The following is a 56,526-nucleotide window of genomic DNA, read 5'->3' on the forward strand; positions in this document are numbered from 1 at the left end:
AATCGCCGCAGGGGCTTGATCGCCTCAATCGCCGGCGGGGCCCGGGCAAATCAAGCCCCGCCGGCGATTGAGGCGCGGGGTCCGGGGCGGAGCCCCGTGGCGTGGGGGCGGGGGGCCCGCCTCACAACCAGCCCGCGAACTCCAACAGGTTCTCGCCGTCCTGGTGCCGCCCCACGCGCAGTGCCCGCGCACCCGACTCCACCGCCCGGAACAACGTCCACCCCCGCAACCGCTCCGGATCCACCTCCAGCGACTCCGCGAGCCGCTTCACCCGCCGCCGCGTGATCGCGGGCCCCGACGGCGACCCGATGAGGTCCTCCACCCGGTCACGCACAAGCCGCGCCAGGTCGAACGCGGTCTCGCCGACGACCGGGTCGGGCCCGACCGCCAGCCACGGCATCCGCTCCCCGGACAGCACCTTGGACTGCCGGAACGTACCGTGCAGCAAACGGAGTTCGGGAGCCGAGTCCACCAGCTCGTCCCGCGTCCCGAGGGCCGCGTCGATCAGCGGCGCCACGTCGGGGAACGCCTCCACCGTCGCCCGCATCCCGACCGCCTGACGCCCCGTGCGCTCCGGAACGGTCTCGCAGTTGCGCCCCTCGGGCGGGTCCACCCACAGGCGGCGCAGTGTGCCCGCCGCCTCCAGGAGCGCCTTCGCCTCCGGCAGCGTACGGACGGAGACCTCCGGGTGGAGGCGTTCCAGGAGGAGCGCGCCGTCGTTCACGCCCGGGTCGAGCAGCCGCACCGCGCCGAAGCCGTCCCAGTGCGTCAGCGCCGCCCGCTCCGCCTCCGGGCGGAACCGCTCGGGCGCCAGTTTCAGGATCGCCGGTGAGCCGTCCGCCCTGCGCACGTGGGCGACCAGGCTGCTGCGGCCCCCGGGCACATGCACCCGCTGCACCGTCACATCGCGCCGTGCCGCCGCCCCGTCGAGCAGCGCGCCGACCCGGTCGAGCCACGCCGACGCCCCGTCGTCACGCACCTCGCCGAGCGCGTTCACGAGACGCGGAGGCGGTTCGAATGCCAGGGGCGCGGATGCCATGCGCGGGGATTTCCTTCCAGATCTGCCTACGTGCTGGGGTCCTCAGAAGAGGACGGGGCCGACGACGATGCGGTCGGCGCCGCGGCCCGTTCGGAGAGCCCAGGGAAGGCTACGCTGCCGCCGCCCCAGCGCACGGCACGGACCGCCGCCTCACGGAGTGCGTCGGCCGCGCTCCGGCGCCGCTCGCCGCTCGCCGCCCGTACGAGATCCGAGTAGACGCCGGCGACCCTGCTCTCGATGTCCGCGGCGAGCCGGGCCGCCGCCGACGCGTCGGGTACCGGGAACGGCAGCGCGTACGCCCCCGCGGACTCCTCGGGATTTCCGCCCAAGTCGCGCACTGTGCGCCGCAGTTCGTCACGGCGGGCGCGGTGCGCGTCGTACGCGTCCCGGGCCCGGCCCCTGCGGTCCTCGCCGACCCGGCCGCCGACGACCCCGTAGCCGTACACCGCCGCGTGCTCGGCCCGCAGCGCCGCCTGCACCGCCGCGAGCAGTTCGTTCTCGCTCATTCCTGTCCGTCCTCCGACAGCAGATACGCGTGCCCGGCCCCGGCCGCCGCCACCGACGCGAACAGCCGCGCCAGCTCGCCCGGAGCGTCCACGAGCGCGGACATCCGGCGGTCCGAGAGTCGCTGCTCGGCCACCGAGAGCGCCTTGAGGATGTCCTTCTCGGAGGTCGGCGCCGCGGCCGACTTGTTGCCCGGGGGTGCTCCGGCGCCCGACGCCCGGCGCGCCCCGCCGAACGCCTTCACGTGCCGCTCGACCTCGGCCCGCAGCGGGTTCAGCCGCTCCGCGAGCGCCGGACGGGCCGACACCGCCCGGTCGTACTGGCCGAGGAGGTCCGTGCTCTCCTGCGCCGCCCGCGTCCGCAGCCGCTTCTCCTGCGCGGCGGCGGGCGCCCCGCTGCCACCGTCGGCGCCGCCTTCGGCGTCCGAGCAGCCGGTCAGCAGCGCGGCCCCGGCCAGCGAGGCGAGCAGAGTCCTACGTCGTGGCCCGGAGCGGGCGAGAGGGGGCAGCGGCACGGCAGGCGTCCTCAGGAGGCGAAGAGGCGGGAGGGGAGAGGGCTTTCGGCGGGCGGCGCCTTGATCGGAACTGATCAGGTTCGATCGAGGGGGAGCGGTCGTGATCACCGTACCGCCGCCGTTGCACGGGTGGACGGCAACACCCCCCTGGACCGGATACCCTTTGACCTGACGCGCAAGGAAAGTCAGTAACCACAACAGCACACGCGGCCGAGGAGTCACCCGGATGAGCACCACCCAGAACGAGAGGCTGCGGGAACTACTGGAACCGCTCGTCACCTCGCAGGGGCTCGAACTCGAAGAGATCGAAGTGGCCTCGGTCGGACGCAAGCGTGTGCTGCGCGTCGTCGTCGACTCCGACGAGGGCGCCGACCTTGATGCGATCGCCGATGTGAGCCGCGCGCTCTCGGCGAAGCTCGACGAGCCCGGTAGCAGTGCGGCCATGGGCGAGGGCGAGTACGAGCTCGAGGTCGGTACGCCCGGCGCCGAGCGCCCCCTCACCGAGCACCGCCACTACATCCGCGCGACGGACCGCCTCGTGAAGTTCCAACTGAACGACGAGTCCGAGCTGGTCGCGCGCATCCTCAAGGTCGACGACGACGGCCTGGACCTGGAAGTACCGGGAGTGAAGGGGCGCAAGCCCACCTCCCGAAGGCTCGACTTCGCCGACCTCGCCAAGGCGCGGGTCCAGGTCGAGTTCAACCGCAAGAACAAGAACGACGACAGCGACGACAACGACGCTCAAGAACAAGAAGAGGAGGCGTAGCCATGGACATCGACATGAGTGCCCTGCGGGGGCTGGTCCGTGAGAAGGAGATCTCCTTCGATCTGCTGGTCGAAGCGATCGAGTCGGCCCTCCTCATCGCCTACCACCGCACCGACGGCAGTTTCCGTCGCGCCCGCGTGAAGCTGGACCGCGACAGCGGCCATGTGACGGTGTGGGCGACGGAGGACCCGGCGGACCTCGAAGAGGGCCAGGAGGCCAAGGAGTTCGACGACACCCCCTCCGACTTCGGCCGGATCGCCGCCACGACCGCGAAGCAGGTCATCCTGCAGCGGCTGCGCGACGCCGAGGACGACGCGACGCTCGGCGAGTACGCGGGCCGCGAGGGCGACATCGTGATGGGCCAGGTCCAGCAGGGCCGCGACCCGAAGAACGTGCTGGTCGACATCGGCAAGCTGGAAGCCATCCTGCCGGTGCAGGAGCAGGTACCCGGCGAGGAGTACCCGCACGGCCTGCGCCTGCGCTCGTACGTCGTGCGCGTCGCCAAGGGCGTCCGCGGCCCCTCCGTGACCCTGTCCCGTACGCACCCGAACCTCGTGAAGAAGCTCTTCGCGCTCGAGGTGCCGGAGATCGCCGACGGCAGCGTCGAGATCTGCGCCATCGCGCGCGAGGCCGGCCACCGCACGAAGATCGCCGTGCGCTCCACCCGGAGCGGGCTCAACGCCAAGGGCGCCTGCATCGGCCCGATGGGCGGGCGTGTGCGCAATGTCATGGGCGAGCTCAACGGCGAGAAGATCGACATCGTCGACTGGTCCGACGACCCGGCCGACATGGTCGCCAGCGCGCTGTCCCCGGCCCGCGTCTCCAAGGTCGAGATCGTGGACCTCGCGGCCCGCTCGGCCCGCGTGACGGTGCCCGACTACCAGCTCTCCCTTGCCATCGGCAAGGAGGGGCAGAACGCCCGGCTCGCGGCCCGGCTCACCGGCTGGCGCATCGACATCCGCCCGGACACCGAGCAGGGCGGCTCTCCCGAGGGTGCTCCCGAAGGGGAATAATTCCGAGCGCTCGGCGCTTGGATCACGACAGTATGTGACGAGCCAACCGTTCGACCTTTACCCCAAAGGGGTGAGGTCGGTACGGGGAGGTAGACTTAACCGTGTCTGGTCGGACGCATGCCCGCGCATGCCCTGAGCGAACCTGCGTGGGATGCCGGGAGCGAGCGGCCAAGAGCGAACTGCTGCGGATCGTGGTGATCGAGGGACAGTGCGTCCCCGATGATCGCGGTACGCTGCCCGGCCGGGGTGCTTACGTGCATCCCGCCCTGGCCTGTCTCGACCTGGCGGTCCGCCGCCGGGCGTTCCAGAGGGCTTATCGGGCCCCTGGACCGTTCGACACGGCGGCCCTGCGCCACCGCGTCGAGCAGGCAACACCGTAAGAAGCGCCGTACGGGACCCCCGTGCGGCCCTGGTATTCCGCGAGTTGGAAGTAGGTCGAGATTGCGATGAGCACTCGATGAGCACGCGATGAGTACGCCCATGAAGTAGCGACGGTCCGGCGTAACCCGGACCTAAAAGGAGCGAAGTGGCTAAGGTCCGGGTATACGAGCTCGCCAAGGAGTTCGGCGTAGAGAGCAAGGTCGTCATGGCCAAGCTCCAAGAACTCGGTGAATTCGTACGTTCGGCGTCCTCGACCATCGAGGCGCCGGTAGTACGCAAGTTGACTGACGCCCTGAATCAGGGCACCAACGGCGCGGCCAAGAAGCCCGCCGCCAAGAAGGACGCCCCCGCGAAGCCCGCGGCGCCGCGTCCCACCCCCTCTCCCGCGCAGGCCGCCAGGCCTGCCGCCCCGCGTCCGGGCCCGGCTGCGCCGAAGCCCGCCGCGGAGACCCCCGTCGCGGAGAAGCCCGCTGCGGAAACCCCCGTCGCGGAGAAGTCCGCTGCCCCGGCCGCTCCGGCGACCCCGGGTCCGCGGCCGACGCCCGCCCCGAAGCCGGCCCCGAAGCCCGCTTCCCCGGCACCCAGCACGCCGGAGTTCCAGGCCCCCGCCGCCTCGGAGGCCCCCGCGGCCCCGAAGCCCGCCGGCCAGTCCGCTCCGCGTCCCGGCGCCCCGAAGCCCGGGGGCCGTCCGGCCCCCGGTCAGGACCGTGGCCAGGGCCAGGGTGGCCAGCGCGGTGACCGTGGCGACCGTCAGGGCGCCCCGCGTCCCGGTGGCCAGGGCCAGCGTCCCGGTGGCGCCCGTCCGTCGGGCCCGCGTCCGGGCAACAACCCCTTCACCTCTGGTGGCTCCACCGGCATGGCGCGCCCGCAGGCGCCCCGTCCCGGCGGCGCCCCGCGTCCCGGCGGCCAGGGTGCCCCGGGCGGTCCGCGCCCGCAGGGTGGCGGCCAGGGTGGCCCCCGTCCGCAGGGTCAGGGCGGAAACCGTCCGAGCCCGGGCAACATGCCCCGTCCGCAGGCAGGCGGCGCCGGCGCGGCCGGTCCGCGTCCCGGCGGTGGCGGCGGCAACCGTCCGAACCCCGGCATGATGCCGCAGCGTCCCGCAGCGGGCCCGCGGCCGGGTCCGGGTGGCGGTGGCGGTCGCGGTGGCCCCGGTGGCGGTGGCGGTCGTCCCGGTGGCGGCGGTGGCGGTCGTCCCGGCTTCGCCGGTCGTCCCGGTGGTCCCGGTGGCGGTGGCGGCGGCTTCGCCGGTCGTCCCGGTGGTCCCGGTGGTGGCGGCGGCGGTCGTCCCGGCGGCTTCGGTGGCCGTCCCGGTTTCGGTGGCCGTCCCGGTGGTCCGGGTGCCCGTGGTGGCACGCAGGGCGCCTTCGGTCGTCCCGGCGGTCCCGCGCGTCGCGGTCGCAAGTCGAAGCGGCAGAGGCGCCAGGAGTACGAGGCCATGCAGGCCCCGTCGGTCGGCGGCGTGATGCTGCCTCGCGGCAATGGCGCGGTTGTTCGCCTGTCGCGTGGTGCTTCGCTCACCGACTTCGCCGAGAAGATCAACGCCAACCCGGCGTCGCTCGTCGCGGTCATGCTGAACATCGGCGAGATGGTCACGGCCACGCAGTCGGTCTCCGACGAGACGCTGCAGCTTCTCGGCGACGAGATGAACTACGCGGTCGAGATCGTCTCCCCCGAGGAGGAGGACCGCGAGCTGCTCGAGTCCTTCGACATCGAGTTCGGTGAGGACGAGGGCGGCGAAGAGGCCCTCATGGCGCGTCCGCCGGTCGTGACCGTCATGGGTCACGTCGACCACGGTAAGACGCGACTGCTCGACGCGATCCGCAAGACCAACGTCATCGCGGGCGAGGCCGGCGGCATCACGCAGCACATCGGTGCCTACCAGGTCGCGACCGAGGTCAATGGCAGCGAGCGCGCCATCACCTTCATCGACACCCCGGGCCACGAGGCGTTCACCGCCATGCGTGCCCGTGGTGCGAAGTCGACCGACATCGCGATCCTCGTGGTCGCGGCGAACGACGGCGTCATGCCGCAGACGATCGAGGCGCTGAACCACGCCAAGGCCGCCGAGGTCCCGATCGTCGTCGCGGTCAACAAGATCGACGTCGAGGGTGCCGACCCGACCAAGGTGCGCGGTCAGCTGACCGAGTACGGCCTGGTCGCCGAGGAGTACGGCGGCGAGACCATGTTCGTCGACATCTCGGCCAAGCAGGGCGAGAACATCGACAGCCTCCTCGAGGCCGTGGTCCTGACCGCGGACGCCTCGCTCGACCTGCGGGCCAACCCCGAGCAGGACGCGCAGGGTATTGCGATCGAGGCCCACCTCGACAAGGGCCGCGGTGCCGTCGCGACCGTCCTCGTCCAGCGAGGCACGCTCCGTGTCGGCGACACGCTGGTCGCGGGCGACGCCTACGGCCGTGTCCGTGCCCTGCTCGACGACAAGGGCGAGCACGTGCAGGAGGCGGGTCCCTCGACTCCGGTCCTCGTGCTCGGTCTCACCAACGTCCCGGGCGCGGGCGACAACTTCCTGGTGGTCGACGAGGACCGTACGGCCCGTCAGATCGCCGAGAAGCGTGCCGCCCGTGAGCGCAACGCCGCGTTCGCCAAGCGCGTGCGCCGTGTCTCGCTCGAGGACCTGGACAAGGTGCTCAAGGCCGGCGAGGTCCAGCAGCTCAACCTCATCATCAAGGGTGACGCTTCTGGTTCCGTCGAGGCCCTCGAGTCCTCCCTGCTCCAGCTGGACGTCGGCGAAGAGGTCGACATCCGCGTCCTGCACCGCGGCGTCGGTGCGGTCACGGAGTCGGACATCGACCTGGCCATGGGCTCGGACGCCATCGTCATCGGCTTCAACGTCCGTGCGGCCGGTCGTGCCGCGCAGATGGCCGAGCGCGAGGGTGTCGACGTCCGGTACTACTCGGTGATCTACCAGGCCATCGAGGAGATCGAGGCGGCCCTCAAGGGCATGCTCAAGCCGGAGTACGAAGAGGTCGAGCTCGGTACGGCGGAGATCCGCGAGGTCTTCAAGTCGTCCAAGCTGGGCAACATCGCGGGTGTTCTCATCCGCTCCGGCGAGGTCAAGCGCAACACGAAGGCGCGCCTCCTCCGCGACAACAAGGTCATCGCGGAGAGCCTCAACATCGTGGGCCTGCGTCGCTTCAAGGACGACGTCACCGAGATCCGCGAAGGGTTCGAGGGCGGTATCAACCTCGGCAACTTCAACGACATCAAGGTCGACGACGTCATCGCGACGTACGAGATGCGCGAGAAGCCGCGCGTCTGAGCTTGATACGCGACTGGGGCCGGTCGACGGGACTTATTTCCGTCGATCGGCCCCGGCCGTTGCGTGTACCGTTCCCGTATCGGTGGCCGGAAGCGGTCGCCCATACGAACCCGAACCGGCGGGACATCCGGACACACACATGTATGTGGGGACTCTGTCCTTCGATCTGCTCCTCGGCGACGTCCACTCGCTGAAGGAGAAACGCTCCCTCGTCCGTCCGATCGTGGCCGAGCTGCACCGCAAGTACGCGGTGAGCGTCGCGGAGACGGGCAACCAGAACCTCCACCGCAGGGCCGAGATCGGGCTCGCGGTGGTCTCCGGGGACACCGGCCACCTGTCCGACGTACTGGACCGCTGCGAGCGACTCGTCGCCGGGCGGCCCGAGGTGGAACTGCTCTCGGTTCGCCGCAGGCTCCACAGCGACGACGACTGACGCAGACTGAAGCAACCAGCACGTAAGCACTTAAAAGGAGACGGACCAGTGGCCGACAACGCGCGCGCCAAGAGGCTGGCGGACCTCATCCGAGAGGTGGTGGCGAAGAAGCTGCAGCGCGGGATCAAGGACCCGCGGCTCGGCACCCACATCACCATCACCGACACCCGCGTGACGGGCGACCTCCGCGAAGCGACCGTGTTCTACACGGTGTACGGGGGCGACGAGGAGCGTGCCGAGGCGGCCGCCGGCCTGGAGAGCGCCAAGGGCATCCTGCGCTCGGCGGTCGGTCAGGCGGCAGGCGTGAAGTTCACGCCGACTCTGGCCTTCGTCGCGGACGCCCTGCCGGAGAACGCCCGCACCATCGAGGACCTCCTCGACCGGGCCCGGCAGTCCGACGCCGAAGTACGGGAGGCCTCCGCGGGCGCCGACTTCGCCGGCGGCGCGGACCCGTACAAGAAGCCGGAAGATGCCGAAGAGGACGCGGCTGACGCTCCCGAGAAGGACGGCGAAGCCTGAGCATGTCCGACCGCACCCCTCCGCCCGACGGGCTTGTCATCGTCGACAAGCCGTCGGGCTTCACTTCGCACGACGTCGTGGCCAAGATGCGCGGGATCGCCAAGACCCGCAAGGTCGGCCACGCGGGCACCCTCGACCCGATGGCGACGGGCGTGCTGGTGCTCGGCGTCGAGCGCGCCACCAAGCTCCTCGGCCACCTCGCGCTGACCGAGAAGGAGTACCTGGGCACGATCAGGCTCGGGCAGAACACGCTCACGGACGACGCGGAGGGCGAGCTCATCTCGTCCACCGACGCGTCCGGGGTCGGGCGCGAGGCCATCGACGCGGGCATCGCCGAGCTGACCGGCGACATCATGCAGGTGCCGTCGAAGGTCAGCGCCATCAAGATCAACGGCGTCCGCAGCTACAAGCGGGCCCGCGAGGGCGAGGAGTTCGAGATCCCGGCGCGCCCGGTCAAGCTCTCGTCCTTTGCCGTGTACGACGTCCGGGACGCGGTCGCCGAGGACGGCACACCGGTCCTCGACCTGGTCGTGTCCGTCGTCTGCTCGTCCGGTACCTACATCAGGGCGCTCGCCCGTGACCTGGGCGCCGGGCTGGGCGTCGGCGGGCATCTGACGGCGCTGCGGCGCACCCGCGTCGGCCCGTACAAGCTCGACTCGGCGCGCACCCTGGACCAGCTCCAGGAGTCGCTGACCGTGATGCCGGTGGCCGAGGCGGCCGCCGCCGCGTTCCCGCGCTGGGACGTCGACGAGCGCCGCGGGAAGCTGCTGCTCAACGGCGTACGCCTGGACGTGCCCGAGGAGTACGCGGGCGCGGGTCCCGTCGCCGTGTTCGGGCCCGGTGGGCAGTTCCTCACCCTGATCGAGGAGTCCAGGGGGAAGGCGAAGAGCCTGGCCGTGTTCGCCTGAGCTCCGCCCCGACCGATTGCGGTGGAGCGGCGGGTTCCGGTCCTTGGGTGGCCGCCGCTCCACCTCCCCCTCTCAAGGGTGTATCCAGCACGCCCGATCACTTCACCCCTTCGGGCGGGCGCTCGGAGTGAATGGGGGGAGCGCAAGGGGGCGCGTTCGCCGTTGACGCTGTTCTGCTGATCATTGCGCGCCTACCGTCGATGCACGGGGTGTGGAGGAGAACGGCGGGAGGGTCGCGTCATGGTGGACCCGCCGCTGGTACGGATCAGCGATCTGGCCGGGCGGCCGCGCGGCGCGGGCTTCGCGGCGGACGACCGGGGGACGGTCGTGACCGGCCACGAGGTGGTGAGCGGGCTCGGGCGCCTGCTGGTGCACGGGCCGGGTGGCGTGACGTGTGTGGTGGAGCCCGCATCGATCGTCGAACTGCCCGAAGCGAACCTGGCGTTGCTGCGCACAGAGGGGCTCGGCGCGGTACCGCTGCCGGTGGCGGCCTCTGGACCGCCGACGGCCGGGGCGTACGTCAGGATCCCCGCGGGCGGCTGGCGCGAGGCGCGTGTCCTCGGGCGCTCGCCGGTCGCGTACGTGGCCGGGGGCCGCAGTCACCTGTTGGACGGCGTCCTGGAGCTTGCCGTCGGTACGGACGGGGCGGATGCGCTGCGTGTGGGGGGCGGGGCCGCGGGCGGTCCTGTGCTCGACGCGCGTACGGGTGCCGTCGTCGCGGTGCTCGGTACGGCGCTGCGGGCCGGGCACGGGCATCGGGCGGCGGGGTTCGCGGTGCCGCTGCGGATGACCGCCGCGAGTGCGGGTGGGCGGGGGCCGCTCGCCGAATTGCTCGCGCGCAATGCCGCGGCCGTGCCCGCGTACGGGGACGATCTGAATCTCGGTGGGGCGTTGCAGCTGGCCGGGATCTCGGTGGGCAGCGACGGGCCGGGGACGGGCGGTCCCGAGCCGGTCGAACGGCCGGATGTGGTCCGGGAGTTGGACGCTTTCACGGCGGGGGCTGCCGGGGACGCGCGGGTGCTGGCCCTCGTCGGGGACCCGGGGAGCGGGCGGACCACGGAACTCGCCGCGTTCGCCGAGCGGCGTGCCGAGGGGGACGGCGCCGCTCCCACGGTGTGGCTGCGGGGCGCGGACCTGAGCGAGGACGACGCGTCGGTGGCGCAGGCGGTGGGGCGGGCGCTCGCGCGCGCGGGCCGGATCGTGGCGGCGTCGCGGGAGGAGGCGGTCGCGGGGGGCGTGGTCACCGGGGACGTCGGGGACATCTCCGCCGAGCGGATCGCCGAGGTCGCCCGGGAGACCGGGCGGCCGCTCGTGCTGTTGCTCGACGGGCCCGAGGAGATGCCGCCCGTGCTCGCGCACCGCCTGAGCGCCTGGTCGCGGGGGACCGAGCGGTGGCTCGCGGCGTGCGGGGTGCGGTTGGTGGTGGCGTGCCGTGCCGAGTACTGGGAGCAGGCGGGCGCGCTGTTCGGCGCGGACGTGCTGTACGGGCCGGAGGCCGGGGCGCTGCCTCCCTGTGTACGGATCGGGGACCTCGTGGGGGAGGCGGCGCGGCTGGCGCGGGAGCGGCTCGGCGTGCCGGAGGGGGCGCTCGCGGAGCGGGAGGCCGGGCATCCGCTGTCGTTGCGGCTGCTGAGCGAGGTGCGGGCGGCGCTGCCAGGGAGTGTGGCCGGGTGTCCCGACCGGGACGAGATCTTCGCGGCGTACCTGGACCTCATGTGCCTGCGCGTGGCGGTCCGGCTGGCCGCGCCCTCCGGAGTACGGGGGAGTGGGGTGCGCAGGCTGGCGGCGCGGGTGGCGGGGCAGGTGCACGAGGCCGCGCGGCGGAGTCTTGGGCCGGGGCAGGGGGAGTTGGACCGGGAGTCGTTCGAGGAGCTGTTTCCGTGGGGGGCGGCGCGGGACGGGGTGTCCGGGTGGGCGTCGGCGGTGCTGACCGAGGGGGTGCTGGTGCCGGCGGGGGACGGGTTCCGGTTCGCGCACGAGGAGGTCGCGGACTGGATCCAGGGGATGCATCTGGATGTGGACGGGGCGTTGGAGGCGCTGGTGTTCCGGCGGCGGGGGGACGGGTTTCCTGTGCCGCGGCATCGGGCGGGGCCGGTGGTGCGCGCTTTGCTCTTGATCGAGCGGAACATGGGTAGCGCCGAACTGGAGCTTCGGTTGCGGGAGTTGCTGCCGTGGGCCTTGCGGGTGGCTGACGCGGGTGCGGGGGAGCGGGTGGCTGCGAGGGGGTCGGGGCCTGACATGGGTGCGGGCTGCGCCGGGGGGCATCTGGCTGCGGCGGGGTGTGCGCCTGACGCGGCTGCGGGCCGCACCGGGGGCCGCCTTGCCCACCCTGCCGCCCAAGGCGGCAGATTGCCCAAGGCGGCACGGCACCATCAAGCCCCTGCGGCGATTGAGCAGCGGGGTACGGGGCGGAGCCCCGGCCTTTCAGCCCCGCCGGCGTTTGAGGCGCGGGGTTCGGGGCGGAGCCCCGAGGTGTTGGAGGCCGAGTGGTGGGGGGTCGAGCTGGTGCGGAGCGTGCTCGTGCGGGTTCCGGACGCGCACCTGTACCGGGACGTGCTCCAGGTGATCGCGGAGCGAGCCCGCTTCGGCGGAGAGTTCTGGACGCGGATCTCCGTGGACGACGACACCCGGTTCGAACTGCTGCGGCGGGCCGTCGTGCAGGACGGCGCAGAGGCCGGCGACCGGTGCCTGGACGCCGTCGCGGACGCACTCGCCGCCGAGCCGCGCCGCGTACAGCAGCGGCTGACGCGCTGGTTCGACGACGAGCGGCCGCTGCCCGCCCTGCCCGACGCCACCGTCGCCGACGCCGCCCAGGCCCTGCTGCACACCCACCGCCACCGCGACCTCGACGGCCTGGTCGAGGCCCTCGTCAACCGCGCCCATCCGCGCGCCGACGAGCTGCTCGCCACCCTGGCCGACGAGGAACCGTCCGCCTTGTGCCGGGCCGTCGACCGCTGGGCCCACGACGAGCGTCCCGACCGGCGCGTCGCCGCCGCCGCGTACGCCGCGCGGATCGCCCCGCGGATCTATGACGCGGCCGACCGGGAGCTGCTGCGGTACACCGCGTTCGCGCTGCTGGAGCGGCCCTCCGAGCCGGCGCTGCACGGCGCCGCGCTCGCCCTCCTCGTACGGGATCCGGACTCCCGGCCCGCGTACCTGGCGCGGGCGCTTGAGCGATTCACCGCGGGCGACGCGCAGGTGTCCGCCGACGCGCTCGCCCCGGCCGTGGCCACCCACCCGGAACCCGTGTTCACGGCGTTCCAGGCGCGGCTGCGGGAGCCGGGACCCGGCCTCGGGGACATCCTGCGCACTCTCGCCGAGCTGACCGAACCCGCGCACGCCCGGCGAGCCGCCGCGCTCGTGCGAGAGCTCGCCGAGGACTGGCCGGACGCCGCGGCCGGGCACGTGGCGGCGTTCGTCGACCGGTGCCTCGAGCACGAGGACGGTGCGCGGGCCGTGATGTACCCGCTGGTCGTGGGCCTGGTGTCGGAGCGGCCCCCGGTCGTGCGCGGCGCCCTGGCGCGGGTGCTCGCCGCGCCCGGAACGACCGCGTCGCGCGCGCTGCGGGCCGAGCTGCTCGACGTACTGCTGGAGGACGAGCGGGACCCCGCCGTGCTCGACGCGCTGCTGTGCGCCGCCGCGCGGGACGCGGCGCGGCGCGGGCAGGCCAGGACGCGGGACCTGGTGCACCGCACGGGCATGCTGCGGGTGCGTACGCCGGAAGGGCCGTCCGGGTTCGACCGGCTGCTCGTGGAGCTCGCGCGGTCCGTGCCGGGGTTCGCGGGCCTGGTGGCGGGGTGGCTGGCGGAGGCGCCCCGCGAGTGGGCGGAGCTCCTCGGCCCGAGCTCCCGGCGCATGATCGAGCGCCTCGCAGGGGTGCGGGTACCCGCATAGCGTCGCGGCCCGCCCGATGCGAAGCGCGGGCGGGCGGCATGGCACTCTTAGACCTGCGTATCCGGTAGAGAGACGCAACGGTCGAAACGGTCGGACTCAGGTTTGCGAGGGGCAATCACCGTGCAGCGCTGGCGTGGCTTGGAGGACATCCCCCAGGACTGGGGGCGCAGCGTCGTCACCATCGGCTCCTACGACGGGGTGCATCGCGGGCACCAGTTGATCATCGGGCGGGCCGTGGAGCGGGCGCGTGAGCTCGGCATCCCGGCGGTCGTGGTCACCTTCGACCCGCACCCCAGCGAGGTCGTGCGCCCGGGCTCGCACCCGCCGCTGCTCGCCCCGCACCACCGGCGCGCCGAACTGATGGCCGAGCTCGGCGTGGACGCGGTGCTGATCCTCCCGTTCACCACCGAGTTCTCGAAGCTGTCGCCCGCCGAATTCGTGGCGAAGGTGCTCGTCGACAAGCTGCACGCGCGGGTGGTCGTCGAGGGCCCCAACTTCCGCTTCGGGCACAAGGCCGCGGGCAATGTCGACTTCCTGGCCGAGCAGGGACCGACGTACGACTTCGCGGTCGAGGTCGTGGATCTGTACGTCAGCGGCTCGGCCGGTGACGGTCAGCCGTTCTCGTCCACGCTGACCCGGCGGCTCGTCGCCGAGGGCGACGTGCTGGGCGCCGCCGAGATCCTCGGCCGTCCGCACCGCGTCGAGGGCGTCGTCGTGCGCGGTGCGCAGCGCGGGCGCGAGCTCGGCTTCCCGACCGCCAACGTCGAGACGCTTCCGCACACCGCGATCCCGGCCGACGGGGTCTACGCGGGGTGGCTGTACGTGAACGAAGAGGCGATGCCCGCGGCGATCTCCGTAGGCACGAACCCGCAGTTCGACGGGACGGAGCGCACGGTCGAGGCGTACGCCATCGACCGGGTCGGGCTCGATCTCTACGGTCTGCACGTCGCCGTGGAGTTCGTGGCGTTCGTGCGCGGGATGGCCAAGTTCGAGTCGCTCGACGAGCTGGTTGCCGCGATCGCGGACGACGTGAAGCAGGCGCGTGAGCTCATCGAGGCGACCAGGGCCTGAACCGCACCGACGTGACCCAGGTCACGTCCGGGTGTGTCACATCGGGGCGGGGCGCTCCGTCGTAGTGGTGTCACCACTTATGACGGAGTGCGAAGGAGCCCCTCATGGAACCGCGACTCGACCTCTTCAAGAATCCGGTCCTCGGCAAGATGCTCAAGCATGTCATCGCGGCGGGCAGGGCCGCCGAGGGTTCCGGCGTGCCGACGCCGACGCTGAACCTGGTCATGATCAGGGCCAGTCAGATCAACGGCTGCTCGGGCTGTCTGGACATGCACGTCAAGGACGCCGCCGAGGCCGGTGAGACGGCGGTCCGGCTCGCCCTGGTCGCCGCCTGGCGCGAGGCCAAGGTCTTCACCGAGGCCGAGAAGGCGGCCCTGGAGCTGGCCGAGGCGGGCACCCGCATCGCGGACAGCGCCGGCGTCTCCGACGAGGTGTGGGAGAAGGCCGCCAAGCACTACGACGAGGCGCAGCTCGGCGCGCTGGTCGGCTGCATCGCCATGATCAACACCTTCAACCGGTTCAACGTGATGACCCAGCAGCCGGCGGGCGACTACGTGCCGGGCATGTTCGGCTGAGTGGTCGGGGGAGGTGCTGTGCTCGGAAAAGTGTCGCAGTTGTACGTATAACTGCGACACTTTTCCGAGCAGGCACCTCACTCAGCGGTCGCGGTCGGAGTCCGCCGTCCCGGCCGTCGCCCAATGGCACGCCACCTGCGACGTGGTCGCCCCCGTGAGCACCGGAAGGTCCACCGTCCGGCACGCGTCGGCGACCCCCGCCGCCTCCGCCCGGCCGTCCACCAGGACCTGGCAGCGCGCGTGGAAGCGGCAGCCGCCCGGGATGCGGGACGGGTCCGGAGGCTCGCCCGTCAGGACCACCGGTTCGCCCGGTGCCTCCGGGAGAACCGACAACAGGGCCTGCGTGTACGGGTGTTGAGGCGAGGTCAGCACGTCCTCCACCCGGCCCGTCTCCACGATGCGGCCCAGGTACATCACCGCCACCCGGTCCGCGATGTTCCACGCGAGGCCGAGGTCGTGCGTGACCACGAGCGCGGACAGGCCCAACTCGTCCCGCAGGCGCAGCAGCAGGGCGAGGATCTCACCCCGTACGGAAGCGTCCAGGGACGCCACCGGCTCGTCCGCGACGATCAGCTCAGGGTCGAGGACCAGCGCGCCCGCGATGACCACGCGCTGGCGCTGGCCACCCGACAGCTCGTGCGGGTAGCGCAGGAAGAAGCGCTCCGGAGGGCGAAGCCCCGCGCGCGACAGCGCACTGGCGACCGCCTCGCGTTCGTCGCCCGCGTACCCGTGGATGCGCAGGCCCTCGGCGACCGCGTCGTACACCGTGTGTCGCGGGTTCAGGGAGCCGCTCGGGTCCTGGAGGACCAACTGGACGCGCTTGCGGTACGACTTGAGGGCCTTCGAGGCGTAACCCAGCGGCTCGCCCGCGAACGTGACCCTGCCGGACGTCGGCCTCTCCAGGCCGAGCAGGGTGCGCGCCAGGCTCGTCTTGCCGCAGCCGGACTCGCCGACGAGCGCCACGATCTCGCCCGGCGCGATGTCCAGGTCGACGCCGTCCACGGCCCGCGCCTCGGCGGCGCCGCGCCGGCCGGGGAACGTGACGTGCAGCCGATCGGCGCTGAGCAGCGGCCGCGCGTCCTTCGACACCTCGGGCGTCTGCAGCGTTTCTGTCATGCCGTGGTGCTCCTTGCTTCGACTTCCGTGCCCAAGGCGTCACTTGAGCCCACGTGCACGCACGCCGCACGCCGTTCCGGGCCCGCCACCCGCAGCTCCTGGTCCTCGCTCGCGCACACGTCGAGCGCCACCGGGCAGCGCGGGTGGAACGTGCAGCCGGACGGCAGCGCCGACGGGTCCGGCGGGTCACCGGGCAGGCCGCGCGGCGCGAACCGGGACGCCGGGTCGCCGATCGTCGGGAACGCTCCCGACAGCGCCTTCGCGTAGGGGTGCACGGCGTCCTCGTAGACCTGGAGGGCGGGGCCCTCCTCGACGACGCGGCCCGCGTACATCACCGCGAGCCGGTCGCAGGTGTCGGAGAGGACCGCCAGGTCGTGGCTGATCATGACGAGGCCGAGGTTCTCCTCCGCCACCAACTGCTCGATCAGGCGCAGGATCTGGGCCTGGATCATCACGTCCAGGGCCGTCGTCGGCTCGTCGGCGATGATCAGTTCGGGATCGCAGGCGAGGGCCATCGCGATCATGACGCGCTGGCGCTGGCCGCCGGAGAGCTCGTGCGGGTAGGCGTTCGCGCGCGCCGCCGGGAGGCCCACGTGTTCGAGCAGTTCGCCGACCTTCTTCTTCGCGCCCTCCTGCGTCGCCTTCTTGTGCAGGAGGATCGGTTCGGCGATCTGGTCACCGACGCGGTGCACGGCGTTGAGCGAGTGCATCGCGCCCTGGAAGACGATCGAGGCGCCCGCCCAGCGGACGGCCCGCACCCGGCCCCACTTCATGGCGAGGACGTCCTCGCCGTTCAGCAGGATCTCGCCGGTGACCTTGGCGTCCTTGGGGAGCAGCCGCAGGAGCGCGAGCGCCAGTGTGGACTTCCCGCAGCCGGACTCGCCCGCGATGCCGAGCTTCTGCCCGGCCTCGACGGTGAGGTTCACGCCGCGGACGGCCTGCGCCCCGCCGGCGTACGTCACCGTCAGGTCCCGTACCTCAAGAAGCGTCATGAGCGCACCCCCAGCTTCGGGTTGAGGACGGATTCGACCGCGCGGCCGCACAGGGTGAAGGACAGCGCGACGATGGCGATGGCGATGCCGGGCGGTGCCAGGTACCACCAGTCGCCCGCGCTGACCGCGCCCGCCTCGCGCGCGTCCTGGAGCATGCCGCCCCAGGAGGTGACCGTCGGGTCGGACAGGCCGAGGAACGCGAGGGTCGCCTCGGTCAGGATCGCCGAGGAAATGATCATCGTGGTCTGGGCGAGGACCAGCGGCATCACGTTCGGCAGCACGTGCCGGGTCATGACGTGGCTGTGGCTGCCGCCGAGCGCGCGCGCCCGCTCGATGTACGGGCGCGCCTCGACCGAGAGGGTCTGGGCGCGCACCAGGCGCGCGGTCGTCGGCCAGGTCGTCACGCCGATCGCGATGATCACCGTCCACATAGAGCGGTCCATGACGGTCGCGAGCGCGATGGCCAGGACCAGCGTCGGCATGACCAGGAACCAGTCGGTGACGCGCATCAGGACCGTCGAGTACCAGCCGCGGAAGTGGCCCGCGACGATGCCGATGACGGTGCCGATGGCCACGCACAGGAACGCCGCGAGCAGGCCCACGGTGAGCGAGATGCGCGCCCCGTACACCAGGAGGGCGAGCACGCTGCGGCCGAACTGGTCGGTGCCCAGCGGGAATTCGCCGCTCGGCCCCTCCAGCGGGCCGCCGGGCGCGTCGGTGACGCTCTGCGCGTCCGAGCCGACCAGGACCGGCGCGAGGACCGCGATCAGCGCGATCAGGATCAGCAGTCCGAGGCCCCACAGGCCGCTGCGGTGCGCGCGGTAGGACTTCCAGAAGCGGGCCAGGGACTGGCGTTTGCGGGCGCGCGCGAGGGAGCGGGCGCTGGGCGCCTTCGGTGTCTTCGCGGGCGTGGTCCCGGTGTCTGTGTCGGTCGTCGTCATCGGCCCACCCTCGGGTCGAGCAGCGGATAGAGGATGTCGGCGAGGGTGTTCGCGAGGATCACCGCGGTGGCGAAGACGAAGAACAGGCCCTGGACGAGCGGCAGATCGGGTACGGAGAGCGCCGAGTAGAACAGCCCGCCGAGACCCGGCCACGAGAAGACCGTCTCGACGAGAATCTGCCCCGCGACGACATGCCCCAGGTTCACGAACATCAGCGTGAACGTCGGCAGCATCGCGTTCGGCACCGCGTGCCTGCGGCGCACCAGGTCGTCCCTGAGGCCCTTGGCGCGCGCGGTCGTCAGATAGTCGCTGCCCATCTCGTCGAGCAGCGAGGAGCGCATGACGAGGAGCGTCTGCGCGTAGCCGACCGCGACCAGGGTGATCACCGGCAGGATCAGATGGTGCGCGACGTCGAGGACGTACGCGATCCCGGTCTCGCCGCCCGATTCGAGGCCGCCCGTCGGGAACATGCCGGGGATCGGCCCGATGCCGACGGCGAAGACGATGATGAGGAGCAGGCCGAGCCAGAACGCCGGGACCGAGTACAGGGTCAGCGCGAAGGCCGTGTTGAAGCGGTCGCTGCGCGACCCGTTGCGCCACGCCGTACGCGTGCCGAGCCAGATGCCGAGCGCCGAGTACAGCACGTACGCCGTGCCCGTGAGCAGCAGCGTCGCCGGGAGCGCGTCGAGGATCTTGTCCATGACCGGGGTGTGGAACTGGAACGAGATCCCGAAGTCACCGGAGAGCGCGTCCCCGATGTACGACGTGAACTGCTTCCACATCGGCTGGTCGAGGCCGTACTGGTGGCGCAGGTTCTGCAGTTGCTCCGATGAGACCTTGCGGCCGCCGGTCATCTGCTTGACCGGGTCGGAGGGGATGAGCCGGAACAGGAAGAAGCTCGTGACGAGGACGGCGAAGAGCGAGACGATCGCGCCGCCGATCTTCGTGAGCGCGTACTGGACGTACGCCTTGGTGTTGCGGGCCCGGGGGCCGCGGGCGGCCGACGGCGGCCCGGCCGAAGCCGGGTCGCCGTCGGGTTGCGCATCCGCGGACCGCGCGAGCGCCGGAGTGCTGTCAGCTGTCATGGTTCACATGTCTTCTTACTCGCGTAGCCGCGCTTCGCTTACTCGCGCTCGTCCGCCGTGGTCCGGCGCCGCCTGGCCACGAACACTCCGCCGCCGATGACGAGGAGCGCCGCGATCACGATGCCGATCACGATGCCGGTGGAGCTGGACGAATCACTGTCCTCACTGTCGGACGCGGAAGCGGGTTCGGCCGACCACCAGCTCCAATACCCGTCCTGGCCGTAGATGTTGCCGGCCGCGGTGGGCATCGTCTGGATGGACTTGATCTCGTCGGTGCGGTAGGCCTCGACCGCGTTCGGGTACGCCATGACGTTCATGTAGCCGGAGTCGTAGAGCCAGGACTCCATCTTCTTCACGGTGTCCGCGCGCTTGGCCGGGTCGTACTCGGCGAGCTGCTGGTTGTAGAGCTTGTCGTAGGTCTTGTCGCAGATGCCGTTGTCGGTCTGCGCGACCTCCTTCGGCTTGCTCGGCAGGGCGGCGCAGGTGTGGATGCCGAGGACGAAGTCCGGGTCCGGGTTGACCGACCAGCCGTCGAAGGCGAGGTCGTACTCACCGGCGTACCAGGGCACGGAGACGTCGTCGACGCAGTTGAGCTTGAGGCCGATGCCGATCTTGCCCCACCACTCCTTGAGGTACTTGCCGACCGCCTTGTCGTTGGGGTCGGTGGCGTGGCACAGCATCCGCAGGTTGATCGGCTTGCCGTCCTTGCCGACGCGCTTGCCGTCCTTCATCTTGTAGCCCGCGTCGTCGAGCATCTTGCCCGCGGCCTGCGGGTCGTAGCCCAGCTGCTGATCACCCGAGGGCTGCCAGTAGTAGTCCTGGAAGCGCGGCGGGATGTAGCCCTGGCCGCGCACGGCGTGGCCCTGGAAGACCTTGTCGACGATCGCCTTCGTGTCGACGGCCTTGAACAGCGCCTGGCGCACCTTCTCGTCGAGCAGGGCCGGGTTGCCGTCGCCGAACTTCTTGCCGCCCTTGGTCTTCCAGCCGGGGTTCACCGCGATCGCGTAGAAGCGGCGGCCGGGCCCCTCGTTGACCTTGATGTTCTTCTCGCCCTTGAGGGACGCCGCCTGGGCGGGCGTCAGGGCGGGGGAGCCGGCCACGAAGGAGACCTCGCCCTTGCGCAGGGCGGCGACCGCGGCGTCCTGGTCCTTGTATGCCTTGAAGACGATGTTGTCGAACTGCGGCGTCTTCGTCTTGCGCCAGAACTCCGGGTTGCGCTTCAGCTTCACGTACTGGTCGGTCTTGTAGCCGGTCACGATGTACGGACCGTTCCCGACGATCGGGAACTTGTCGTCGTTGTTGAACTTCGAGTAGTCCTTGACGTCCTTCCAGATGTGCTCGGGCACGATCGGGATGTCGAGGGACGTCATCGTCGCCTGCGGCTTCTTCAGCTCGACGACGAGCTTGGTGTCGCTGGGCGCCGTGACCTTCTTGAAGTTGCCGACGAACGAGCCGTTGGCGGTCGCCGCCGCGTCGTCCGTCATCATCTTGTTGAAGGTGAAGGCGGCGTCGTGCGCGGTGGCCTGCTTGCCGTCCGACCACTTCGAATCGGAGCGGATGGTGTACGTCCACGTCAGCTTGTCGGCCGAGGGCTTCCACTTGGTGGCGAAACCCTGGATGACGTGGTTGTCCTTCGGGTCGTAGTTGGTCGGGTACTCGTACATCAGGCGGAGGATGCTCGTACTGACCAGGCGCGTCGCCAGGAACGGGCTCAGCGAGTCGACGCTCTGCGCGACGGCCACGGTGAGGGTCTTCTTCTTGCCGCTGTCGGCGTTGGCCTTGGCGGCGGCCTGGGGCATGGCGTTGGCCTGTTGCGGCGCCGGGTTGAGTGGCGTGGCGAGGCCTGCCGTCAGGGTGAACGCCGCGGCGCCGGCCGCGAGGAGTATCAGCACTCCGCGCCGCTGGGGGCGGGCCGTTCTGTGGTCCATGTCTTGCTGAGCTGGTGTGTCCATCGGCGGTGACCTCGCGCATCGCTCGCACAGCTGGGCTGGATCTGGGACTTCGTGAGTTTTCAGGTCGACTGAAGTGTTGGTTTATCAGCGGCAGTTGAGGAACGTCAACGGCGGGTGAACCCCATGTGGCCTGCGGAAATAACGAGTTGACCTGCATTTCACGCACATTGGTCGAGACCTCTGATGCTTTGCAGGCCAGGGGATGGCACCCGGATGGGTGCAGCTGGAGGGCTACCGCTGCGGCGGAGGCGGCGGCGGGGTGCGGCCGAAGCCCTCGGCGACCATCGCGGACAGGTCGAAGTACGCCTCCCGCACCTTGGGGCGCATCATGTCGAGGTCGACCTCCGCGCCGGCCGCCAGGTGCTCGTCGAAGGGGATGACGATCACGCCGCGGCAGCGGGTCTCGAAGTGGCCGACGATGTCGTCCACCTTGATCATCTTGCCGGTGTCGCGGACACCGGAGATAACGGTGAGGGAGTGCCGGACGAGTTCGGTGTAGCCGTGCGCGGAGAGCCAGTCGAGGGTGGTGCTGGCGCTGCTCGCGCCGTCCACGGACGGGGTCGAGATGATGATCAACTGGTCGGCCAGGTCGAGGACTCCGCGCATCGCGGAGTACAGCAGGCCGGTTCCGGAGTCGGTCAGGACGACCGGGTAGTGCCGGCCGAGTACGTCGATCGCGCGGCGGTAGTCGGCGTCGTCGAACGTCGACGAGACGGCTGGGTCCACGTCGTTGGCGATGATCTCCAGGCCGGAGGGGGTCTGGGAGGTGTACTGCCGGATGTCGGCGTACGAGTGCAGGTGCGGGATGTTCTGCACCAGGTCGCGGATGGTGGCGCCGGTTTCGCGGCGTACGCGGCGGCCGAGGGTGCCGGCGTCCGGGTTGGCGTCGATCGCGAGGATCTTGTCCTGGCGCTGCGAGGCGAGGGTCGAGCCGAGGGCCGTCGTCGTGGTCGTCTTGCCGACGCCGCCCTTGAGGCTGATCACGGCGATCCGGTAGCAGGACGAGACCGGGGTGCGGATGAGGTCCAGCTTCCGCTGCCGCTCCTCCTCTTCCTTCCTCCCCCCGAACTTGAACCGTCCGCCACCCGCGCCGGGCGCCTTGCTCCGCTGCTTCTGCCGCTTGCTGTTGACGAGCCGCTCGGCGGACAACTCGACGGCGGCGGTGTAGCCGAGGGGGGCGTTGTCGCCGGGGGCGTGCGGGGGCGAGGGTTGGTGGTGCAGGCCGGGTGGTGCGGATTGCTGCCAGGCGGGGGCGGGGCTGGGGTAGGCCTGTGGGGGCTGGGCGTTGGGCGCGAGTGCCGGTTGGGGGAGCGGCTGAGGGTGGCCCTGTGGTTGGAGGGCGGGCAGCGGCTGGCCGGGGTGGGTCGGTGGCTGTGGTTGGGCCGGAGGCTGCGGGAAGCCGTAGGAGGGTTGTGCGTTTGGTGTGGGTGGAGCGGGCTGGCTGTGGGGGTGGTGAGGCTGCGGAGGGACGTATTCACCGTGTGGTGGCGTGGGTTGGCCGGTGGCGGGGGGAGCCGGTGGGGCGGCCTGGCTGTGGGGATGGGGCTGCGGAGGGCTGTATTCACCCTGTGGCGGCATGGGTTGGCCTGTAGCCGGGGGTGCCGGTTGGCCGGGTGGCTGCGGGAAGCCGTAAGCGCCCGGGGCCTGTGGTGGAACCGCGGCGGGCGGGGTGTACGGGGCGGCCACGGGCGGTTGGCCGGGCGCGGGGTCACACTCCTGCGGGGCCGTGGGCGGCGCGGCGGGCTGGAACGACGGCGGCAACGGGGGAACTCCACCTGCCGGAGGGGGCGGTGGAGCCCAGCCTGCGGGGGCGTGGGGTGCGTAGCCGGGGGCCGGGGTGGCGGGGGTGCCGGCAACAGCCGGAGTGACGCCGGGGTTTGGCGGTACCGGTGCAGCTTGTGGTGCTTCGGGGGCCGGGGCGGCGGGGATGTCCGGGGTGTCGCCGGGGGCCGAGGTGGCCGGAGTGTCACTGGGGGCCGGGGGTGCCGGAGCCGCCTGTGGTGGCGTGGGGGCGGCAGCCGCTGGGGTGTTGGGGGCGGGCCAGGGGGTGGGCGCCGTCGGCTCGGCCGGGGGCTCGGTGGGGGCTGGGGTGGCTGGTGCAGCCGGAGGGCTGAGGGTGTTGCCGTGGGCCGGTTCCGCCGGGGCGGGCTGTGGTGCCGGATTGCCGTGGGGCGGGTTCGCCGGGGTGGGCTGTGGTGCCGCCGGGGCGTCCGGGGGGCCGGGGGTGGTCACCGTAGCGGGCGTCGTCGTCTCGTGCGGGGGCGTCGCGGTGGTGGCCGGTGCTGCGAGGGGGAAGTCGGTGTCCGGTGGGGTGGCTTCGGGCGGCGTCGCGCGGGCGCTTCCCGTGTCGATGTCGACGTGTACGCGGTGGGCGTCGACCCACGCGCGGGCCCGCTCCTCGGGGTTCTCCGGGGGCGCGGGCGGCTCCCCGAGCGCGGCGAGTTCCTCGAAGTTCCGCTTCAGCGAGGGCGCGGAGAAACGCAGCGTGGACCCGCTGTCCAGGTCACCGTTGTGCGGCCCGCCGTCCCGCAGGTCACCGCTCGCCTGCTCGTACCAGGGCGGAGGCGCGTAGTCGATCGTGAACTCGCCCGTCTGCCCGGCACCGGACCCCGCGCCGGACGGTTCACCGGCAGGTGACCCGCCGCCCCCGCGGACATCGTCCCGATCGCTGCTCACAATGCCTCCTGGTGTGGTCGAGCACCCGGCGTGCCTCCCCGCTCTCCGGACGCGCACGGATTCAGCGGGAGCACAGGGCACGTCCCGGCCCAGCCTAATCACCAAAACCGCCCGCACGGCAGGCCCGCCCACACCCCGTCGACTAGACTCGCCGCGCCGTGATCGGGGAGGTCGTGGCTCGGACGGCGGCGGGGAGGACGTGGCGTGCGGAATCGGATCAGGGGCGGCGCCCCGCCCGTGCGCGCAGCGCACCCCAACTGACCGCCCCGCACCCGACCACGACGAGAACTCACCTCATGCCTACCGCGCTCACCCACGACGACCCCGTACACCTCGGCCCGTTCCGCCTCGTCGGACGCCTCGGCAGCGGCGGGATGGGCACGGTGTACGTCGCGCGGACCGCCGGCGGGCGAACCGTCGCCCTGAAGACGATGCACGCCCGGCTCGCCGCCGACCACGCCGCTCGGACCCGGTTCCGGCTCGAGATCGACGCCGCCCGCGTCATCGGCGGACGGTTCGGGGCGAAGGTCGTGGACGCGGACCCGCTCGCCGAGACGCCGTGGCTGGCCACCGAATACGTACTTGGTCCACCGCTCGACGAAGCGGTAGAGGCGGGCGGGCCGATGCCCGAGGCGACCGTACGCGCGCTGGGAGCCGCCCTGTGCGGAGCACTTGGGCAGCTGCACCGCAGCGACGTCGTGCACCGCGACCTCAAGCCGTCCAACATCCTTCTCACGGCATACGGTCCGAAGGTCATCGACTTCGGTATCGCGCGGGCCATCGGTGACGACCGCCTGACCCGCGTCGGATCCGCCGTGGGCACGCCCGCGTTCATGTCGCCGGAGCAGGCCACCGGCCAGGAACACGGCCCGGCCGGCGACGTGTTCGCGCTCGCCGGGGTGCTGGTGTTCGCGGCCCGCGGCAGCGGCGCGTTCGGGAACGGGCAGGCCGCCGACCTGCTGTACCGGGTCCGGTACGGCGAGCCGGACCTCACGGGGGTGTCCGCCGTGCTCGCCCCCGTACTGGCGCGGTGCCTCGACAAGGACCCGGCGCGGCGCCCCGCCACGCACGAACTGTCGGCCCAACTGCACACCGGGGCAGGGGAGTTCGCCGACCACCTGTCCGCCGCGCTGCTCGGTGACATCGGGCGCCGGGCCACCGACGTATGGCAGACCGTCCCGCAGCGGCTGCCCGCACCCCTGACCCACACGCTCCCGCAGACCACCGCCGTGGACGCCACCGGGAGCAGCCCCGTGTCGCGGCGCCGCTTCCTCGCCGCCGGGGGTGTCCTCGGCGTCGGCGCGGTCGCGGCAGGCGGCGCCTGGTGGTGGACCGGCCGTTCCTCACAGGAGAAGAAGACCGCGGACCCCAAGGCCCCAGACACCCGGGGCCGGCGCGACCTCGACCCCCTCTGGAAGGACGAGGGCTACTTCGAGACCAGCGTCGTCGACGGCGGAAAGTCGATGATCCCGGCCATCGTCGACGGGGTGGCCATCGCCATGCGCGGGTACGCCCGCGGCTTCGCCGTGTCCGACGGCGCGAAGAAGTGGGACGACCACATCAGCAGCGGATGGCAGTGGACCGCAGCGGACGGCAAGCTCTACCACCTGACCTACAACGTGGCCGAGGACGACAAGGCCGGCGGGCCCGTCACCCTCGAAACGATCGCCCCGCGCACCGGCAAGAAGGTCAATACCCTCGCCCGCCTCGCCGACACCACCGACCACCTGGAGGGCAACCAACTCCTCTGCGTCGCCGACGACATCGCCTACGTGGCTGTGGGCAAGGGCAAGGGAGACAAGATCGGCTACGCACCCGCGCAGAAGTGGACGCTGCGCGCCGTCGACTGCCGGACCGGAAAGGCCCTGTGGTCGCGGCCGCTGCCCAGCCGGGACGAGCTCGACCAGTCGATGTACTTCCTCGGCGCGACGGTGGCCGGCGGGCGCCTCGTCACGTACCAGCAGCTGAAGGAGGACGAACCCCACATCGTCGTACGGGACTTGAAGACCGGCGGCATCCTGTGGAACGTCCCGTACCTCGTCGAAGACGTCGCCACGCTGTGGGCCGCGATGGCGGCCGACGACACGCACCTCTACATCGGCGGCACCCGGCTCCGCGCGGTGCGCCTCAAGGACGGCAAGGCGCAGTGGCAGACACCCGAAAGCCGCGCGTTCGGGCCGCCGACGCTGAACGGCGGTGTCGTGTACGCCGTGGGTGAGGGCGTCGGGCTCGCCGCGTACAAGGCGGGCAGCGGCGAGCGGCTGTGGACGGAGAAGGACGGCAGCGCCGACGAGCAGTCCAGGGCCTGGCGGCCGCTCGTCGGCAAACAGTGCGCGTACTACCGCAACGGCGCCCAGTTGCGCGCCGTCGACCTCGACAGCCACGAGATCTCCTGGACGTACAAGACGGACGGCGACCGCTTCTACGCGAACCCGGAGCGCACGCGGATCTTCGCGATGAGCGACACCGCGAAGCTCGCCGCGTACCCCATGAAGTGACCCCCACATACCTGTACATACGTTCCGCGACCGCCCCCCGGCAGAAGGCCCCACATGAAACCCCTCGGCATCGGCGACCCCCTCCGCCTCGGTCCCTACCGCGTCCTCGGCGTGCTCGGCGAAGGCGGCATGGGCAAGGTGTACGTCGGTCAGGACGGCGCCGGGACGCTCGCCGCGGTCAAGGTGCTCAAGCCCGAACTCGCCCACGACACGAACCTCGCCCAGCGCTTCGTGCGCGAGGCGCAGGCCGCACAGGCCGTGCGCAGCAAGGGAGTTGCGAACGTCCTCGGCGCGTGGACCGAGGGCGGCCGCCCGTGGATGGCCACCGAGTTCCTGGCGGGCCTCACCCTCGACCAGGCCGTCGAGGCGCACGGGCCGCTGCCCGAACCCGCCCTGCGCGCCCTCGCCGCCTCCCTCGCGCACACCCTCGCCGACATCCAGGCGGCGGGCTTCATCCACCGCGACCTCAAGCCGCCGAACATCGTGCTGACGTCGACGGGCCCGCGCGTCATCGACTTCGGCATCGCCCGCCCCGAGCACGGACTGACCCTCACCACGACCGGGGAGGTACCGGTCACCCCCGGATACGGGGCCCCCGAGCAGGTGCTCGGCCACCGCGTCACACCGGCCGCCGACGTCTTCTCGCTGGGCGCGGTGCTCGTGTACGCGGCCAGCGGACGGCGCGCGTTCGACGGCGGACACGTGGCAGCCGTGCAGTACGAAGTGGTGCACGGCGAGCCCCAACTCCAGGGAATCAACCCGGAGTTGCTGGCACTGATCGCACCCTGCCTCGCCAAGGACCCCGCCCACCGCCCCACGCCCGCCCAGATCGCCGAGGCGATGCGCCCGCCCAAGGGAGCGGAGAAGGCCTGGCGGCGCGGCTCCATCGCCGAAGCGATCACCGAGCGGGAGACCGGGGCCCGGCACCTGGCGACCACCATCGTGGGCGGAACGCAGCCGCCGCAGAAGCCCGCCATGTCGCGAAGACGCCTGCTGACGACGCTCGCCGTCGGCGGCACCGTCGCCGCGGCCGGCGGTGGCACGGCCGCGTGGTGGTACGGCTCGCGCCCCGACAGCGCCCTGTTCGACATCCCGGCCGCGGCCAGGACTCCCGTACAGGCACTGAAGTCCAAGCCCGCCGAGGACTACGCCGAGAACGGCGGCCCCATGAAACTGTGGTCCGTCACCACCGCCGACGCCACCACACCCGAACTCCTGCCCGTACGCGACGTGTTGGTCTTCGCGCTCGGCTCCGGCGGCATCGGCGCGTACGGCGTCAAGGCCGGCAAGCGGCGATGGTCCGCCGACGGCCTGCGGGCCAGGTCCGGCTACGTATCGCTGGCCGACCGGCTCGTCGTGGGCGCGGACGAACACGGGACGCTGCACACCTTCGTGCCCTCCACCGGCGCCGCGAAATGGACGTGCGAGCAGGCGGAGGCCGAGACGCTGCTCGCCGCCGGCCCCGACGCGGTCTACATGATCACGAAGGACGACCGGCTGCGCTGCGTCAACAGCGAGGACGCCGAGGTGCGGTGGACGGTCACCGTGCCCGCGAAGTTCCGCAAGAAGCTGCACGGCCCGGCCGCCGTCGGCGGAGGCGTCCTCGTCGTCCCGTCCACCGACGGCACCGTGCTCGCGGTGCGCACCAGCGACGGCCGCAAGGCCTGGACGCAGCCCGAGGAGTCCGAATCGGTCGTCCGCCCCGCCATCGCCGACGGCATGGTCTACCTCAACGGCAAGACGCTGGAGGCCTACCGGCTCCGCGACGGAAACCGGGAGTGGAGCACGTTCCCGCTGGGCGGCGCCGACTCCGTCTACAGCAAGTGGGGCCCGCCCGAGGTACGGGGAAACCACGTGTACGCCAACGCCGTCGACGTCACCCGCTGCCACAAGCGGGCCGACGGCAACCAGGAGTGGTTCGCGGTCGGCCCGTCCACGACCAGCCGTGTGCTGGCGCAGGGCACCTCGATCTGGTCGGTCGACGACGGCGACGGAATCGGCGAACTCCAACTGAAGGGCATCCCGCGGAAGGACGGCAAGAACCCTTGGACGACGCGCTACCCGCGGCCTCACTACACACAGCTCGCCGCCGCGGGCAACCGGGTCTTCCTGCTGATGGACAGCGCCGTGCACGCGCTGAGCACCTTCTGAGGCCGAAGGGACCGACGACACATGCAGAGCGCCGCGCAGCAGGTGGGCCCCTACCTCCTGCTCACCTCCATCGACCCCACCGACCACGCCGTCGTCCGCCACATCGCCCGCACCCCCGGCGGTGACCGCACCGTCCTCCTCAGCGCCCCCGCCCCCGGCGTCGACCCGAACCGCTTCATGGCCGAAGCGGACGCCGCGCGCTACTTGTTGGGCAGTTGGACGCTCCCGACCGTCGAACTGGCGCCGCCCGGCGGAGCGCCCTGGCACGCGCGCCCGTACACCCCCGTACTGCCACTGCCCACCGCGCTCGCCCTCCACGGCGGCCCGCTGCCGGAGCACACCGTCCGCGCCCTCGGTGTCGCGCTCGCCGAGACGTTGTCCGTCATCCACGGCCAGAGCCTCGTCCACGCGGGCCTCTCCCCGGCGGCCGTCCTGCTCTCCTTCGACGGCCCGCGCCTCGACTGCTTCGGCGCGGTACGGGCGGCGGCACCCGACGGAGCGGTACGTCGCGACCTGCCGGGCGTCGACGCCACGGCCCTCGCCCCGGAGCAGGCGGCGGGTGGACACCCCCGCCCCCTCGGCGACGTCTACGCGTTGGGCGCGACCCTCGCGTACGCCGCGACGGGCCACACGGTGCCCGAACGGGAGGAACTCCCGGCGCCGCTGCGCCCGCTGGTGAGCCGGTGCCTGTCCCGGGACCCGGCGCAGAGACCACAACTGGCGGATGTGGTAGCCGAGTTGAGCGCGGGCACGGCTGCCGCGCGGCAGCCTGCCGGCTTCGGCGCCACGAACCACGCCTCGGGCCTGCTGACCCCCGGCTGGCTGCCGGCCCGCCTCGTCGCGGCACTGGCGCACCAGGCGGCGTCGGTACTGGACGCGGACCTGCCGACGACGCCGGGCACGTACGGCTACTAAGCTTCCGGGCCGCCATTGCGGGGGGACGGCTCCAGGTCGAACTCCCCGTCCCTGGCGCCGAGTACGAACGCCGTCCACTCCGCCTCGGTGTACCGCAGCACCGTCTCCGGCTCCAGCGACGAACGCATCGCCACGGCGCCGTCCGGCAGCTTCGCGATCTCGACGCGCTCCTCGTCCTGCTCGGTACCGGGCGCGCTCTCCCACTCGACGCCGGAGATGTCGAGCGCGTACAACTCGTTCTTCTCGCGCTCCTTACGGGCCTCGATCTCCTCCGGCGTCTCGCCTGAAGTCCCCACGCCGCATCAGCCCCTTCGTCGTCCTGTGACAATCACCGTCAGTTTAGTGGGGGTTGACCGGCGACCACCGTGACCCGATGAAACGGGACTCTTTGGTGGAGGAAGCGGTCCGATGGACGTATGGGTCCGGTGCGTCCGGGAGGATGTCCTGACGCATCAGCACGGGGAGGACTCCAGCAGTGAGCAGCAACCATCCGGGCCCGTACGCCGGCCAACCCCAACAGCCGGGACCGTACGGCGCGCAGCCGGGACCGTACGGACAACAGGGCCCGCCGCCGCCGTATGGGCAACCGGGCCAGCCGTATGGGCAACCAGCGCAGCCGCAGTACGGCGGTTACGGGTTCCCGCAGCAGCAGGGTGGATATCCCCCGCCACCACGCCGTGGCGGCCTGGGGAAGACCTTGGCGTTCGTCGCGTGTGGGGCGGCGCTGATGACGTTGGTCGGCTTCGGCATGTTCTGGATCCGCGACGCGCAGGGCCCGGACGACGACGGCCCGCACAAGCTGACCGCACCGTCGACGATGTCGTTCGCCACGTACTACCGCGCCGGCGACCCGGCGGATCCCGACCTCGCGACGGAGGATCCCAAGAAGCTCGAGTGGCACGAGATGGAGAAACCGACGGAGATCGCCGTCAGTTACTCCGACGAGCTCGTCGACAACGTCGACACCTCCGACACGGGCGTGGCCCAGGACGCGTTGCAGCGTGCGGGGAACAGCAAGAGGTTCTCGATCACGGGTGGCTACGGCAGGTTCGACAACCCCGAACTGGCCCTGGCCTACTACTTCGAACTCGTGGGGGACAAGCTCACCGAGGCCACGGACAAGGCCCCCGGACACGTCGTCTCGTCGCTGGGCGTGGAGGAGGACACGGAGGCGGACTCGCTCGGCGGCGACGCGGTGATGAGGTGCGCGGACCTCAGGGTGGACAACTGGGACGACGACAACCCGGCCACGGAGACGACAGTGTGCGGCTGGGCCGACTACGCGACGGTCGGGGTGGTCACTCCGTACGACGGCACGTTCGGCCTGACGACCGAGGAGGCGGCGGAGCTCACGGGGCACGTTCGCAGTGAAATGCGCGTTGAGAACTAGGCACGCGGACGCACGCGCAGGCGTGAGGCCCGTGACCAGGTGAATGGTCACGGGCCTCATTCGTCGCGGGTACTGCTCAGCGTCCGGTCGGCCGACCACCTACTGGCGCGGAGGACCCCACGGCGGTTGCTGCTGCTGGCCGTAGGGGCCGGGCTGTTGCGGGGCCTGGGGCGGGTAGCCGCCCTGGTGGTAGGCGGGCGGGGGCATGGTGCCGGGGGCACCGGGTCCGCCAGGTCCGCCACGGTTGTTCTTGTTGCGGGAGACGACCACGATGACGACGATCACCACGATGATGACGAGCGCGGCGATGCCGATGCCGACGTAGAGCAGCGTGTTCGAGCTGCCGCTGTCCGAGGAGTCGGAGGCATTTCCGGTGGCGGGGGAGGGGGACGTACCGGCCTTGTCGCCCGAGTCACCCGAGGCCTTCGGAAGCGCGGACAGATCCCACGGACCGTTCGCACCCCCCTTGGGGATGTTCGCGGTGAGCGCCTTGAGCGGGCTCAGGTCGCCGTAACCGTGGTACGCGTCGGGCAGCTTCGACTTGTCGACGCCCTTGGCGATGTACGTCGACTTGATGACGCGGTTGACCAGTTGACCGGGGGTGTAGTCCGGGTACTTCTGCTTGAGGAGGGCGAAGGTGCCGGAGGCGATGGCGGCGGACATGGAGGTGCCATCGCCGGTGACGTAGTCGCCCTTGATGAACTGCCCGTCCTCGGTCTCGTAGCCGCCTTGGCTGGTGGCGACGATGATGTCCTTGGCCGGGGCGGTGAACATGAGTTGCTTGGAGTAGTTCTCGTCCTCCCAAGGGGTGCCGTTCTGGACGGAACCGCCGACTTGGGTGACGCCGGGGACGGATCCGAGGCCGTGCTTCTCTTCGGTGCCGTCGTTGCCTGATGCCTGGACAACTACGACGTTGTGGGCCAAGGCGTAGGCGATGGCCGCCTTGTTCGTCTCGTCTGTGTAGCCCTGAGAGACAGAGATGCTGATGACATCGGCGCCTTGATCGACGGCGTAGCGGATCGCCTCGTCCCACTCGCAGGCGGCCTTCCGCGATCTGTCGATAGCGCCACCCTCGGTCGCCCAGATGTCAACGGGAAGGATCTTGGCGTCTGGTGCCAGTCCCAGCACGCCTGCGCTGTTCCCAGTCCCGTGGCCGTGGCCCGCAATCAGAGAGGCCATGCCCGAGCCGTGATCGTCCAGCTTCTCCTCGTTGGCAGGTTTGCTGTCCGAACAGCGCTTGCCTGGAAGCACATTGCCCGTGAGGTCGGAGTGTGTTCCGTCCACTCCGTCGTCGAGTACCGCGACGGTGACGCCCTTGCCCGTGGCGACCTTGTGGATGGCGTTGATGTCGAACGCCTTGTTCTGCCACTGGCTGTTTCTGGTGGTGTCCGCCGAAGCGGTGGATGCGGTGCCGAGCACGAGGGCTCCCACCATGGCCGCACCACCGATCGCGCGGAGCGTCCTGTGCGCGAAGCGCATGCTCTGACACCTTTCTGGGTTGGTTCCGTGCTGTCGTAAGTGGGGCCCGCGACCGGGTGGTCGTGGGCCCCACGAACGGTATCTGGTTACTCGATGACGGGCGGGTTGGCTTTGCGGTCCTTGGGTGTCCAGGTCTCCTTGTCCTCGGTGAGGTAGTCAGGGAGACGACTGTTGTTACCGCCTTCGCCGCGCTGCTTTCCGGCGCCACGTCCGCCGGCGGCTCCAGCGGGGCCGAAGCCGCTGCGGCCGTTCTGGCCCTTGCCGCCGGCGCCTGTGCCACCCGTGCCGGATCCGCGGTTGCGCAGCCCCGTACCGCCAGGGGTGAACGCCCCGCCGGTCTTGCCCTTCGCTCCGCCGACGACTCCACCCTTCGCGCGTGCGGCAGCGCCCATCCTGCCCGCGCCGCCCTTGCCGGCGGCTCCGCCTGCACCATGGGCGCCACCGCCCATGCCGCCCATGCCGCGGCCGGCGCCTGTGCCCGTTCCTCGGCCGGTACCCGCGCCCGTTCCTCGGCCAACTGCTCCCGAACCTGTACGTCCGGCCGCGCCGCCACCGGCTCCACGCCCCAGAGCAGCCGCACCGCCGGCCATACCACCGGCGAGGCCGCCGGCCATACCACCGCCGATACCGCCGCCCGCACCGGCTCCTGCGCCGCCGCCGATGCCGCCACCGGCCCCGAGACCGCCACCTGCCCCGGGGCCGGAGCCCGGGCCGGTACCGATGCTGGGGGCGGCGCTCTCGAGACCCGTACCGATCTGGGACGCATCCGGAATGCCGCCGCCCGATGCGGTCGGCGACTTCAGGCCGTTGCTGTCGAAGTGTGGAATACCCTTGCCCGCCGGGCCTGTACCGATACCGGAGCCGCCCGGAATATTCGGGTTGGCGCCGCCGGAGCCGGGGACGTTCACGTTGCCGGGGCCGCCACCGGTGTCGGGGGTGTGGGGCTTGAAGGTGTTGTTTCCGGGGGTCGCGTTATCGAACTGGTCCGACGTCGACGAGTAGGAGGCTGCCAACCCCTCCAGATGCGTGGCAGCCTGCAGTGACGCTTCCCGCTTGGCGCCCATGCTGTCGCCCCACGTCTTAATGACTTGCTGGGTCTCCATTCCGCTAGCGATGTCCCCGTCGATGCTGCTCTGGGCAGCATCGGCCGCCTGCATGTGCCTGTACTGCGAGACCGCCGCAGAGGCGCCGAAGGTGGAAGGAGCAGCCAGCACTGCGGCAAAATCCGCGGCATCCATGGTGCTGAAGTAGTCGCTGACGGAGTCGCACGCCTCGTCCCACCAGCTGACGTCGATGTCGTCAAGCGCGGTCTTGACCTCGTCAAGTTTGTCCGCCGAGTCGAACATGCCGTCCGACGTGAGCTTCGCGGAGCTGCCACCGTTGGCGATCTCCTGGCTGATCTTGCCAGCCTCCTCCGCGAACTTGTCGGCGGAGCCGCCCTTCCAGCTCTCGAGGACCTTCTGCACGGCCTTGTTGAACTGCGCCAGTACGCCGCCGTCCCCGTCCGGGCCGACAAGCTCTTCGTGGACTTCCTTCCAGGCCTGCGAAACTTCCCTGAGGAGCCCAGGGTTGGTGTTGGCCACCATGTTCTTCAGGCTGTCAAGGTCCTTCGTATTGAACGGGGTGTCGAAGCCCCTGCCCGAGGCGCCCTCACCCCGGCCGCCCGTTGGTGCGTTTGCCACCATCTTGCTGTCCCCCTTCAGGCGTTCCGGTTGGCGACGTTCGAGCCGCCCGTGTCGGCCTCGGCGTCCTGGTACGTGCCCTGGGCCTTGACTGAGTTGTCGGCTTCAGCGTCCTGATACTTACCGTGGGCCTTACGCGTCTTCTGCCCGAACTTGTCGATCAGCTTCTCGATCTTGGCGATCATGTCGTCTTCGATGCGGGTCTTCATCGCGTCGTGCGCGTTCGCCAGCTTCCGCGCCTCGTCGAAGTCCCCCAGCGCGTCCTTCGGGACATACGTCGAGTACGCCGCTTTCCGCTTGGGCCCGCCCATGTCTTTCAGGACCTGGTTCAGTTCCTTGACCACCTGGTCAAGGGCATCGAGATCGACCTCGTACCCGTCAGCCATCGCAGGCCGCCTTCCCCGTTTTCTTCTGTAACTCTGAAGTTCTGTTGTGCCGCGTGCAGTTGGACGCGCAGTGACTACCTCAAGAATCGCCTGAGACGCGCCGAACTCACAAGTTCAACACAGGTTCCCTCACAGAACGTCCTCGCCCCGCCGCCGCAACCAGTCCCGCCGCGCCATCGCGCCCGCCGCGATGATGGCGAAGGCGAGGCCGCCGCCGATTACCAGGTACGTCCCGTAGCGGGAATCGCGCTCCGCCGGGGTTTCGCCCAGGGTCAGCTTCGCGGCGGTGATCTTCTCGCCGCTGCCCGCGTTCGCGCCCGCCGCTCCCTGGAGGTCCTCGTTGGTGATCTGCTCCGTGGGCGCGGTCGCGTCCTTGACGGCGGCCACGGGGTCGATGACGCCCCAGCCGATGTTGTTGTCGCGGTACGCGTGCGAGCGGGACGCCGTGTCCTCGAGGTGCCAGATGATCTGCTCGGGGGACCACCCGGAGTGCTTCTGCTTGAGGAGGGCGGCCACCCCGGCCGCGTACGGGGCGGCGAACGACGTTCCCTGGTCGACGCATTGGCCGCCCTGGGGCACGGTCGAGACCATGTCGACGCCGGGGGCCGCGATGTCCACGTGCTCGTTCGGCGTGGAGAACGGGGCGCGTTCGTTGTTGCGGTCGGAGGCGGCGACGGACAGCACGTTGGGGTTGTCGAGGGCCGCCGGGTAGGTGTCGGAGTCGTTGCCCGACGAGCCGCTGTTGCCGGCCGAGGCGACGATGAGGATGCCCTTGGCCTCGGCCCTGTTCACCGCGGCCTGCAAGGGGGCGAGCTTGGACACGTTCGCCGTGGTGCCCTGCGAGATGTTGATGACGTCGACGCCGGCCGAGACCGCGGCGTTGATGGCGTCGATCATGGTCGCCAGGTTGCCGCCCTCCTCCGCCGTACTCGTCTGGAGGGGCAGGATCTTGGCGTGGGGGGCGAGACCGTGGAAACCCGAGCCGTCGATCGGCGAGGCCGCGATGATGCCGGCCACCTTCGTGCCGTGGCCGACACCGTCGGTCGTGGGCTTGGAGCCCTTCGCGAACGACTTGCCGCCGAGGACCTTCCCCGTCAGCTGCGCGTTCTTCGTGTCGACGCCCGTGTCGATGACGGCCACGGTCACGCCGTCACCCTTGAGGGACTTGCCCTCCCACAGCTGCTCCGGGATGACGCGCTGCAACGACCACGGCGTGCCCTTGATGACGTTGCCGCCGAACTGGCAGTCGGTGGAGGCCAGTTGGGTGCCGTCGTCGGCGACGGCGGGCGTCGCGGTCAGGCAGGCGAGTACGGCCGTCGTCGCGAGCGCCGCGGCCGTGCGTCGGGCGGCGACACGGTGGGCGGCGACGATGGGTGCCATGGTGGGTGCCACGGTCTCTGTTCCCCCTATGAGTTCTGCGCCAGGGATTCGGCGTCAGGAGTTCCGCGTCAGGAGTTCTGCGTCTGCTTGGCGGCATTGGTCGTCAGGTCGGGGCCGGACGGCAGGAGCTTGGACCACTGGGTGGGGACCGACACCTTGGGCGTCTTCTCGTAGCCGAGGCGGATCTTCGCCTGGCTGACCTCCTGCTTCTCGGAGCCCGAAGTGTCCTTGCCCGAGTCGTTGTTGACAGGGAGGTAGTAGCGCAGGCCCGTGTCGGTGGCCAGGTAGTTGAAGCCGCTGGACGACTTGCCCTCCTGCTCCTGGTAGAGCAGGCCGCTGCCCGGACTGACGTACGAGGACGCGCTCGACGCGATCGAGCCGATGGGCAGGGACGAGCCTGCCCAGGTGGTCAGGTCGGTCGACTTGCCGCCGTGGTAGACGGAGCAGGAGGTGTCCTTCGACCCGCCGTTGGCGAGGGAGACGGCCTGGGTGGGCCAGGTGTCACCACCCGTCAGGCTTCCCTGGCCCAGGGTCAGTTCGCCCTGCGTGATCGTGGCGATCCGAGCGTTGCCGCCGAGCGTTTCCCTGAGCAGAGCCGTCTGGAAGTCGGTGATGGAGATGACCCGGTTCTGCTCGACCAGGTAGTGCTGGCCGCCGTTGGTCTGCAGGAGTGTGCCTGTGGTGCGGTACTTGGACGGTACGCCGCTCGCGCTGGAGGGGCCGCCGGCGCCCGGCACGGACGGCACCGAGATCGGCTCCGGGCTCTGGGTGAGCGTGCCGAGCCAGTCGTCCGTGACGGTGCGCGGCTGGGCGTGATCGCCGAAGAGCGTGCGGACGAGCTGGTCGAGGCTGAGGGCGGAGCTCCCCGCGAGCTTGTACGCGACACCCTTGCTGCTCACCAGATACGGCGTGCCGCTCTTGTCCTGAACGTACAGGGCCTGGTCGCCCGCCAGCTTGCCCGAGGACTTCGCCGTGACCTTCTGCGCGTCCTTCTTGTCGAGCACGAAGACGGTCTGCTGCACCGACGTCGCATCCGTGCCGCCGCTCGCCTGCTGGCAGAGCGCCCACACCTTGGCCGCTCCCGCGTCCTTGTCGCTCGGCATTCGGTCGGGGGCGTACGGAATTCCGACCATCGAACCCTGGGCGATATCCGATTCGTCGAGGAACTTTTCCTTGACGGTCTTCACGGAACCGTCACCGCTGTTTTTCGGGTCCAACAGAAGTTTCGCCGATGCGAGGTTGAGCACCGGGTGCAGGACGGGGACGTCCTTGCCGCTCTTGTCCTTGTCGCCCGACTTGAGCACCACGTACCGCGTCGCCGACGGATCCGTGACGATGATCCCCGCCTCGGGGGTGTCCCAGCCCTTCGGGGCAACCGGGCTCATCATTCCGCACGCCCCGAAGCCCGCCAGGACCACCACCGCCATGGCGATGCTGGGCACCACACGCTTGAGCGGCCTCGGTGCGCTGTCGACCGAGCCATTGGGGAGCGGCTTGAGAAAAGCGGCAACGGTCCGCTTGCGTGCGAAATTGTAGGCATTCAGTTCGTCGCGGCGTGATGCCATCGTTACGTATTCTCCCCGTTCTCGCTGGACCGTGCTGGACTATTGCTGGGTCCACTTCCCGACCACCCCCGGCGCGTGCGCCGCACGGGCCTCTACTATGCCGTGTGGTGATCGGGCCGTAGCGTACGGGTACGGTTTTTCCACGCGCCAGCCGACGTTGGGTCCCGATGGCCCCGGGCGGTCCGATTCCGACCGATTCAACCCAGCCGGCCATCACGATTCAGTACAGCAGCGAGCGAAGGAGCGGGGCGGGGGATGTCCAGCGCCAGCAGGACCCGACAGCGTGGCAATCAGGGGCGACCAGCCCCGAACGGGCGCCGCGGAGGGGGCCGTTCCGGCGGCCGCCCCACCGGCGGGCAGGGCGGACGAGGTGGGCGTACCGGGCAGGTCGCCCCGCCGCCCGTACAGCAGCAGGCCGCGGGACCGGCCAGGCCGAAGCTGCCTCGCAAGATCGGCAGCTTCGGGCCGATCAGCACGCACCACTTGATCATCATCGAGATCGCGCTGGCGCTCGTCGTCGCGGCCGCCGCGATCAAGGCGGTGCTCATGCTGCCCGCCGCCATCATCGGCGGACTGCTCGTCTTCCTCCAGCTCGGCCGGCGCCGCCGCCACCCGCTTCCCGAGTGGATGGCGATCGGCCGCGCCCTCAAGCGCCGCCGCCGCGCCTTCAGCGGGCCGCCGCCCGCCGACATCGACAGCGGCTTCGCGCCGCTCCTCGAGGCGGACCCGAGCCTGCGCACGTTCGAGTACGAGGCCCGGGACCGGCGGCTCGTCGGCTTCGTCGGCGATGGCTCGTTCCTGACGGCACTCGTTCAGGTGGACTCCGCGCCCGGCCCGCTGCGCCCGCAGGGTGACGCGCGACCGCTGCCCGTCGAGCTGCTCGCCGACGCCCTGGACGTCGAGGACATCCACCTCGAATCGGTGCAGTTGGTGCAGTACACCCAGCCCGCGCCCGCCCCGCACCTGCCGCCGCAGGCCCTCGCCGCGCAGGCGTACGCCGCGCTCCAGGCGCAGGCCGGAACGCCCGCGGTGCGGATGACATGGGTCGCGCTCAAGCTCGACCCCGAGCTGTGCCCGGAGGCCGTGGAGGCGCGCGGCGGCGACCTGCGCGGCGCCCAGCGTGCCCTGCTGCGCGCCGCCGACCAGCTGATCAGCCGCCTCAACGGGCGGGGCTTCGTCGCCGAGGTCCTCGACGAGAACGCCGTCCTCTCCGCGCTCTCCGTCGCGACCTGCGTCAACCCGCGTGCCAACCTCAACGCCCAGTCGCAGCAAGGCCGTTCGGGTCCGCGTACCGAGGAGAGCGTGCGCGCCTGGCGGTGCGACGACCGCTGGCACGCCTCGTACTGGATCGGTACGTGGCCGCAGCTCGGCCGCGGTGGCACGCCGCTCGGCGCGCTCGCGTCCGGCCTGTCCACGACCCGTACGCTCGCGACGACGTTCAGCATCGCCCTCGCACGCGCGGGCCGCGAGGACGTCGCGGTGAGCGGGCACGTGCGCCTCTCGGCGCGCAGCGAGAACGAACTCGGTCAGGCAAAGCGCGAACTCGAGCGCGCCGCCTCCGGCCTCAAGGCCGGCCTCGTCCGTCTCGACCGGGAACAGCTGCCCGGCCTCCTCGCCACCCTTCCCCTCGGAGGCACGCGCTGATGAGTACCCCCGGCAACCAGGACCCCCGCGAGCAGATGACGCCCGAACAGCACGCCGAGCAGGAGCGCCGCGCCGCGGAGGCGGCGGAGCGACGCAGGCAGTGGGAGGCGCAGCAGGCCGCCGCCCAGCAGCAGCCGGCGCCGGAGGCGGGTGGCTACGGCTACCCGCAACAACAGCAGCAGTTGACGCCCGAACAGCACGCCGAGCAGCAACGGGCCGCGGAGGCGGCGGAGCGGCGCAGGCAGTGGGAGGCGCAGCAGGCCGCCGCCCAGCAGCAGCCGGCGCCGGAGGCGGGTGGCTACGGCTACCCGCAGCAGCAGCCGACGCCCGAAGCGGGTGGCTACGGCTACCCGCAGCAGCAGCCGACGCCCGAAGCGGGTGGCTACGGCTACCCGCAGCAGCAGCCGACGCCCGAGGCAGGCGGCTACGGGTATCCGCAGCAGCAACAGCAACACCCGACCCCGGACCAGAGCGGCTACGGCTACCCGCAACAGCAACAGCAGCAGCAGGCCGCCGCCCAGCAGCAGGCCACGGCGTCCCAACACGCCGAAGAGCAGCGGCAGTTGCGCGCCCGCTACCAGGAGGAGCAGCGCCGCGCCGAGGAGGCCGAGGCGCGCCGCCGCGAGTGGGAGGACCAGCAGCGGCAGCAGCAGATGGCGCAGCAGCGGGCGGCCCAGCAGCAGGCGGTCGCCCAGCCGCAGTACGCGCAGCCGCAGGACCCGTCCCAGGGTGTCGTCGGCGGCATCGCCCAGGTGCCGCAGCAGGCGGCCCCCGTGGCCACCGGCACCACCATGACGTACGCGCCCGCGCCGGAGGTCGGCTCCGGCCGGCCCACGCACCGGGCCCTCCCCGACGACCCGGCGAACGAGGACGACTTCGCGGAGTTCGAGGAGGATTTCACCAGCCCCGGCTACGGGCTTCGCGGCCCGCGCCGCCGTCGGCACGTCATGTCGAAGAAGTCGCTCGGCTCGCTCGGCGTGAGCGTCGGAGACGACGGTGTCGTCATCGGCGTCGACCCGCAGGGCAGCCCCGCCGTCCTCGACATGCTGCGGCCCAAGCCGCGCGAGATCCTCGTCGTCGGCTCGATGTGGACCGCGCAGATCATCGCGCTGCGCACCGCGGCCATCGGCGCCCGGATCGCCGTCGAGTCCGTGCGGCCCGCCGCGTGGGCGCCGATGGCGCAGGCCGCGGGCGGCGGACTGCAGTGCGTCTCCGTGTACGAGCCGCGCCAGATGGCCGCGCAGGGCGCGTCGGTGGCGAGCCCGGTCCTCGTCGTACGGGACCTGGGCGCGCAGCCCGGACGCTCCCAGATCGCGCCGACGCCCTGGCAGTCGACGCTCACCGTCGTGCCGTTCCTCGGCCCGCGCGCGCCGCGGCTGCTCGCCCGCGCCGACGTCATCGGACTGCAGAACCTCTCCCCGCAGGAGGCCGAGGTCATCGGCCGGGTGCTGCGCCTTCCCGAGCAGCTCACCCAGACGCTGCCGACGCTCAGCGACGCGACGATGCTGTGGATCGCGGGCGACAAGCGCCAGTTCGTGATGGTGCAGCCGACGGAACCGGAGACCGGGCTGCTCGGCGGCCCGCGCCGGATGGACTGACGCGCGGCGGCCTGTCCGCCTGTCGGCCCGCCGGGTGGATCGACACCCGGCGGGTTCCGGCGTGCGGCGGGTGGTCCCGAAGAGGCGTGGGGTGGCCCCGTGGAGAGCGGGTACGTGACGTGTACCGACGGGTACGTGACACGTACCGCCTTTACGGGGGCCGCCCCGAACCGTTTACGCTGTCCGGACGAACGGCTGAGACGCAAGTGACGCGGGGCCGCCGCGACGGTCGGGGGCGACGACGAGCGACCCACCAGGTCCCGCCGGATCCGGTCGTTCAGGTGCACAGCAGAGACCAGGAGGCACAGTGACCAGTGACCGGGACCAGCGGAACCCGGAACCCGGCGACGGTTCGATCGAGACGGAGCTGACGGGAGAGTTCCGGCTCGATTTCGACGCGCCGTCCTGGTACGCGCAGCCAAGCGAATCGAGTACTACGCCGCCGTCCGGCACGCCTGCGACCCCCTCGTCCGACACGGCAGGGGGGAGCGCGACTCCGCCGCCGCCCGCGCCGGTTCCCTCGTCCGAGGGGTCCGCGCCGCCGCCGGCCGCGCCCGGGTTCCCGACGTTCGGGGGTACGAGTACGGGCGCGGGGGAGGCGGCACCGGCCGCTCCCGCCGCGCCGCCGGCTGCTCCTCCTGCCGCCCCGCCCGCTGCCGCCGCCGATCCCGCCGCGTCGAGCCGCCGCTCCGGGGCCGTCGATCCCACGGGTGACCTGTGGGGGGACGACGACGATGACGATGACGACGACGCCGCTGACGGAGCGGAATCCGGGACGGCGGCGGCCGAGGCCACGACGTCCGGGGACGCTCCCGATGTGAACCAGGCGGCTGCCGCGGCCGGTTCGGCCGCGGCTGGTGCCGCTCCGGCGGCGCCGCAGCCGCCCGCCGCTGGTTACGGCTACCCGCCGCAGCAGCAGCAGCCCGCTCCCGGTCAGCCGGCCCCGGCCGCCGGTGGGTACGGCTACCCGCAGCCCGCGCCGCAGCAGCAGCCGGCTCCCGGCCAGCCCGCCCCGCAGCCGCCCGCCCCCGGTTACGGCTACCCGCAGCCCCCGGCTCCGGGTTACGGCTACCCGCCGCAGCAGCAGCCGGGCCAGCCGCAGCCTCCGGCGCAACCCCAGCCCCAGCCGCAGCCTCCGGCGCAACCCCAGCCCCAGGCGCAGCCCGCTCCCGGTCAGCCGGGTCAGCCGATGCCGCCGCAGCAGCCGGGCCCGTACGGCCAGCCCGCTCCTCAACAGCCGGGCCCCTACGGCCAGCCCGCCGCCCCGCAGCAGCCGGGTCCCTACGGGCAGCCTGCGCCGCAGCAGCCGGCTCCCGGCCAGCCCGCCCCGCAGCCGCCCGCCCCCGGTTACGGCTACCCGCAGCCCCCGGCCCCCGGTTACGGCTACCCGCCGCAGCAGCCGGGCCAGCCGCAGCCGCAGCCCGCCCCCGGTCAGGAGCCGGGCCAGGCGGCACCGCCCGCACCGCAGACCCCGTACGGCCAGCCGCCTCAGCAGGGTCAACCGGCTCCGGGGCAACCGGCTCCCGGTCAGCAGCCGCCCCCAGGTCAGCAGGCCGCTCCCGGGGCCCCCGCCCCGAACGCGTACCCGCAGCCGGCCGTCGACCCGCGCGCGGGCTGGGACCCGGGCGCCGGCCAGCAGCGTTCGGCGCCGGGTGCGCCCCTCGGCTACAACGCGCAGGTCGAGCTCAGCTCGGACCGCCTCCTGCGCAACCAGCCGAAGCGCAAGAACAACAACAAGGGCCCCAGCAAGTTCAAGCTGGGCGCCAAGGCGGCGGAGGCCGAGCGGCAGCGCAAGCTCCAGATGATGCGCACGCCGGTCATGTCCTGCTACCGGATCGCCGTGATCAGCCTCAAGGGCGGCGTCGGCAAGACGACCACGACGATGTCGATCGGCGCGACCCTCGCCTCGGAACGCCAGGACAAGATCCTGGCGATCGACGCCAACCCGGACGCCGGCACGCTCGGCCGCCGCGTGCGCCGTGAGACCGGCGCGACCATCCGCGACCTGGTGCAGAACATCCCGCACCTGCACTCGTACATGGACATCCGCCGGTTCACCTCGCAGGCCCCCTCCGGCCTGGAGATCATCGCCAACGACGTGGACCCGGCCGTCTCGACGTCCTTCAACGACGCCGACTACCGTTCCGCGCTCGACGTCCTCGGCAAGCAGTACCCGATCATCCTCACCGACTCGGGTACCGGTCTCCTCTACTCGGCGATGCGCGGAGTCCTGGACCTGGCCGACCAGTTGGTCATCATCTCGACGCCGTCGGTGGACGGCGCGAGCAGCGCCAGCACCACCCTCGACTGGCTGTCGGCGCACGGCTACGCGGACCTCGTCCAGCGTTCCCTCACGGTCATCTCCGGTGTCCGCGAGACCGGCAAGATGATCAAGGTGGACGACATCGTCAGCCACTTCGAGACGCGCTGCCGCGGCGTGGTCGTCGTCCCGTTCGACGAGCACCTGGCGGCGGGCGCCGAGGTCGACCTCGACATGATGCGTCCGAAGACGCGTGAGGCGTACTTCGAGATCGCGTCGCTGATCGCCGAGGACTTCGCGCAGCGCGCCGAGGCCCAGATGCAGGCGGGCGGCATGTACGGCGGCCAGCAGCCGGGCATGCCCCCGGCCGGCTTCCCGCCGCAGCAGCAGGGTTACGGGCAGCAGCCGCCGGGCCAGCAGGGCTACGGCTACCCGCAGCAACAGCAACAGCAACAGCAGCCGCCCCAGGCGCCGCAGCAACAGCAGCCGCCGCAGCAGCCGGGTGGCGGCGGCCTGCCGTCCGGTTGGACGCAGCAGCAGCCGCCGCAGTAGGCGAGTACGAGCAACTCATACGAGGGAGGGGGCCACGTCCGATACGGACGCGGCCCCCTCCCTCGTATGAGTGCGTATGAGTGCTCGTACTCGGATGACGCGTTATCGCTGGAAGGTCGCCCGCAGATGCTGGTCGAGCCAGGCCGTCCACGCGGGCAGGTCGATGTTGCTGTACGAGAAGGGGTACGGCCCGTGCGGGCCGGTGATCAGGTCGAGCGAGTCGTGGCGCGCCACGAACACCGTCTCCAACTGCCCGCCCGGACGCCGGTAGTCCGACGGGAACCACATCTCGATCTCCTGCCAGTAATCGGTCTGCGAGTTCCGGCCGCCGCTCGGGGTCCCCTTCTTCACCTCCGCCTCGTCGAAGCGGAAACCGAGGTTGGCGTACGCCTGTAGCAGCGCGTCCTGCGCCGGCAGTGCGTGCACCTGGATCTCGTCGAAGTCACCGCGGTCCACGGCATTGTCGACGGTCAACTCCGTACGCACCGCGACCCGCGCCCCCTTGAGCGGCCGCCCGCCGAGTACGTGCGTCAACGGGGTCTCCCACGGCACCTCGAACGAGACCTGCCCGTCCTTCGTCTCCCCGGCCTTGAGCTCGAACTTCTCACCGAGCACCAGCGACCTGACGACACCCGGGTTGCTCCACAGGACCTCGGTCTCCTCCCGGTCCTCGAACCGGGTGACGATCTCGATCCGGACCCGCTCCACCTCGATGTCCACGGACCCGCCCTGCAGCCGCACATTGCAGTGCAGTTGATCCCCCGGCCGTACGGCGCTCGCACTGAGCGTGGTCTCGACCTCGGGCGCACCGACACCGAGCGAACTGAGGAACTTCCGAAAAGCCATGAATACCCACTCCCCGGGCCACCGGATCCCTCGCCTGGGCCTTCCAGGTGCCCGCCCCGGGCCCGCCGGGGCACCCTAACGTGAGGGAGAGCGTCAGAACTGGATCAGAAGCCTCAGAAGAACAGGCTCGCGAAGCCGCCGAACATGAGCAGTACGCGAAAGACGACGGCGAGCACGAGACCGATGCCGCCGATCACCCACAGCCAGGACTCCGTGGTGGACAGCCACTTGGGCAGAGTGGCGGTGCCCTCGGAGTACGAGGGGCCGATGCCCTTCTTCGGGAAGTGCCCGGCGGCGATGCACGTGAAGCTGTAGCCGAGGAAGATCAAGGCGAGGAAGCCGAGGCAGAGGCAGTTCGCGACGGACAGCCAACTCGTGACGTACAGGCTGCCGTCCGACGATTGGTTGACCGGGACCTCGTAGCCCTTTTTGTATCCCTGGTCGTAGTTCTGCTCCCGGATCTTGTCGATGGCCTCGCCGTCACCGCTTCCCGAGTCTCCATCCAGCACGAGCCGCGCCGACCTGTCCACGACGTCACCGTCCGAGGAGCGGAACGTCCCGGTGCAGCTGAGCTCCGTGACCCGGTGGCTCGGACGGCTGCTGTGCGAGCGCGTTGAGCCGCCCGAGCCGTACGTCGTGTCGCATTGGCTGAGCGACAGGTCGCCGCGTGTGCCGACGACGCCGGTCGACATCGCGGCAGTGGAGAAGCCGTACCACACGACAGCGAGTGCGGCGATCAACAGCGCGACACCGAACCACCGCCCGATCGGTGAAGGAGGAACAGGGGTGGCCTTGCCTGCTTCGGTCGCAGGATCGGAGGGCGAGGGAGGGGAGGGGAAGGCAGCGGAAGTCATGTGGAAAGTCCTGTTGGGCCCTGGGCGGTGGGTAAGGGAGGTTTCGCACCGTAGCGGGCTCCCGTGGAGGCAGTACGGCAGGTACGTGAAGAGAGGGTGCATTGTGCGCTCTTGTGAATTCGGTCGACTACAGTACGACACCGGCTCAGTGGAGCCGGGACTGGTATGTGATCGGCAGGGGGAAGGCTCATGGCGGGCGGCAGTGGATTCGATATCGATCCGGATGTCCTGAAGTCGATGGGGCAAGAATTCGCGCGGCTCGCTGAGGCGTTCGGTTCGGCGGCGAAGAAGTCGGGCGACGCGATCGAGGACCACGAAGAGGGCTTCGGCGATGACGATGCAGGGATCGCCACTGCGATCCTCGACTTCTACAAGCCGATCAGCGCGGGTATCCGCGACTCTTTGGAGCACCTCACGGAGGGCCTGAAGGGCGTCGGGGAGAAGCTCGATTCCATGGCCGAGCAGTACGACACGACGGAGCAGGACCACTTCCGGACGCTGATGCAGGCGTCTCAGAACCGCGGGTCCTAGTCGCTGACGGCACCCGCGATGGAAGGTCGAGTGCACACCTGCACGCCTTCGTAGATGTACCGCTGTCGTTGATGTACTGCTGAGGAGCAAGCACGTGGCTTTGGACGAGATCACCGTACTGCCGCCTGAACTGGACTTCGTCCTGGACCTTCTCGGGTTCGACTGGCCGAACCTGAACGAGATCAAGATGGTCGAGGCAGCCAACGAGTGGCTCCAGCTCGGACAGGCCGCGGCCGACGCGCAGTCGCAGGGCGGCATGGCCGCTCGGCCGGCCGAGAATTTCTCGGGTGAAGCAGTCGAGGGGTTTTCCGAGGAGTGGGGAAAGTTCGCCAACGCTGCGCTCGGGGTCGGTTACCTCGATGTGATCAGTGTGTCCTCGGGGGCGCTCGCCGGGGCGCTCACCGCATGTGCGGCCATCGTGGCCGAGATGAAGATCGCCATCATCGTCCAACTCATCGATCTGGCCATCGAGTTCGCCGTCGCGCAGGCGGCCGCGATCGAGACCCTCGGGGCTTCCGAGGCGGCGTTCGCGGCCCGGGTCGTCATGATCAGGCAGCTCGTGGCGCGCCTGCTCAAGGAGGCGGCGCAGAAGGTCTGGCAGGCGATCCAGGACGCCCTCAAGGAGCGGGTCGTCAAGGAGGCGAAGACCATCCTTGAGGACCTGGCCAAGGACACCCTGAAGTCCGTCGCCTCGGAGGCGGCGACGCAGAGCATCAAGGTGGGGTTCGGTGCGCAGGGCAGCCTGGCGGAGTCTGCTCTGGGATTCGGTGCCTCGGTCGTCAATCCGGCCATGGGCAAGGTGGCCGGCGAGGTCGAGGTGAACGACGAGGGCACCGGTTACGACTTCGAGGCCAAGGCCGGCGGAAAGGTCGTCCAAGGCTTGGCGGCCGCGGATTCAGGCGACCCGGGCGGGTTGCGGACTGCCGTGCAGGGGGCGGGCGAGCTCTTCAACAACGGTACGGAGAAGCCGTCGGCGTCGTCAGGGACGTCCGGGGGTACCGGAGATTCCACGCCCAGCACGGACCAGGGCGGTGGCGGCACTTCCGAGAACGGCTCGTCGGGCGGCAGCGGTGGTTCGGAGCCGACGGGCTCGTCCGGTAACGGCGGCTCGGGTGAGTCCCCTTCCGCAGAGTCGGGCGGAGCCGCTGGAGACACCGGCTCCTCGGAAGGCGGTGGCGCCTCCGGTGGCTCGCAGGCCGATGCGGACGTGCGCGCCGCGTTCGGCTGACCGCTCACACCTGTTCGCCCGCCCGTCACCGTTCCAGCCGAAGGAGACCCATCCCATGACCGCTGACAAGCGCAATGGTTACGACGCCCTCGGTGAGCGCGAGTACCCCATCGAGGACAAGAACCTCACCGAAGAGCAGAACGAGCACCTGACGGCGTCCCTGCGCAAGGTCCGCGACATGAAGGGCGCTCCGCCCGCGTTGCAGGATCTCGCGCGTCAACTCCTCGGTGGACGTATGGAGTTGACGGACGTACTGGACTCGCAGTCCGGTCACCGTGCCCTGGGTGAGGGGCTGTCCGGCATGCGGGAGCAGTGGCGGAACATGTCGCCGCAGGAGCGGCAGAAGGTCCGGGAGTACGACCCGGACGAGGATCCGAAGAACGCTCCCGGGCGCGACGGCAGGGTCCGCTAGTGTCCATGGCCACCAACAGCGAGGCATGGCAGCGCCATCGGACCCGTCGCTCGTTCGTGTACCGCGGCGCGGTACGGGCTGGATCATCGGCGCCGTGCTCGTCGTGTTCGCCATCAAGATCCTGATCTCCGCGGGCGGTTGGGTCGGCCGGCACGTCACTCCCCAGGACGGCGCCGGCACGCCCGGACTGTTCGGGTTCGCCGCGTGTGCGCCCGCCGGGGACGACTACCGGCGCGTTCCGAGAGGACGCCGGGGACCATCGGATGTTCGACGACGCCCTCTTCGTGGCGCCCACCGAGCAGTTCAAGGGCGGCCTCGCGGCCGTGTACCGGGCGCCGGACGGCGGCTACTCGTACGACAACCCGGGCGAGGTCACCACGGGGATGCTCGATGGGGCATCGATGGCGTTCGGTGCTGCCGCATTGATGGTCGGCGTAGGCACCTTCTTCCTGGCGACCGGATACACGCCGCGCCCGCCGCGGATGTCCGGCAGCTGGTCCCGGTGGGGTCGCGTCTCCTTCGGGGAGGCGTGGCAGATCGTGCGCTCCCGAGCCCTGATCCTGTGGTCGATCGTCGGCTTCTGCGTCCTGGGTCTTGTGCTGCTGGTGACGGGACCGCTGCTGACGTTCCTGGCGTAACGCACGCCCGGCAACGCCGTGGGCCCCGAGTCGTACTCGACTCGGGGCCCACGTGCGTGACCGGTCAGATGAAGATCTTCGTCAGGATGATGCCGACGACCGCCATGGAGGCGACCGTGATCACGGTGCCGCGCGTCCCCGGGCCGATGCTCTGACTCCAGGCGACCTTGAGTGGGACGCTCCCGCCGCCGCCTCGCGGCCAGTCCGCCCGGAGGCAGAAGATCCCGGCCGCGAGGAAGAAGAGGCTGAACAGCACGGCGAGCGCGGACCGCTCCGTCTTCCCCGGATTCGACGTATTGAACTCGCCGAGGAAGTTTCCGATCACCGAGTCGGGGTTCAGGCGGGCGGTGTGCAGCTCAGTGCCCTTACCTCCGGAGTCCATCAGCCGTCGGATGTAGTCGTCGCCGTCCGGGACCGGGGCGTCCCCGGGAAGCAGTGTCATACGGACGGATGCGGCGGCCGCGCCGCCCCCGTCGGGACGGAACGCGCCTTTGCACGTCACCTGCGGATCGTGCGAGGAGCCGTTTCTGTGGGAGCCCCCGGGAGCCCTGCCGAAGGACTCTTTGCACGAAATCGCCTTGAAAGTCCCGCTAGTTCCGATATTTCCGCTGGAGTAGACGGCCTGGAGCGAGAACCAGGCCGCCATCACCACGAAGATCGCAATGAACATGAATCCGAGAACGCCGCGATCCCGCAAGCGGGTCCTCGGCTGCGCCTGCACAGGCTGACTCACGCGACTACCGACCTTCGGTGGGGGTGTGGGGTGGGGGTGGGGTCGCGGGCTCCGGCGGCCCGGTCCGTTAGGGTACGGGACGCGATGCGACCCGCCTGAGCCCGCGCCCGAGCCGGGCACCGGACGGCGGCGGTGAAGGCGCTTCGCCACGTACACAGACACACAGCTAGGGGGCACCACACCATGAGTAGTGGTGGCAATGGATTCGGTCCGCAGGGTGAGCGCGAGTACCCGATCGAGGACAAGAACCTCACCGAGGATCAGAACGAGCACCTGACGGCGTCGCTGCGCAAGGTCCGCGACATGAAGGGCGCTCCGCCCGCGTTGCAGGATCTCGCGCGTCAACTCCTCGGTGGACGTATGGAGTTGAAGGACGTACTGGACTCGCCGTCGGGTCATCGCGCCCTGGGTGAGGGGCTGTCCGGCATGCGGGAGCAGTGGCGGAACATGTCGCCGCAAGAGCGGCAGAAGGTCCGGGAGTACGACCCGGACGAGGACCCGAAGAACGCCCCGCCGCGTGACAACAGGATTCGTTGAGGACGGGCGCTGACGTGACATCTACGGGGGCCGCCGACCAGTACGTGGAGCGGCGCAATTACATTTTCAGGCGCATGTTCGGCTGGCTGGCAGGGCTCGCCATCGTGGTCATCGGCGGCGCGACGGCCTGGGCGGGCGTCGGGTACCTCGACGGGCACGTGACGGTCTCGGCGCGGCCGGGATCCGTGGTGGTCCAGTCGTGCGAGCCCGCGGGCGCGGCGTACACCTGCACCGGCACCTTCGAGGACGACGAGACCGGCGAGAAGACCCAGGGCGCCGACGTGCGGTGGGACCACGACGCCGTCCCGAACGCCGCACTCCCCGCGTTCAAGACGGACGACGGCTACACGGCCACGGTCGACGGCGAACTCACCACGGCCAAGCTGTCCAGGGCGCTCTTCTGGCTCGGCCTCACGGACCTGCTGTGGCTCGTCGGCGCCTTCTTCCTGCTGACCGGCTACCAGCCGCGACCGCCCCTCCACTACGGCCCGTTCATCGGTGTCTGGCGTGAACGTGAACGCCGCTTCGGCCGGGTCACCCTGGAGGAGGCGTGGCGGGTCGTGCGACATGAGCGCGGTCCGGCGCTGCCGATCCTCGTGGTGGTTGCGGTGCTGTGCCCGGTGCTGTTCGTCGGGAGCTGGCTGGCGGGGGGTGCGTGACATGGTCATCGGGCAGGAGGAGCGGCAGACCGGCAGTGTCTATGTCCTACAGCACCTGGGCGGTTGGCTGTTCGGAACGTTCGTCGTCCTGTTGGGCCTCTTCTTCGGGCTGGCCGGGGCCGGTGCCCTCAATGGGCATGCGACCGTCACGGCGCACCCCGGCACGTTCCGCATCGAGTCGTGCGCCTTCGCCGGTGACCACCACGAGTGCGAGGGAACGTTCGAGGACGACGTCAACGGGCAGACGGTGACCGGGGTCTCGGCCGAGATGCTCTGGCACGGCGACCCGGGCGAGGTGGCCGCTTTCAAGGTCCCGGACGGGTACTCCGACTACGCGGGCGACGAGCTGATCCCGAGCGAACTCTCCCGCGCCCTCTTCTTGATGGGGGCCGGGGCGTTCACGGTGGCCGTTGGTCTGTTCTGTGTCCTCACCGGCTACTCGCCGCGGCCCAGCTCTACGAATCGACGTCCGGTCCCGTCGTACGGCCGCATCAGTATTGGCCAGGCGTGGCGAGGTATCGGGAGCTGGGGCCCCGTGCGTCCGACCCTCTGCGGCCTGGCCGGTCTGGGCGTGCTCATCGCGGCCGGAGGCGCGGTCGTGTCGCTGGTCTATAGCTGACGACAACGCTGGTCTGTCGCTGACGACAACAGGGACAGCTGTAACGACCGCCACCACCACTGCAACGACCCCTACAGCGCCAGCCCCAGCAGCAACGACACCACCACGCCCAGCGCCCCGAACGCGGCCAGGCCGAAGATGATCGGTCGCGTCGCCCCGCCCGCCGTGGAGCGCCACGCGGTGCCGTACGAAACCCTGCTGCGCGTACCGGTGTAGCCGGTCACCGTCATGAAGGCGCCCAGGGCGGTGCCGATCAGCATCCCGAAGGCGAAGGCGCACATCAGCCCGGCGTTCCAGGCGTTGGCCTCGACGTACGAGAACTGGCGGCTCTCCAGCGTCGACGCGGAGTCCGTCTGCGTCACCGAGATCTTCGATCCCGCGGAGTGCGAGGACGACGGTTCGAGGTAGGCGTTGGGGTCGTCGCCCTTGCCGCCGTCCGCGGTGAACGTCCCGTGGCACTCCACCTCTTCGCGGGTGCGGTGCTTGCCGTGCGAGCGGTAGCTGACGGTGTGCGCCGAGCACTGGGAGACCGTGAACTCGCCGTGTGTCCCGCGCAGCCCGGCGGCGTACGTCGCCTGCCAGCCGAGGATGCCGCCGCCGATGAGCGTGACGAGCATGACTCCGACGCCGATCAGGCGCGCCATGAAGGGGACCTGGTGCTTCGGGGGCGGGTAGCCACCGGGCGCCGGGTGAGGTGGCGGCTGCTGTTGCTGGTAGTGGGACATCTTTCGGGTGATTCCCCCTGTGCCGAAGGGATCGCGGTAGGGCTCTCCCCGCGCCTACGGATGCGGTTGTGGACAGTCGCGGAACGCTACCGCAGGTACATGGCAATCGTGCGCGGAGCCGGTGAAGACCGGCGCTTTGAGGCGAGTCCTGTGCGTCGGGATCACTAAGGTCGTGTTGTCGGACTTCTACGTCCGTGGGCTCGGGCCGATGCGCGCCTCAACTACGCGCCACCCAGCCCTACTTGCATGACGGGCATGCACACGCACATGCACATTCACGGGGGAGCACATGGCAGGTTTCGGCTCAGGCGGCTTTGACGTGGACCCGGCGGTGCTCAAGGAACAGGGCGCCTCCTTCGGCGAGTTGGGCAAGTCCTTCATGGCCGCCACGAAGGAGCTGAAGTCCGCCCTCGGAAGCGCCGAGAGCGACTGGGGCGCGGACATCATCGGGACCTTCAACGACATCTACGAGCCGGTGCGCGAAGGCATGTCGACGTCGATGGAGCACCTCGCCGACGAGCTCGACAAGATCGGCGGCAACTTGAAGGTCATGGGCACTCAGTACGAGGTGACCGAGGGCGACCAGGCCCAGATCATGATCGGGCAGCAGTCGAGCCGCCCGGGCCTTGGCATGCAGTTCTGACCGCTGAGCACACTCACGCGCCGCACGCACACACGCACGCATGCGCACACGTACGTACGTGTGCGCCGCACCCACGAGCCACCAACACACGCACCACCATCACACGCACCACGGGGGAGTGACACGGCATGGCATTGACCCTGCCCGACGAGGTCGCATGGGTCCTCGACCTGCTCGGCTACAGCTGGCCCGACGCCGACGAGGACAAGATCCACGAAGCGGCCGAGGCCTGGCGACAGTTCGCCACAGCGGTCCGGGACACCCAGAGCGACGGCACCACGGCCGCGAGCACCGTCCTCGGCGCCAACTCCGGTGACGCGGCCGCGGGTTTCGAGGAGGCGTGGAAGAAGTTCTCGAGCGGAGGGGGCGGTTACCTCGAGGACGCCGCGACGGCCGCCGAGATCCTCGCCTTCGCGCTCGACGCGGTCGCCGTCATCGTTCTCGCCAGCAAGATCGCGGTCATCGTGCAGCTCATCGCGCTGGCCTTCGAGATCGCGGCGGCGCAGGCCGCGGCACCGGTGACGTTCGGTCTGTCGGAGGTCGGCGCGGCGGGGGCGACCCAGGCGACCCGGCTCTTCGTGCGCCGCATCCTCGATGAGCTGAAGCAGAAGCTCATCCAGGAGGTTACTCAGGCCGTCGAGCAGCAGGCGGTGCAGTCGGTCAAGGAGATCGTCCTCGACGTGGTGAAGGAAGCGGCCGTCGAGGCGGGCAAGGCGGCCGGGCAGAACCTCCTCCAGCAGGGCGTGCAGAACCACTTCGGCGCGCAGGACGGCATGAAGTGGGGTGAGGCGGCCGTGGTCGGCGCGGGCACGTTCGCGTCGGAGACCGTCAACGGGGCCGCGGGTGCCATCGACGATGCCACGGGGCGGATGGGCCCGGCGGGCAAGCTCGTGGGCGGAGCCGCGAGCGAGGGGCTCGGCGCGGTCGGTGAGGGCATCGGTGAGGGTGTGCACGCGACGGGCGAGGGCGTGGGTCAGGGGGCCGGGGCCGCGGCCCAGAGCATCGTGGACAGCACCGCGGAGAGCCTGCCGGGTGCGGGCGACGCCGCTACGGAGGCGTTGGACCCGAGTTCAATGATCCCGTCGCCGGGCGAGAGCGCACAGGGTGCGGTGGACGGCGCGGTCGAGGGCGCGACCGGGGCGCTCGGCGACGCGGCTCAGAGCGGGGTCGGACGCCTCAGAGGGGACCAGCCGGCGGCGGAGGAACCGGGCGCCGGGTCGAGTACTGGGCCGAGCAATGAGGAGAGCGGTGGATCCGGCCGGCCCGGACAACACTCGGAAGACGCTCGCGCCAGATCCGTCTTCGGCTGACGCAACGCTGTCGCTCACGTCACCGACGTAACTGGCTTCGCTCGCGTCACCGACGTAACTGGCTTCGCTCGCGTCACCGACGTAACTGGCTTCGCTCGCGTCACCGACGCAACCGACTCCGCTCACGTCACCGACACACTCGATGTAACTGACGAAACCGATGTAACGGACGTATGGGACCTGTGTGCACACCGTGGCCCCATGTCGGCCCGTGACATTGTGTGGATCCTGTCACGGCACGGCCGGTCACCTGGGAACCGCCTTGGGTGACCGTGTCAGTTGTGGCTAAAGTACAGTCGCGGCACTGTCGATAAGTGCCACCCGCACCCCAGTCCCCTCCGGGGGCCGAGCGGCGCGGGGACCGATGTCGAATTCTCATGGGGGCTAGTGGCCATGGCCGGTCAATTTAATGTGACGCACGAGGAGATGGTCGCGTTCAGCGGCCGTATCTCCCAGGTGAACGAGTCCATCCAGGGTGAGATCCAGCGACTGCAGACGGTGGTCGACTCGATCACGTCCGGCTGGAAGGGCCAGGCGGCCACTGCGTACAACAACCTGCAGAGCCAGGTGAACGAGGACGCCACCGCCCTCAACCGCGTGCTCAATGAGATCAAGGAAGCGATCGACTCGACGGCCTCGAACTACCAGACGTCCGAGGACGAGCAGGCCGCTTCGATCTCGCACGTCTCGTCGGGCGCCGAGGCCTCTCCCTTCGGATGAGCCTCCCCGGCCGCTGATCCCGCGCCGCCGCAGGCGGGCAGTGGGCAGCGCGCCACCGTCGTAATCCTTCACCACCCTTCCGTCCAACATCCCCCGGGGGAGACATCATGTCCGGTCAGGTTCTGGTCAATTTCCAGACCATTTCCCAGGCGTCGCAGGACGTCAAGTCCACGGCCAGCAACGTCCGCCAGCAGCTCGACGACCTCGAGGCCGGCGTCAAGCGCATCGCTTCGAGCTGGGAAGGTGCGGCCCAGGAGGGCTACCAGGCCAAGCAGCAGGAGTGGGACAAGCGCGCCGCGTCCCTGCACCAGACGCTCGAGTCGATCGCCCGCGCGCTCGACACGGCCGCCCAGAACTACCAGGCGACCGAGAGCCGGAACACCAGCGTCTGGTCGTAACGCGTCGTCGCGCGCGTACTGAGTGACGCGCGCGCAGCGATACGTGACCGGGGGCGGCGGATGCGAAAGCATCTGCCGCCCCCGGTGGCATGTCCGGAGCCACGTTCGGGGTCGTGAAAAGTACGGGGGACGCACTCGATGAATCCGGAGTACCGCAGCCAGGTCGAGCCGCACCTGCATCCCGGGGAGAAGCTGATCGCGGCCTGCGAGTGCGGATTGGCGCCGGGGACGCCGGACCGGCCGCTGTGGCTGCGGCATCCACCGTCGCAGCAGTCCGACCTGGAGCGTCGGATCAAGTCCCGCCTTCCCGGGCCGGTGCGGAACTTCCTGCGGCCGAGCGAGCCGAAGCCCATGGGGCGCGTGGAGAACGCACTGGAGTCGGCCGAGCAGGCGATCGACAACAGCCTGATGCGAGCTGCCCACGGCAAGGCCCTGCACGGCGGCTGGGACGGCCAGGCCGGGCAATTCCTGGTGACGCATTACAGCGCCGCATACCTTCCCGCCGTGGTGCTCATGCTCGCCGTGACCGACCGCCGGGTCCTGGCACTCGCCGACCGCTCGAAACTGTGGCAGCTCAAGCGGGTGTACGAGCCCCAATGGGAGGCGCATCGAGCGTCTGTCACCGAAATCCGCGCGAACCCCAAGGGCCTCCTCCAACGGAGCCGCTTCGAACTCGCCTTCGCCGACGGTTCGTGGATCGCGCTGACCGCGTCCGTGTCCACGCATGCGGGACGCTTCGCCGACCGGGTTGGCTCATGAGGTAGGGCGGTCGCCCCGGCCCACAGTCGACTGCCGCACACCTCTCCGGAAGATCGCCGAGGCCGTCCGCGCACCTACTCTGGTGCGCGGACGGTACTGGGCACAGCACGTCGTGCGCGTTCGATTCGAGCCGGGTCAGGTCTCCACAGCGACCCCGGGAGCGCTCTCCACCGACTCCTTGGCCAGCAGCTGGCCGAGAAGCGGCGCGAGTACCACCACGAGGGCCGTCCAGACCCGCCAACCACCGTTCACCGGCACGAGCAACGCCCCCGCCGCGGCGGCCGCGACCAGCAGACCGACCACGAGGCCCAGCGGCACCGTGCGCGGCCAGAAGCCGCCGAGTTCGAGGAGCTTGCTACGGCGACCGGCGTCGACGGAGACCGGACCGCGCGGCCCGGCGGCGATGTGGGCCGCGACCGTGCGGGGGACGCGCCCTGGCAGCTGCCAGCCGTCGTCGGCGACGAAGTCCGCGGTGACCTTGGCCTTGTCGCCGCCCTGCGGGTTCCACAGGAGCCGGCCCTCGGTGCCGGTGAGTACGGGAGCCGCCGCCCGCAGCTTCGCCGAGATCGCCAACGGGACGTCCTCGCCCGCATCGGTCCGCAACGTCAGGCACGCGTAACGACTGCCGCTCTTCCCGCGGTTGGTCGGAGTGCCGATGCCACCGCCGGTCTCCTCCACGTGCTCCGCCTGCCCCGTGACGACCGCCCGCAGCGCGACCCAGTCGCCGCCCACGCGATGCTCACGACGAGGACGCGCCGCGACACCCGTCCCCACGGCCAGCGCCAGGACGACCGCGATCGCCCACCCGACCGCGACGAATGGAATGCTGCGGGAGGACAGGGCATGCCCGGTGAGCTGTCCCTCGACGGCGTCGACCGAGGTGTCGCCGACCGCGCCGAGGTCCGGCTGCTCCGGCGCGTAGGCGACCTCGTAGGTTTCACCCACCCCTCGTACGCCCTTGCCGTTGTACGCGCGGAATGTCGCGGGCGTGGTCCGATCACCTTCCGCCGACGGCAGGTTGACGGTGTAGTCGGCCATGGTCGAACTCCGCGAACTGCTCCCCGCGGAATCGACGGCCGCGACCGAGACGATCGGCAACTCCTCGATCACGTAGTCGGCGTCCGCGATGGCCGCAGCCGCCCCGGAACGTTCGGGCTGAGCGAAACCGAGACACGCGGCGAGCACCGCCGTGGTCACCACGGCGACCGCGACCGCAGCGACCCGGATCCAGACCCAACGCGCCCCGTGAAGCGTCGCCGGTACCGACTGCACGCCCAACTGGCCTGCGCCCGGCCCCCGTACGGACGCCACCGCCAAGCCGTACGCCTCCGTACGCGACACCCGCCCACCGGATCGCCCCTGCCCCGCGACCGCCACCACACATCCCACGAGGACGGCGAGCCCCACCCACGTGAGCGAGGTCCTGACGGGCCCCGCTCCCAGAAACAGCCAGCTGCCCGTGATGACGACGAGAGAGACGACCCCACAAAGAGAAACCCACCGCCCGAGCCGAACAGCCCCGGTACTCATCGGGCTCATCCGAATGCTCCGAACTTTTCAGTGTCAGGCTTTTCCTTCACGCTGTTGGCGCCTTTCTCGTTTCCCTTCGCAGCATCTTCCTGCGCATCCTTGACGTCGTTACCGGCTTCTCCGGTTCCCAGGCCCACGGCACCATTGATGCCAACATCGATGCCGAGCTCACGCGTTCCGTTGAGGCCTCCCGGAACGTTGACCGCATGATGGGTGGCTGCACCTCCC

Annotated in this window: 51 protein-coding genes and 1 pseudogene (1 of these 52 only partly in view); 30 read left to right on the plus strand and 22 right to left on the minus strand. The window is 70.7% G+C overall.

Annotation, left to right across the window (positions count from 1 at the left end; translation table 11 throughout):
• Positions 1-121: 121 nt before the first annotated feature.
• From ACWD2L_RS31935 to ACWD2L_RS31945, 3 genes are read right to left on the minus strand one after another with little or no spacing between them, the layout of a single operon-like run.
• Entirely contained in the window at positions 122-1,024 is a 903-nt protein-coding gene (locus ACWD2L_RS31935; protein WP_351333835.1) for an aminoglycoside phosphotransferase family protein, read from the minus strand.
• A gap of 41 nt (positions 1,025-1,065) precedes the next feature.
• Entirely contained in the window at positions 1,066-1,545 is a 480-nt protein-coding gene (locus ACWD2L_RS31940; RefSeq protein ID WP_351333830.1) for a ferritin-like domain-containing protein, read from the minus strand.
• Positions 1,542-2,057 carry a hypothetical protein gene (locus tag ACWD2L_RS31945; protein WP_351333828.1) on the minus strand — a complete coding sequence of 172 codons (516 nt, stop codon included), beginning with the start codon at positions 2,055-2,057 and terminating at the stop codon, positions 1,542-1,544. The genes ACWD2L_RS31940 and ACWD2L_RS31945 overlap by 4 nt, the downstream gene beginning before the upstream one ends.
• 226 nt (positions 2,058-2,283) lie before the next feature.
• On the opposite strand from ACWD2L_RS31945, the gene rimP reads away from it, so the two are divergent.
• From rimP to ACWD2L_RS31995, 10 genes are all read left to right on the plus strand, one after another.
• Entirely contained in the window at positions 2,284-2,823 is a 540-nt protein-coding gene (rimP, locus tag ACWD2L_RS31950) for a ribosome maturation factor RimP (protein WP_351333825.1), read from the plus strand.
• A 2-nt stretch (positions 2,824-2,825) separates the two neighbouring features.
• Positions 2,826-3,836 carry a transcription termination factor NusA gene (nusA, locus tag ACWD2L_RS31955; protein ID WP_351333822.1) on the plus strand — a complete coding sequence of 337 codons (1,011 nt, stop codon included), beginning with the start codon at positions 2,826-2,828 and terminating at the stop codon, positions 3,834-3,836.
• Between the two features lie 101 nt (positions 3,837-3,937).
• The gene (locus ACWD2L_RS31960; protein WP_266714798.1) at positions 3,938-4,216 is read left to right on the plus strand and encodes a YlxR family protein; all 279 of its coding nucleotides are present in this window, start codon (positions 3,938-3,940) and stop codon (positions 4,214-4,216) included.
• Positions 4,217-4,362: 146 nt separating this feature from the next.
• Positions 4,363-7,494, plus strand: coding sequence for a translation initiation factor IF-2 (gene infB / locus ACWD2L_RS31965; RefSeq protein ID WP_351333819.1), 3,132 nt, complete (start codon positions 4,363-4,365; stop codon positions 7,492-7,494).
• Between the two features lie 139 nt (positions 7,495-7,633).
• The gene (locus ACWD2L_RS31970; protein ID WP_351333816.1) at positions 7,634-7,927 is read left to right on the plus strand and encodes a DUF503 domain-containing protein; all 294 of its coding nucleotides are present in this window, start codon (positions 7,634-7,636) and stop codon (positions 7,925-7,927) included.
• A 48-nt stretch (positions 7,928-7,975) separates the two neighbouring features.
• Positions 7,976-8,446, plus strand: coding sequence for a 30S ribosome-binding factor RbfA (gene rbfA, locus ACWD2L_RS31975; protein ID WP_351333813.1), 471 nt, complete (start codon positions 7,976-7,978; stop codon positions 8,444-8,446).
• Positions 8,447-8,448: 2 nt separating this feature from the next.
• Positions 8,449-9,354, plus strand: coding sequence for a tRNA pseudouridine(55) synthase TruB (truB, locus tag ACWD2L_RS31980; RefSeq protein ID WP_351333811.1), 906 nt, complete (start codon positions 8,449-8,451; stop codon positions 9,352-9,354).
• 240 nt (positions 9,355-9,594) lie between these two features.
• Positions 9,595-13,248, plus strand: a complete 3,654-nt coding sequence (locus tag ACWD2L_RS31985; RefSeq protein ID WP_351333809.1) for a trypsin-like peptidase domain-containing protein — start codon at positions 9,595-9,597, stop codon at positions 13,246-13,248.
• Between the two features lie 120 nt (positions 13,249-13,368).
• Entirely contained in the window at positions 13,369-14,319 is a 951-nt protein-coding gene (locus tag ACWD2L_RS31990; RefSeq protein ID WP_351333807.1) for a bifunctional riboflavin kinase/FAD synthetase, read from the plus strand.
• 104 nt (positions 14,320-14,423) lie between these two features.
• A complete protein-coding gene (locus tag ACWD2L_RS31995; protein ID WP_351333804.1) occupies positions 14,424-14,894 on the plus strand; it encodes a carboxymuconolactone decarboxylase family protein in 471 nt (156 codons plus the stop codon).
• Between the two features lie 81 nt (positions 14,895-14,975).
• Here the strand turns inward: ACWD2L_RS31995 and ACWD2L_RS32000 are convergent, their stop codons facing one another.
• The 6 genes from ACWD2L_RS32000 to ACWD2L_RS32025 form a co-directional block, all read right to left on the minus strand.
• Positions 14,976-16,010 carry an ABC transporter ATP-binding protein gene (locus ACWD2L_RS32000; protein WP_351333802.1) on the minus strand — a complete coding sequence of 345 codons (1,035 nt, stop codon included), beginning with the start codon at positions 16,008-16,010 and terminating at the stop codon, positions 14,976-14,978.
• Positions 16,007-17,002: an ABC transporter ATP-binding protein gene (locus ACWD2L_RS32005; RefSeq protein WP_351333799.1), complete on the minus strand. Its 996-nt coding sequence runs from the start codon at positions 17,000-17,002 to the stop codon at positions 16,007-16,009. The genes ACWD2L_RS32000 and ACWD2L_RS32005 overlap by 4 nt, the downstream gene beginning before the upstream one ends.
• A complete protein-coding gene (locus ACWD2L_RS32010; RefSeq protein ID WP_351333796.1) occupies positions 16,999-17,943 on the minus strand; it encodes an ABC transporter permease in 945 nt (314 codons plus the stop codon). The genes ACWD2L_RS32005 and ACWD2L_RS32010 overlap by 4 nt, the downstream gene beginning before the upstream one ends.
• Positions 17,940-19,028 carry an ABC transporter permease gene (locus ACWD2L_RS32015; protein ID WP_351333793.1) on the minus strand — a complete coding sequence of 363 codons (1,089 nt, stop codon included), beginning with the start codon at positions 19,026-19,028 and terminating at the stop codon, positions 17,940-17,942. Before ACWD2L_RS32015 ends, ACWD2L_RS32010 begins: the two co-directional genes overlap by 4 nt.
• 38 nt (positions 19,029-19,066) lie before the next feature.
• Positions 19,067-20,956 carry an ABC transporter substrate-binding protein gene (locus tag ACWD2L_RS32020; RefSeq protein ID WP_351333791.1) on the minus strand — a complete coding sequence of 630 codons (1,890 nt, stop codon included), beginning with the start codon at positions 20,954-20,956 and terminating at the stop codon, positions 19,067-19,069.
• Between the two features lie 255 nt (positions 20,957-21,211).
• Positions 21,212-22,129 carry a MinD/ParA family ATP-binding protein gene (locus ACWD2L_RS32025; RefSeq protein WP_351333832.1) on the minus strand — a complete coding sequence of 306 codons (918 nt, stop codon included), beginning with the start codon at positions 22,127-22,129 and terminating at the stop codon, positions 21,212-21,214.
• Positions 22,130-23,204: 1,075 nt separating this feature from the next.
• Between ACWD2L_RS32025 and ACWD2L_RS32030 the strand changes: the two genes are divergently transcribed.
• Positions 23,205-23,552 carry a hypothetical protein gene (locus ACWD2L_RS32030; protein ID WP_351333838.1) on the plus strand — a complete coding sequence of 116 codons (348 nt, stop codon included), beginning with the start codon at positions 23,205-23,207 and terminating at the stop codon, positions 23,550-23,552.
• A 26-nt stretch (positions 23,553-23,578) separates the two neighbouring features.
• Here the strand turns inward: ACWD2L_RS32030 and ACWD2L_RS32035 are convergent.
• Positions 23,579-23,908, minus strand: a pseudogene (locus tag ACWD2L_RS32035) (hypothetical protein); the annotation flags it as partial.
• Positions 23,909-23,952: 44 nt separating this feature from the next.
• Here ACWD2L_RS32035 and ACWD2L_RS32040 point away from each other — a divergent pair.
• From ACWD2L_RS32040 to ACWD2L_RS32050, 3 genes are read left to right on the plus strand one after another with little or no spacing between them, the layout of a single operon-like run.
• Complete coding sequence (locus ACWD2L_RS32040; RefSeq protein ID WP_351333788.1) at positions 23,953-26,154, plus strand: protein kinase domain-containing protein; 2,202 nt, start codon at positions 23,953-23,955, stop codon at positions 26,152-26,154.
• Between the two features lie 54 nt (positions 26,155-26,208).
• Entirely contained in the window at positions 26,209-28,305 is a 2,097-nt protein-coding gene (locus tag ACWD2L_RS32045; RefSeq protein ID WP_351333785.1) for a protein kinase domain-containing protein, read from the plus strand.
• A 21-nt stretch (positions 28,306-28,326) separates the two neighbouring features.
• A complete protein-coding gene (locus ACWD2L_RS32050) occupies positions 28,327-29,220 on the plus strand; it encodes a protein kinase family protein (RefSeq protein ID WP_351333784.1) in 894 nt (297 codons plus the stop codon).
• On the opposite strand, the gene ACWD2L_RS32055 is transcribed toward ACWD2L_RS32050, so the two are convergent.
• Positions 29,217-29,516, minus strand: a complete 300-nt coding sequence (locus ACWD2L_RS32055; protein ID WP_351333781.1) for a DUF397 domain-containing protein — start codon at positions 29,514-29,516, stop codon at positions 29,217-29,219. The genes ACWD2L_RS32050 and ACWD2L_RS32055 overlap by 4 nt on opposite strands.
• A gap of 431 nt (positions 29,517-29,947) precedes the next feature.
• Between ACWD2L_RS32055 and ACWD2L_RS32060 the strand changes: the two genes are divergently transcribed.
• Complete coding sequence (locus ACWD2L_RS32060) at positions 29,948-30,610, plus strand: hypothetical protein (RefSeq protein ID WP_351333778.1); 663 nt, start codon at positions 29,948-29,950, stop codon at positions 30,608-30,610.
• Positions 30,611-30,709: 99 nt separating this feature from the next.
• On the opposite strand, the gene ACWD2L_RS32065 is transcribed toward ACWD2L_RS32060, so the two are convergent.
• The 5 genes from ACWD2L_RS32065 to eccB all read right to left on the minus strand — a co-directional run bounded on the left by ACWD2L_RS32065 (position 30,710) and on the right by eccB (position 37,102).
• Positions 30,710-32,089: a S8 family serine peptidase gene (locus ACWD2L_RS32065; RefSeq protein ID WP_351333775.1), complete on the minus strand. Its 1,380-nt coding sequence runs from the start codon at positions 32,087-32,089 to the stop codon at positions 30,710-30,712.
• A gap of 86 nt (positions 32,090-32,175) precedes the next feature.
• The gene (locus tag ACWD2L_RS32070) at positions 32,176-33,774 is read right to left on the minus strand and encodes a WXG100 family type VII secretion target (RefSeq protein ID WP_351333772.1); all 1,599 of its coding nucleotides are present in this window, start codon (positions 33,772-33,774) and stop codon (positions 32,176-32,178) included.
• 14 nt (positions 33,775-33,788) lie between these two features.
• Positions 33,789-34,157 carry a hypothetical protein gene (locus tag ACWD2L_RS32075; RefSeq protein WP_351333770.1) on the minus strand — a complete coding sequence of 123 codons (369 nt, stop codon included), beginning with the start codon at positions 34,155-34,157 and terminating at the stop codon, positions 33,789-33,791.
• A gap of 129 nt (positions 34,158-34,286) precedes the next feature.
• On the minus strand, positions 34,287-35,549 hold the full coding sequence (gene mycP / locus ACWD2L_RS32080) for a type VII secretion-associated serine protease mycosin (protein WP_351333767.1): 1,263 nt from the start codon (positions 35,547-35,549) through the stop codon (positions 34,287-34,289).
• Positions 35,550-35,605: 56 nt separating this feature from the next.
• Positions 35,606-37,102, minus strand: a complete 1,497-nt coding sequence (gene eccB / locus ACWD2L_RS32085; protein ID WP_351333765.1) for a type VII secretion protein EccB — start codon at positions 37,100-37,102, stop codon at positions 35,606-35,608.
• Positions 37,103-37,357: 255 nt separating this feature from the next.
• On the opposite strand from eccB, the gene eccE reads away from it, so the two are divergent.
• The 3 genes from eccE to ACWD2L_RS32100 all read left to right on the plus strand — a co-directional run bounded on the left by eccE (position 37,358) and on the right by ACWD2L_RS32100 (position 43,156).
• Positions 37,358-38,746 carry a type VII secretion protein EccE gene (eccE, locus tag ACWD2L_RS32090; protein ID WP_351333762.1) on the plus strand — a complete coding sequence of 463 codons (1,389 nt, stop codon included), beginning with the start codon at positions 37,358-37,360 and terminating at the stop codon, positions 38,744-38,746.
• Positions 38,746-40,344, plus strand: a complete 1,599-nt coding sequence (locus ACWD2L_RS32095) for a hypothetical protein (RefSeq protein WP_351333760.1) — start codon at positions 38,746-38,748, stop codon at positions 40,342-40,344. The genes eccE and ACWD2L_RS32095 overlap by 1 nt, the downstream gene beginning before the upstream one ends.
• Before the next feature lie 307 nt (positions 40,345-40,651).
• Positions 40,652-43,156 (plus strand): AAA family ATPase, encoded by a 2,505-nt coding sequence (locus ACWD2L_RS32100; RefSeq protein WP_451192734.1) that lies wholly within the window; start codon positions 40,652-40,654, stop codon positions 43,154-43,156.
• Between the two features lie 102 nt (positions 43,157-43,258).
• On the opposite strand, the gene ACWD2L_RS32105 is transcribed toward ACWD2L_RS32100, so the two are convergent.
• Positions 43,259-44,002 carry a sporulation protein gene (locus tag ACWD2L_RS32105; protein ID WP_351333756.1) on the minus strand — a complete coding sequence of 248 codons (744 nt, stop codon included), beginning with the start codon at positions 44,000-44,002 and terminating at the stop codon, positions 43,259-43,261.
• Positions 44,003-44,115: 113 nt separating this feature from the next.
• A complete protein-coding gene (locus ACWD2L_RS32110; protein ID WP_351333753.1) occupies positions 44,116-44,856 on the minus strand; it encodes a hypothetical protein in 741 nt (246 codons plus the stop codon).
• A gap of 189 nt (positions 44,857-45,045) precedes the next feature.
• Between ACWD2L_RS32110 and ACWD2L_RS32115 the strand changes: the two genes are divergently transcribed.
• The 4 genes from ACWD2L_RS32115 to ACWD2L_RS32130 all read left to right on the plus strand — a co-directional run bounded on the left by ACWD2L_RS32115 (position 45,046) and on the right by ACWD2L_RS32130 (position 47,665).
• Positions 45,046-45,387 carry a hypothetical protein gene (locus tag ACWD2L_RS32115; RefSeq protein WP_351333751.1) on the plus strand — a complete coding sequence of 114 codons (342 nt, stop codon included), beginning with the start codon at positions 45,046-45,048 and terminating at the stop codon, positions 45,385-45,387.
• Between the two features lie 94 nt (positions 45,388-45,481).
• Positions 45,482-46,615 carry a WXG100-like domain-containing protein gene (locus tag ACWD2L_RS32120; RefSeq protein WP_351333749.1) on the plus strand — a complete coding sequence of 378 codons (1,134 nt, stop codon included), beginning with the start codon at positions 45,482-45,484 and terminating at the stop codon, positions 46,613-46,615.
• Between the two features lie 55 nt (positions 46,616-46,670).
• Positions 46,671-47,027, plus strand: a complete 357-nt coding sequence (locus tag ACWD2L_RS32125) for a hypothetical protein (RefSeq protein WP_351333747.1) — start codon at positions 46,671-46,673, stop codon at positions 47,025-47,027.
• A 263-nt stretch (positions 47,028-47,290) separates the two neighbouring features.
• Positions 47,291-47,665, plus strand: a complete 375-nt coding sequence (locus tag ACWD2L_RS32130) for a hypothetical protein (RefSeq protein ID WP_351333744.1) — start codon at positions 47,291-47,293, stop codon at positions 47,663-47,665.
• 64 nt (positions 47,666-47,729) lie between these two features.
• Here ACWD2L_RS32130 and ACWD2L_RS32135 read toward each other — a convergent pair whose 3' ends face one another.
• On the minus strand, positions 47,730-48,167 hold the full coding sequence (locus ACWD2L_RS32135; protein WP_451192738.1) for a hypothetical protein: 438 nt from the start codon (positions 48,165-48,167) through the stop codon (positions 47,730-47,732).
• Between the two features lie 414 nt (positions 48,168-48,581).
• Here ACWD2L_RS32135 and ACWD2L_RS32140 point away from each other — a divergent pair, with 414 nt between their 5' ends.
• Genes ACWD2L_RS32140 through ACWD2L_RS32150 form a run of 3 tightly spaced genes read left to right on the plus strand, consistent with a single transcriptional unit; the run spans position 48,582 to position 50,213 of the window.
• Positions 48,582-48,935, plus strand: coding sequence for a hypothetical protein (locus ACWD2L_RS32140; protein WP_351333738.1), 354 nt, complete (start codon positions 48,582-48,584; stop codon positions 48,933-48,935).
• 14 nt (positions 48,936-48,949) lie between these two features.
• Entirely contained in the window at positions 48,950-49,594 is a 645-nt protein-coding gene (locus tag ACWD2L_RS32145; RefSeq protein ID WP_351333735.1) for a hypothetical protein, read from the plus strand.
• 1 nt (position 49,595) lies between these two features.
• A complete protein-coding gene (locus tag ACWD2L_RS32150; RefSeq protein ID WP_351333733.1) occupies positions 49,596-50,213 on the plus strand; it encodes a hypothetical protein in 618 nt (205 codons plus the stop codon).
• Between the two features lie 71 nt (positions 50,214-50,284).
• On the opposite strand, the gene ACWD2L_RS32155 is transcribed toward ACWD2L_RS32150, so the two are convergent.
• Entirely contained in the window at positions 50,285-50,938 is a 654-nt protein-coding gene (locus ACWD2L_RS32155; protein WP_351333730.1) for a hypothetical protein, read from the minus strand.
• Between the two features lie 289 nt (positions 50,939-51,227).
• Between ACWD2L_RS32155 and ACWD2L_RS32160 the strand changes: the two genes are divergently transcribed.
• The 5 genes from ACWD2L_RS32160 (at position 51,228) to ACWD2L_RS32180 (ending at position 54,768) form a co-directional block, all read left to right on the plus strand.
• On the plus strand, positions 51,228-51,581 hold the full coding sequence (locus tag ACWD2L_RS32160; RefSeq protein ID WP_351333728.1) for a WXG100 family type VII secretion target: 354 nt from the start codon (positions 51,228-51,230) through the stop codon (positions 51,579-51,581).
• Positions 51,582-51,709: 128 nt separating this feature from the next.
• Complete coding sequence (locus ACWD2L_RS32165; protein ID WP_351333726.1) at positions 51,710-52,891, plus strand: WXG100-like domain-containing protein; 1,182 nt, start codon at positions 51,710-51,712, stop codon at positions 52,889-52,891.
• Between the two features lie 393 nt (positions 52,892-53,284).
• A complete protein-coding gene (locus ACWD2L_RS32170) occupies positions 53,285-53,611 on the plus strand; it encodes a WXG100 family type VII secretion target (RefSeq protein ID WP_351333724.1) in 327 nt (108 codons plus the stop codon).
• Between the two features lie 107 nt (positions 53,612-53,718).
• Complete coding sequence (locus tag ACWD2L_RS32175; RefSeq protein ID WP_351333721.1) at positions 53,719-54,009, plus strand: WXG100 family type VII secretion target; 291 nt, start codon at positions 53,719-53,721, stop codon at positions 54,007-54,009.
• Between the two features lie 138 nt (positions 54,010-54,147).
• Positions 54,148-54,768: a hypothetical protein gene (locus tag ACWD2L_RS32180; protein WP_351333719.1), complete on the plus strand. Its 621-nt coding sequence runs from the start codon at positions 54,148-54,150 to the stop codon at positions 54,766-54,768.
• A gap of 135 nt (positions 54,769-54,903) precedes the next feature.
• Here ACWD2L_RS32180 and ACWD2L_RS32185 read toward each other — a convergent pair whose 3' ends face one another.
• A complete protein-coding gene (locus ACWD2L_RS32185; protein ID WP_351333716.1) occupies positions 54,904-56,307 on the minus strand; it encodes a hypothetical protein in 1,404 nt (467 codons plus the stop codon).
• On the minus strand, positions 56,304-56,526 hold the 3' end of the coding sequence (locus ACWD2L_RS32190) for a WXG100 family type VII secretion target (protein ID WP_351333713.1). The gene runs 854 nt beyond the window's last position; the window shows 223 of its 1,077 coding nt (coding positions 855-1,077); its start codon lies off the right edge, out of view; its stop codon occupies positions 56,304-56,306. Before ACWD2L_RS32190 ends, ACWD2L_RS32185 begins: the two co-directional genes overlap by 4 nt.

The sequence above is a fragment of the Streptomyces sp. NPDC002754 genome (assembly GCF_053592315.1).

Bases quoted from the DNA above. Each gene is read 5' to 3' on its own strand.
- ACWD2L_RS31940 (WP_351333830.1), bottom strand. From the start codon at position 1,545: ATGAGCGAGAACGAACTGCTCGCGGCGGTGCAGGCGGCGCTGCGGGCC.
- rimP (WP_351333825.1), top strand. From the start codon at position 2,284: ATGAGCACCACCCAGAACGAGAGGCTGCGGGAACTACTGGAACCGCTC.
- nusA (WP_351333822.1), top strand. From the start codon at position 2,826: ATGGACATCGACATGAGTGCCCTGCGGGGGCTGGTCCGTGAGAAGGAG.
- ACWD2L_RS31970 (WP_351333816.1), top strand. From the start codon at position 7,634: ATGTATGTGGGGACTCTGTCCTTCGATCTGCTCCTCGGCGACGTCCAC.
- truB (WP_351333811.1), top strand. From the start codon at position 8,449: ATGTCCGACCGCACCCCTCCGCCCGACGGGCTTGTCATCGTCGACAAG.
- ACWD2L_RS31985 (WP_351333809.1), top strand. From the start codon at position 9,595: ATGGTGGACCCGCCGCTGGTACGGATCAGCGATCTGGCCGGGCGGCCG.
- ACWD2L_RS31995 (WP_351333804.1), top strand. From the start codon at position 14,424: ATGGAACCGCGACTCGACCTCTTCAAGAATCCGGTCCTCGGCAAGATG.
- ACWD2L_RS32000 (WP_351333802.1), bottom strand. From the start codon at position 16,010: ATGACAGAAACGCTGCAGACGCCCGAGGTGTCGAAGGACGCGCGGCCG.
- ACWD2L_RS32005 (WP_351333799.1), bottom strand. From the start codon at position 17,002: ATGACGCTTCTTGAGGTACGGGACCTGACGGTGACGTACGCCGGCGGG.
- ACWD2L_RS32010 (WP_351333796.1), bottom strand. From the start codon at position 17,943: ATGACGACGACCGACACAGACACCGGGACCACGCCCGCGAAGACACCG.
- ACWD2L_RS32015 (WP_351333793.1), bottom strand. From the start codon at position 19,028: ATGACAGCTGACAGCACTCCGGCGCTCGCGCGGTCCGCGGATGCGCAA.
- ACWD2L_RS32020 (WP_351333791.1), bottom strand. From the start codon at position 20,956: ATGGACCACAGAACGGCCCGCCCCCAGCGGCGCGGAGTGCTGATACTC.
- ACWD2L_RS32040 (WP_351333788.1), top strand. From the start codon at position 23,953: ATGCCTACCGCGCTCACCCACGACGACCCCGTACACCTCGGCCCGTTC.
- ACWD2L_RS32045 (WP_351333785.1), top strand. From the start codon at position 26,209: ATGAAACCCCTCGGCATCGGCGACCCCCTCCGCCTCGGTCCCTACCGC.
- ACWD2L_RS32050 (WP_351333784.1), top strand. From the start codon at position 28,327: ATGCAGAGCGCCGCGCAGCAGGTGGGCCCCTACCTCCTGCTCACCTCC.
- ACWD2L_RS32060 (WP_351333778.1), top strand. From the start codon at position 29,948: ATGACGTTGGTCGGCTTCGGCATGTTCTGGATCCGCGACGCGCAGGGC.
- ACWD2L_RS32065 (WP_351333775.1), bottom strand. From the start codon at position 32,089: ATGCGCTTCGCGCACAGGACGCTCCGCGCGATCGGTGGTGCGGCCATG.
- ACWD2L_RS32070 (WP_351333772.1), bottom strand. From the start codon at position 33,774: ATGGTGGCAAACGCACCAACGGGCGGCCGGGGTGAGGGCGCCTCGGGC.
- ACWD2L_RS32075 (WP_351333770.1), bottom strand. From the start codon at position 34,157: ATGGCTGACGGGTACGAGGTCGATCTCGATGCCCTTGACCAGGTGGTC.
- eccB (WP_351333765.1), bottom strand. From the start codon at position 37,102: ATGGCATCACGCCGCGACGAACTGAATGCCTACAATTTCGCACGCAAG.
- eccE (WP_351333762.1), top strand. From the start codon at position 37,358: ATGTCCAGCGCCAGCAGGACCCGACAGCGTGGCAATCAGGGGCGACCA.
- ACWD2L_RS32095 (WP_351333760.1), top strand. From the start codon at position 38,746: ATGAGTACCCCCGGCAACCAGGACCCCCGCGAGCAGATGACGCCCGAA.
- ACWD2L_RS32105 (WP_351333756.1), bottom strand. From the start codon at position 44,002: ATGGCTTTTCGGAAGTTCCTCAGTTCGCTCGGTGTCGGTGCGCCCGAG.
- ACWD2L_RS32110 (WP_351333753.1), bottom strand. From the start codon at position 44,856: ATGACTTCCGCTGCCTTCCCCTCCCCTCCCTCGCCCTCCGATCCTGCG.
- ACWD2L_RS32115 (WP_351333751.1), top strand. From the start codon at position 45,046: ATGGCGGGCGGCAGTGGATTCGATATCGATCCGGATGTCCTGAAGTCG.
- ACWD2L_RS32125 (WP_351333747.1), top strand. From the start codon at position 46,671: ATGACCGCTGACAAGCGCAATGGTTACGACGCCCTCGGTGAGCGCGAG.
- ACWD2L_RS32130 (WP_351333744.1), top strand. From the start codon at position 47,291: ATGTTCGACGACGCCCTCTTCGTGGCGCCCACCGAGCAGTTCAAGGGC.
- ACWD2L_RS32140 (WP_351333738.1), top strand. From the start codon at position 48,582: ATGAGTAGTGGTGGCAATGGATTCGGTCCGCAGGGTGAGCGCGAGTAC.
- ACWD2L_RS32150 (WP_351333733.1), top strand. From the start codon at position 49,596: ATGGTCATCGGGCAGGAGGAGCGGCAGACCGGCAGTGTCTATGTCCTA.
- ACWD2L_RS32155 (WP_351333730.1), bottom strand. From the start codon at position 50,938: ATGTCCCACTACCAGCAACAGCAGCCGCCACCTCACCCGGCGCCCGGT.
- ACWD2L_RS32160 (WP_351333728.1), top strand. From the start codon at position 51,228: ATGGCAGGTTTCGGCTCAGGCGGCTTTGACGTGGACCCGGCGGTGCTC.
- ACWD2L_RS32165 (WP_351333726.1), top strand. From the start codon at position 51,710: ATGGCATTGACCCTGCCCGACGAGGTCGCATGGGTCCTCGACCTGCTC.
- ACWD2L_RS32170 (WP_351333724.1), top strand. From the start codon at position 53,285: ATGGCCGGTCAATTTAATGTGACGCACGAGGAGATGGTCGCGTTCAGC.
- ACWD2L_RS32175 (WP_351333721.1), top strand. From the start codon at position 53,719: ATGTCCGGTCAGGTTCTGGTCAATTTCCAGACCATTTCCCAGGCGTCG.
- ACWD2L_RS32180 (WP_351333719.1), top strand. From the start codon at position 54,148: ATGAATCCGGAGTACCGCAGCCAGGTCGAGCCGCACCTGCATCCCGGG.
- ACWD2L_RS32185 (WP_351333716.1), bottom strand. From the start codon at position 56,307: ATGAGCCCGATGAGTACCGGGGCTGTTCGGCTCGGGCGGTGGGTTTCT.